The 42,533-nt window shown below is 67.9% G+C and carries 36 protein-coding genes and 10 pseudogenes; 21 read left to right on the top strand and 25 right to left on the bottom strand.

Going from position 1 to position 42,533, the window contains the following annotated elements:
- Positions 1–433 precede the first annotated feature (433 nt).
- Both ACZ3H8_RS16730 and ACZ3H8_RS16725 read right to left on the bottom strand, forming a co-directional pair.
- On the bottom strand, positions 434–865 hold the full coding sequence (locus tag ACZ3H8_RS16730; protein ID WP_467402268.1) for a hypothetical protein: 432 nt from the start codon (positions 863–865) through the stop codon (positions 434–436).
- Between the two features lie 130 nt (positions 866–995).
- A complete protein-coding gene (locus ACZ3H8_RS16725; protein WP_467402266.1) occupies positions 996–1,640 on the bottom strand; it encodes a TetR/AcrR family transcriptional regulator in 645 nt (214 codons plus the stop codon).
- Positions 1,641–1,735: 95 nt separating this feature from the next.
- Here ACZ3H8_RS16725 and ACZ3H8_RS16720 point away from each other — a divergent pair, with 95 nt between their 5' ends.
- From ACZ3H8_RS16720 to ACZ3H8_RS16710, 3 genes and pseudogenes are all read left to right on the top strand, one after another.
- Positions 1,736–2,224: an ester cyclase gene (locus tag ACZ3H8_RS16720; RefSeq protein WP_467402263.1), complete on the top strand. Its 489-nt coding sequence runs from the start codon at positions 1,736–1,738 to the stop codon at positions 2,222–2,224.
- Positions 2,225–2,230: 6 nt separating this feature from the next.
- Entirely contained in the window at positions 2,231–2,725 is a 495-nt protein-coding gene (locus ACZ3H8_RS16715; protein ID WP_467402262.1) for a DUF3237 domain-containing protein, read from the top strand.
- A gap of 199 nt (positions 2,726–2,924) precedes the next feature.
- Positions 2,925–4,245: pseudogene (locus ACZ3H8_RS16710) on the top strand (IS630 family transposase).
- A gap of 25 nt (positions 4,246–4,270) precedes the next feature.
- Here the strand turns inward: ACZ3H8_RS16710 and ACZ3H8_RS16705 are convergent.
- From ACZ3H8_RS16705 to ACZ3H8_RS16695, 3 genes are all read right to left on the bottom strand, one after another.
- Entirely contained in the window at positions 4,271–6,013 is a 1,743-nt protein-coding gene (locus ACZ3H8_RS16705) for a serine/threonine-protein kinase (RefSeq protein WP_467402261.1), read from the bottom strand.
- Positions 6,014–6,516: 503 nt separating this feature from the next.
- The gene (locus ACZ3H8_RS16700) at positions 6,517–7,497 is read right to left on the bottom strand and encodes a transposase (RefSeq protein WP_467402258.1); all 981 of its coding nucleotides are present in this window, start codon (positions 7,495–7,497) and stop codon (positions 6,517–6,519) included.
- 68 nt (positions 7,498–7,565) lie between these two features.
- Entirely contained in the window at positions 7,566–7,997 is a 432-nt protein-coding gene (locus ACZ3H8_RS16695; RefSeq protein WP_467402256.1) for a hypothetical protein, read from the bottom strand.
- Positions 7,998–8,103: 106 nt separating this feature from the next.
- On the opposite strand from ACZ3H8_RS16695, the pseudogene ACZ3H8_RS16690 reads away from it, so the two are divergent.
- Positions 8,104–8,819 (top strand): annotated as a pseudogene (locus tag ACZ3H8_RS16690) (serine hydrolase domain-containing protein); the annotation flags it as partial.
- 695 nt (positions 8,820–9,514) lie between these two features.
- On the opposite strand, the gene ACZ3H8_RS16685 reads toward ACZ3H8_RS16690, so the two are convergent.
- The 4 genes and pseudogenes from ACZ3H8_RS16685 to ACZ3H8_RS16670 form a co-directional block, all read right to left on the bottom strand.
- Positions 9,515–9,808, bottom strand: a complete 294-nt coding sequence (locus ACZ3H8_RS16685) for a hypothetical protein (protein WP_467402255.1) — start codon at positions 9,806–9,808, stop codon at positions 9,515–9,517.
- Positions 9,809–9,860: 52 nt separating this feature from the next.
- Positions 9,861–10,161, bottom strand: a pseudogene (locus ACZ3H8_RS16680) (TauD/TfdA family dioxygenase); the annotation flags it as partial.
- Between the two features lie 47 nt (positions 10,162–10,208).
- A complete protein-coding gene (locus tag ACZ3H8_RS16675) occupies positions 10,209–10,442 on the bottom strand; it encodes a hypothetical protein (protein WP_467402253.1) in 234 nt (77 codons plus the stop codon).
- Between the two features lie 442 nt (positions 10,443–10,884).
- Positions 10,885–11,400, bottom strand: a complete 516-nt coding sequence (locus tag ACZ3H8_RS16670) for a hypothetical protein (protein WP_467402251.1) — start codon at positions 11,398–11,400, stop codon at positions 10,885–10,887.
- A gap of 561 nt (positions 11,401–11,961) precedes the next feature.
- Here ACZ3H8_RS16670 and ACZ3H8_RS16665 point away from each other — a divergent pair.
- The 4 genes from ACZ3H8_RS16665 (at position 11,962) to ACZ3H8_RS16650 (ending at position 17,338) form a co-directional block, all read left to right on the top strand.
- On the top strand, positions 11,962–12,225 hold the full coding sequence (locus ACZ3H8_RS16665) for a hypothetical protein (protein ID WP_467402249.1): 264 nt from the start codon (positions 11,962–11,964) through the stop codon (positions 12,223–12,225).
- A gap of 1,626 nt (positions 12,226–13,851) precedes the next feature.
- The gene (locus tag ACZ3H8_RS16660; RefSeq protein WP_467402247.1) at positions 13,852–16,095 is read left to right on the top strand and encodes a glycoside hydrolase domain-containing protein; all 2,244 of its coding nucleotides are present in this window, start codon (positions 13,852–13,854) and stop codon (positions 16,093–16,095) included.
- A 12-nt stretch (positions 16,096–16,107) separates the two neighbouring features.
- A complete protein-coding gene (locus ACZ3H8_RS16655; protein ID WP_467402245.1) occupies positions 16,108–16,584 on the top strand; it encodes a hypothetical protein in 477 nt (158 codons plus the stop codon).
- 19 nt (positions 16,585–16,603) lie between these two features.
- Positions 16,604–17,338 (top strand): hypothetical protein, encoded by a 735-nt coding sequence (locus ACZ3H8_RS16650; protein ID WP_467402243.1) that lies wholly within the window; start codon positions 16,604–16,606, stop codon positions 17,336–17,338.
- A 273-nt stretch (positions 17,339–17,611) separates the two neighbouring features.
- Here ACZ3H8_RS16650 and ACZ3H8_RS16645 read toward each other — a convergent pair.
- Positions 17,612–17,788 (bottom strand): annotated as a pseudogene (locus ACZ3H8_RS16645) (MmyB family transcriptional regulator); the annotation flags it as partial.
- Between the two features lie 389 nt (positions 17,789–18,177).
- Positions 18,178–18,780 (bottom strand): hypothetical protein, encoded by a 603-nt coding sequence (locus ACZ3H8_RS16640; RefSeq protein WP_467402241.1) that lies wholly within the window; start codon positions 18,778–18,780, stop codon positions 18,178–18,180.
- A 651-nt stretch (positions 18,781–19,431) separates the two neighbouring features.
- On the opposite strand from ACZ3H8_RS16640, the gene ACZ3H8_RS16635 reads away from it, so the two are divergent.
- On the top strand, positions 19,432–23,157 hold the full coding sequence (locus ACZ3H8_RS16635) for an FG-GAP-like repeat-containing protein (RefSeq protein WP_467402238.1): 3,726 nt from the start codon (positions 19,432–19,434) through the stop codon (positions 23,155–23,157).
- Between the two features lie 224 nt (positions 23,158–23,381).
- Here the strand turns inward: ACZ3H8_RS16635 and ACZ3H8_RS16630 are convergent, their stop codons facing one another.
- The 4 genes and pseudogenes from ACZ3H8_RS16630 to ACZ3H8_RS16615 all read right to left on the bottom strand — a co-directional run bounded on the left by ACZ3H8_RS16630 (position 23,382) and on the right by ACZ3H8_RS16615 (position 28,403).
- A complete protein-coding gene (locus ACZ3H8_RS16630) occupies positions 23,382–23,990 on the bottom strand; it encodes a DJ-1/PfpI family protein (protein ID WP_467402237.1) in 609 nt (202 codons plus the stop codon).
- Between the two features lie 478 nt (positions 23,991–24,468).
- Positions 24,469–24,675 (bottom strand): annotated as a pseudogene (locus ACZ3H8_RS16625) (tyrosine-type recombinase/integrase); the annotation flags it as partial.
- 206 nt (positions 24,676–24,881) lie between these two features.
- A complete protein-coding gene (locus ACZ3H8_RS16620) occupies positions 24,882–25,832 on the bottom strand; it encodes a formylglycine-generating enzyme family protein (RefSeq protein WP_467402236.1) in 951 nt (316 codons plus the stop codon).
- 210 nt (positions 25,833–26,042) lie between these two features.
- Positions 26,043–28,403, bottom strand: a complete 2,361-nt coding sequence (locus ACZ3H8_RS16615; protein WP_467402233.1) for an arylsulfatase — start codon at positions 28,401–28,403, stop codon at positions 26,043–26,045.
- Between the two features lie 383 nt (positions 28,404–28,786).
- Between ACZ3H8_RS16615 and ACZ3H8_RS16610 the strand changes: the two genes are divergently transcribed.
- From ACZ3H8_RS16610 to ACZ3H8_RS16600, 3 genes and pseudogenes are all read left to right on the top strand, one after another.
- Positions 28,787–29,119, top strand: a complete 333-nt coding sequence (locus tag ACZ3H8_RS16610) for a carboxymuconolactone decarboxylase family protein (RefSeq protein WP_467402232.1) — start codon at positions 28,787–28,789, stop codon at positions 29,117–29,119.
- Positions 29,120–29,374: 255 nt separating this feature from the next.
- Positions 29,375–29,511, top strand: a pseudogene (locus ACZ3H8_RS16605) (DUF1152 domain-containing protein); the annotation flags it as partial.
- A gap of 6 nt (positions 29,512–29,517) precedes the next feature.
- Positions 29,518–29,736, top strand: a pseudogene (locus ACZ3H8_RS16600) (tellurite resistance TerB family protein); the annotation flags it as partial.
- Positions 29,737–30,169: 433 nt separating this feature from the next.
- On the opposite strand, the gene ACZ3H8_RS16595 reads toward ACZ3H8_RS16600, so the two are convergent.
- Complete coding sequence (locus ACZ3H8_RS16595) at positions 30,170–30,814, bottom strand: dihydrofolate reductase family protein (protein WP_467402229.1); 645 nt, start codon at positions 30,812–30,814, stop codon at positions 30,170–30,172.
- Between the two features lie 811 nt (positions 30,815–31,625).
- Between ACZ3H8_RS16595 and ACZ3H8_RS16590 the strand changes: the two genes are divergently transcribed.
- From ACZ3H8_RS16590 to ACZ3H8_RS16570, 5 genes and pseudogenes are all read left to right on the top strand, one after another.
- Positions 31,626–31,949 (top strand): hypothetical protein, encoded by a 324-nt coding sequence (locus tag ACZ3H8_RS16590; RefSeq protein ID WP_467402227.1) that lies wholly within the window; start codon positions 31,626–31,628, stop codon positions 31,947–31,949.
- A gap of 83 nt (positions 31,950–32,032) precedes the next feature.
- A complete protein-coding gene (locus tag ACZ3H8_RS16585; RefSeq protein WP_467402225.1) occupies positions 32,033–32,512 on the top strand; it encodes a cation:proton antiporter regulatory subunit in 480 nt (159 codons plus the stop codon).
- Between the two features lie 2 nt (positions 32,513–32,514).
- The gene (locus tag ACZ3H8_RS16580) at positions 32,515–33,705 is read left to right on the top strand and encodes a cation:proton antiporter (protein ID WP_467402222.1); all 1,191 of its coding nucleotides are present in this window, start codon (positions 32,515–32,517) and stop codon (positions 33,703–33,705) included.
- A 181-nt stretch (positions 33,706–33,886) separates the two neighbouring features.
- A pseudogene (locus tag ACZ3H8_RS16575) lies at positions 33,887–34,168 on the top strand (MerR family transcriptional regulator); the annotation flags it as partial.
- A 121-nt stretch (positions 34,169–34,289) separates the two neighbouring features.
- A complete protein-coding gene (locus ACZ3H8_RS16570) occupies positions 34,290–36,218 on the top strand; it encodes a potassium channel family protein (RefSeq protein ID WP_467402321.1) in 1,929 nt (642 codons plus the stop codon).
- A gap of 272 nt (positions 36,219–36,490) precedes the next feature.
- Here the strand turns inward: ACZ3H8_RS16570 and ACZ3H8_RS16565 are convergent, their stop codons facing one another.
- Positions 36,491–36,661, bottom strand: a complete 171-nt coding sequence (locus ACZ3H8_RS16565; protein WP_467402221.1) for a hypothetical protein — start codon at positions 36,659–36,661, stop codon at positions 36,491–36,493.
- Positions 36,662–36,697: 36 nt separating this feature from the next.
- A pseudogene (locus ACZ3H8_RS16560) lies at positions 36,698–36,799 on the bottom strand (PRC-barrel domain containing protein); the annotation flags it as partial.
- 191 nt (positions 36,800–36,990) lie between these two features.
- Between ACZ3H8_RS16560 and ACZ3H8_RS16555 the strand changes: the two are divergent.
- The 3 genes and pseudogenes from ACZ3H8_RS16555 to ACZ3H8_RS16545 all read left to right on the top strand — a co-directional run bounded on the left by ACZ3H8_RS16555 (position 36,991) and on the right by ACZ3H8_RS16545 (position 38,935).
- Positions 36,991–37,747: pseudogene (locus ACZ3H8_RS16555) on the top strand (ribonuclease BN).
- A gap of 244 nt (positions 37,748–37,991) precedes the next feature.
- Positions 37,992–38,393: a hypothetical protein gene (locus ACZ3H8_RS16550; protein WP_467402218.1), complete on the top strand. Its 402-nt coding sequence runs from the start codon at positions 37,992–37,994 to the stop codon at positions 38,391–38,393.
- Positions 38,394–38,584: 191 nt separating this feature from the next.
- Positions 38,585–38,935 carry a DUF6381 family protein gene (locus ACZ3H8_RS16545; protein ID WP_467402216.1) on the top strand — a complete coding sequence of 117 codons (351 nt, stop codon included), beginning with the start codon at positions 38,585–38,587 and terminating at the stop codon, positions 38,933–38,935.
- Here the strand turns inward: ACZ3H8_RS16545 and ACZ3H8_RS16540 are convergent.
- The 5 genes from ACZ3H8_RS16540 to ACZ3H8_RS16520 all read right to left on the bottom strand — a co-directional run bounded on the left by ACZ3H8_RS16540 (position 38,841) and on the right by ACZ3H8_RS16520 (position 41,154).
- Positions 38,841–39,188 carry a PRC-barrel domain containing protein gene (locus tag ACZ3H8_RS16540; protein WP_389187799.1) on the bottom strand — a complete coding sequence of 116 codons (348 nt, stop codon included), beginning with the start codon at positions 39,186–39,188 and terminating at the stop codon, positions 38,841–38,843. The two genes, ACZ3H8_RS16545 and ACZ3H8_RS16540, sit on opposite strands and share 95 nt — an antisense overlap.
- A gap of 222 nt (positions 39,189–39,410) precedes the next feature.
- Positions 39,411–39,770 carry an ANTAR domain-containing protein gene (locus tag ACZ3H8_RS16535; RefSeq protein WP_467402212.1) on the bottom strand — a complete coding sequence of 120 codons (360 nt, stop codon included), beginning with the start codon at positions 39,768–39,770 and terminating at the stop codon, positions 39,411–39,413.
- Between the two features lie 84 nt (positions 39,771–39,854).
- Positions 39,855–40,115 (bottom strand): hypothetical protein, encoded by a 261-nt coding sequence (locus tag ACZ3H8_RS16530; RefSeq protein WP_467402210.1) that lies wholly within the window; start codon positions 40,113–40,115, stop codon positions 39,855–39,857.
- 328 nt (positions 40,116–40,443) lie between these two features.
- Positions 40,444–40,617, bottom strand: coding sequence for a CsbD family protein (locus ACZ3H8_RS16525; RefSeq protein WP_467402207.1), 174 nt, complete (start codon positions 40,615–40,617; stop codon positions 40,444–40,446).
- A gap of 90 nt (positions 40,618–40,707) precedes the next feature.
- Complete coding sequence (locus ACZ3H8_RS16520) at positions 40,708–41,154, bottom strand: hypothetical protein (protein WP_467402204.1); 447 nt, start codon at positions 41,152–41,154, stop codon at positions 40,708–40,710.
- A 168-nt stretch (positions 41,155–41,322) separates the two neighbouring features.
- On the opposite strand from ACZ3H8_RS16520, the gene ACZ3H8_RS16515 reads away from it, so the two are divergent.
- The gene (locus tag ACZ3H8_RS16515) at positions 41,323–41,478 is read left to right on the top strand and encodes a DUF6131 family protein (RefSeq protein ID WP_467402202.1); all 156 of its coding nucleotides are present in this window, start codon (positions 41,323–41,325) and stop codon (positions 41,476–41,478) included.
- Positions 41,479–41,672: 194 nt separating this feature from the next.
- Here the strand turns inward: ACZ3H8_RS16515 and ACZ3H8_RS16510 are convergent, their stop codons facing one another.
- Both ACZ3H8_RS16510 and ACZ3H8_RS16505 read right to left on the bottom strand, forming a co-directional pair.
- Positions 41,673–41,843: a hypothetical protein gene (locus tag ACZ3H8_RS16510; RefSeq protein ID WP_307662115.1), complete on the bottom strand. Its 171-nt coding sequence runs from the start codon at positions 41,841–41,843 to the stop codon at positions 41,673–41,675.
- A gap of 32 nt (positions 41,844–41,875) precedes the next feature.
- Entirely contained in the window at positions 41,876–42,232 is a 357-nt protein-coding gene (locus tag ACZ3H8_RS16505) for a PRC-barrel domain-containing protein (RefSeq protein WP_467402200.1), read from the bottom strand.
- Positions 42,233–42,533: the final 301 nt, after the last annotated feature.

The following is a 42,533-nucleotide window of genomic DNA, read 5'->3' as shown; positions in this document are numbered from 1 at the left end:
CAAGGCGATACAAAGGGAAACGGCTTCTGGCACAAGGGAGTTCCCTACGGCGCAAAGAGGGGACGCCCTCCGGCCCAGGGGTGCCCCCTGGGCCGGCTCAGCCCACGGGGACGCTTGGGATTCCGCATCGCGCGTTCCCTCGTGCGCTGATCCACGCTGTGTGCATGACCGCTTCCCGTGCGCAGTACCAGATCACCTGAGACCAGAGGCGAATCGGACCAGATCACTTGAGACGCAGACCATATCGACGGAGACGGGACACGGCGCCCTCGGGAGCCCAGGACCGTGCAGCTGTCCCGTCTAAGGGAAGGTTGACCGATCTCACCGAACTTTGACCAGTGTGGCCGCTGGTCAGGCGCCACATGCGCATTCGTGCTGGTCAGTCTTCGCTGAGACGCCGCTCCAGCGGTGAGACGGAACCACCTAGCAGCCGTCAGGTGCTCTCGCTCATGCCCAGGTCGGCCCGCATCGCCGTGCGTACTCTCTCTGCATAGTCGATGTACTCGCGCATGCGGACAGCGCCTTGGACGTTTGTGCCCTCAATGACGAGGTCTCGCAACGCCTTCGCACACTTGTCGAAGTCCAGCGCTGGGGTCAGGACCGACTGAGGGGCCAACACCTCGAGCTCGTAACGCGGGGCGTAGCAGCCGGCGTATGCCGTGCGGGCCCGCTTCGCACGTTCTTCATCCGACAGGCCTGAGGTATCAGCAAGGATGCGCAGCTGCGCCCGGGTGTGGGCGTGGGCGGCAAGGAAGCGCGCATACAGGTCCTGCTTCGACTTGCGGCGGTCGATGCGGTCCTCCCTGCGCTCGCGGCGGCGCTCGACGAGGACGAGAACGCGCCCGTATCCGCAGCGAGAAGGCATCCGCTGGGGCGGACGCCCTCTCAAGGCTGCCTGACGGATTTGCTGTCACAGCACTGGCAGACCGTGCCCCAGCGATCCGCGCCGTGGCGGCGACACGCCGCCCAGACGGTGCCCGCGACGCGACAGCAGATCAGTCTGGAGGGACGAGGAACCCCTCAGTCACGAGCCGCACCTTGTCCACCACCTCTTCGTCGCCGAGCCGCAACGCGGTGTTGGCGGCGACGAGTACCGCATCGAGCTGGAAGGCAGCGAGGTCGGCGTCGAGCTGAGCGATCTCTCCAGCGCCGACGGCATGGCGCAGCTCGACGGCGATGAGGTCACGCCAGCCTTGCTGGCAATGGAACAGCACGTCACGTACGGGCCCGGGGCGGCTGTCGAAGCCGGCCAGGTTCGCCGCCCAGAAGCAACCACCTGGGAACAGCGGCACCGACGCGTACTCGATCCACCGTTCGATCAGCGCGCGTACCCGCGCCGCGCCACGGGGCGCGGTCCGTGCGGGGCGGACGACCGCGTCCTCGAACACGTCACGTGCACACTCGACCGCCGCGACCTGCAGGTTTTCCTTCGTCCCGAAGAGAGTCTGCACGCCGCTCTTGCTGATCCCGAGGTCGGTGGCCAGCCGGCCGATGCTGAGCCCGTCGAGTCCTTCCAGTGATGCCATGTCCACGGCATGGCGGACGATCGTCCGCCTGGACCGCGCACCACGCAGCACGCGCCGATCCGACGTCAGCGCATCGGCCTCGTCGGCGGAACGGGCATCGTCCCGCTGCTCCACTTCGCTCATCGTCCCTGCCGGATTCCTCTTGCATATAACGTACGACCGATCGTACGTTTACTTCCCAGGGTGAGCAACCAGGAGGTGCGTGCGACTTGGACAGCCGTCGAATGTTTGATCTGGCGCAGGCGTTGGCCACCGCGAAGAGCCGGCAGGACGTGCCCGCAGCTATGGAGCTCTTCCACCAGGACATGGTCCTGGAGGCTCCAGCTTTCGGGACGAGGGCTCAAGGCCGGGCCGCGAACGAAAGGGCGCTGACCGGATTCTTCGCCTCCTTCCCCGATTACCAGGTCGCTCTCGAAGGCCACGCTGGCAACGGCGACGCACTGGTCTGCTGGGGAACGGTGAAGATGACGATGACGGGTGACCGGTTCGGAGTGCACCCCAACGGCCGGCGAGCCGAGTTGCCGGTGTTCATTCAGTTCGCCTTCAAGGACGGCCTGATCGCTGGCGAGCGGTTCTTCTTCGATCTGTCGGAGCTCTGTGCTCAGTCAGGTGTTGAGACGGACGCAGTCAGGCGGAAGCTGTTCGGAGCAGCCGCGTTCGCGCCCTCCGCTCCTGGGGTCGAACCAATTCATAGGTGAGGGGACATGGCAGCAGACGCTCGGCTCCAAGACATCGACGAGATCAAGACGATGCATCTCTTCGACATGGCCGTGGACTTGAACCCGCGGCTGGATATCGGCCCCGGCCCGTTGGGCCGACGGGTCCTCTTCGGCTCTGCCGGAGGGACGTTCAAGGGGCCAAGGGTACGCGGAGAGGTGCTGCCCGGGGGTGGGGACTGGACGTTGTTCCGCCCCGACGGCGTGATGACGCTTGACGTCCGGCTGACATTGCGGACGCACGACGGCGACCTGCTGCACATGACCTATGGCGGCCGCTGGGTCACCCCGCCCGAACTGCGGGCCGACATGGCCGATCCTGCCACGAGGCACCAAGTCGACCCCGCCCGCTATTACTTCCGAACGAATCCCCTCTTCGAAACGGGGGCGAAGCGATACGCATGGCTGAACGACGTCGTCTGCGTGGGCTCGGGGTATCTGATCGAAGGTGGAATCGCGTACAAGGTCTCACAAATTATGTGAACGACCTCCAGGAAGAGCGACATCGACTGGCCATCCCGCGCAGACCACGGTCCTGCACGCCTGGTGAATCACCGACCCACGCCAGGACCTTTTCTTGAGAGCCGGTGAACATTCCCGGTCAGGGCACTAGTGTGATGCGCCAGAAATCCTGAGGGTTAGTAAGTAGCCTGTTGGTATGTTGCATCCGGGTCCTTCCGCTGTGGAGATCACGCTGTCCGAGGACGAGCGTGTCGAGCTGCTGCGGCGGGCGGGATTGCCGGATCGGCGTCCGGCCGAGCGGGCGCGGATCGTCTTGGCGTGCGCTGACGGGATGTCGAATGCGGGCGCCGCGCGGGCCGTTGGTGTGGCGGTCAAGACGGTGAGGAAGTGGCGCCGGGCCTTCGCCGCGGAGCGGATGGCCGGTCTCGAGGACACCGGGCACATCGGTCGGCCGAAGGCCGACCTGGTCCTGAGTGAGGCTGAGCGGGATCAGCTCACCCGGTGGGCGAGGCGGGCGAAGACCGCTCAGTACCTGGTGATGCGGGCAAAGGTCGTGCTGCGCTGTGCGGAGGGCGGGACGAACAGACAGGCCGCGACCGACCTCGGTATTGACGAGTCGACCGTGGAACGCTGGCGGGCCCGGTTCATCGCCAAACGCCTCGACGGCCTGGCCGACGAGCCCCGGGTGGGCCGGCCGCCCTCGATCCTGCTGGATCAGGTCGAGGACGTCATCGTTGCGACCTTGGAGTGCACTCCGGGTAAGGACACGCACTGGTCGCGGGCTTCGATGGCCGAGCGCACGGGCCTGTCGAAATCGACCATCGGGCGGATCTGGAAGCGGTTTGACCTTAAGCCGCACCTCCAGGACTCCTTCAAGCTCTCCACCGACCCGCAGTTCGTCGCCAAGGTCGTCGACGTCGTCGGCCTGTACCACCACCCGCCCGAGAAGGCGGTGGTGTTATGCGTGGACGAGAAGTCCCAGATCCAGGCGCTGGACCGGTCCCAGCTGGTGCTGCCGATAATGCCGGGCATGCCCGAGCGGCGTACCCATGACTACTACCGGCACGGCATCACCAGCCTGTTCGCGGCCTTCAACATCGCCGACGGCACTGTCATATCGGGAACTGCACCGCCGCCACCGGGCGATTGAGTTCAAGAAGTTCCTGGTCACGATCGACAAGGCAGTGCCCGCCGGGCTCGACGTCCACCTGGTCTGTGACAACTACGCCACCCACAACACCGCAGAGATCAAGACGTGGCTGGGCAAACACCCCCGCTTCCACGTCCACTTCACCCCGACCGGCTCCTCCTGGACGAATCAAGTCGAGCGGTGGTTCGGCCTGTTGACCGACAAGCTCATCCGCCGGGGCGTCCACACGTCCGTGAAGGCCCTGGAGGACGACATCACCGCGTGGATCGACACCTGGAACGAGAACCCACGGCCCTTCACCTGGACCAAGACCGCCGACGAGATCCTCAACTCCCTCGCCGACTACCTCACCAAGGTCGGAACCGGCAGCCAGAAAACAGAGCAGAACTAACCCTCAGGATTTCTGGCGCATCACACTAGCAGCGGGGCAGGGTGCCGCTCTCCTTGGTGAGTTTGGTGCTGTGGGCCCAGCCTTCGGTGTTCGTCCCATCGATACGGGCGTAGATCCACTTGTTGCCGTAGGCGTTGGTGATGTAGCAGTGGTAGTAGAGCTTCACACCGGTCTTGACCACGGTCACGTACTGGCATTCCGCGTACGGCCCGGTGTAGAGGTGGGACGTCTCGGCCAGGTAGCCGTAGCCGTCGCTGCGGTTCTCGTGGCCCCAGCCGGTGCAGGCCGTCGACACCGGGGTGGGCTCCTTCACCGTCGGGCTGGGCTTGGTCTCTGGGGAGGCCGACGGGCTCTCGGTCGGCTTGTCGCCTTCGACGCCGGGCTTCTTCGTGGGGCCCAGCTCCTCGTCCTCGTGACCGTCCGGCTCCTGCGAGGTTGACGGCTTCGAGGACGTTCCGGGAGAACCGGCGGACGACGGGGTGCTGCCCCCGGTCGGCCAGGGGCTGTCCGTGGGGGAGCCGACGCCGGGCGGCGTCGCCTGTGCGCCGTCCGTGGTCGTGCCGCCCTGTTGGGACGTCAGGGCGTAGGTGATGCCGGCGCCTGCGGCGAGGAGCACGACGGCGGCCGCTGCTGCGACGACGGTGCGGTTGCTGCGGCGCCGTGCGCGACGGGCTGCCGTCCGGCTCGTCTCGGGAGCGGGGACTCCGGCGTGGCCCGCGACCGGCGCGCCGTGCGGCGGCAGGTCGGGCTGCGCGTAGCCGGCGTGCGGAGGCTCAGACTGCGGGGCGGGCTGGGGGAACAGCGGGGGACCGAACCCGGGGGCCGGTGCGGCGGCGGCCGCAGCCCCGGGACCCACCGTGGGAGCGGGAGCGGGTGTCGGCGTCGGAGCGGCGGATGCGAGGTGCACCGTCCCGCCCGAGGCGACGCGCTCCAGCATGCCGCGCGCCTGTTCCGCGGTGGGCCGGTTCTCCGGCTCCTTCGCCATCAGCGCCTGGAGCACCGGCGTGAGCGGTCCCGCCCGGCGGGGCTCCGGCAGGGGCTCGGTGACGATCGCCGAAAGGGTGGACCACGCGGACGTGCGGCGGAACGGCGGAGTGCCCTCCACTGCCGCGTAGAGCGTCATGCCGAGCGACCAGATGTCCGACGCGGGACCGGGCTCCCTGCCCTGCGCGCGCTCCGGCGGCAAATAGTCGAGGGAACCGACGAGTTGACCGCTCTGGGTCAGCTTGGCCATGGCGTCGTCGCCGGAGGCTTCCATGCTGGCGATGCCGAAATCGGTGAGCACGACCCTGCCGCCGTGCTCGATCAGCACGTTTCCCGGCTTGACGTCCCGGTGGAGTACGCCGGCCCGGTGCGCGGCGTCGAGCGCATCCATCAGCTTGGCGCCGATCACGGCGGCTTCGTGCGGCTCCAGTGTGCCGCGCTCCATCAGCACGTCGTCGAGCGAGGGCCCGTCGACGAGTTCCATGACGATGACCGGGAGGCCCTGCTCCTCGGTCACGTCGTGCACGGTGACCACGCCGCTGTGCCGGATACGGGCGGCGGCCTGCGCCTCCCGCTGCATCCGGGTCCGCACGTCGACCAGTTCGGCTGCGGAGGTGTCGGTGAAAGCCCGCAGGACCTTGACGGCGACCTCTCGGTTCAGGAGTTCGTCCACCGCCCGGGCGACCACTCCCATGCCGCCTCGCCCGATCATGGAGGTCACCCGGTAACGCCCGCCGAGTACCTTGCCCGTCAGCTCTCCGCCATGCGCTTCCCCCGCGGTCACCGCACGCTCCGTTCCGTGGTTGTTCGTGAACCATCAATCCGAAGTCCTCAAGGGTAGAGGCAGGGACGTGAGGGGAAGGCGGCGGCCGTGCGCAAGTATGTGGCCGCCCATCAGGGTTGTCTCCCATGGCGGGCACGGCGGTCCCTGGCCGTGCGTCTCGGCTGGCGTCAGATGTCAGAGCCGGGTGCTAACTTCCGCCGTCCAAGGGAAAAGCGAAGACGACGGCCCGGGGGAAGCCCCACTAGCTCAGCAATGACGCAGGATGGCCTGCACGGCGAGCGCACCAGATACACACCAGATAGGGCAGCGCTCACCGGTCAACCACGGTCACAAGGCGAGGCTGGAGCACACCCCGATTCGTATCGTTTCCACAGGTCAGCAGGTATGCCTGCTGGAAGCGGCCGGTGATTCCCAAGCTCAGAGCGCGGGTTCGATTCCCGTCACCCGCTCCATGGAAAAGCCCCAGGCCAGCGGCCCGGGGCTTTGTTGCTGTCTAGACCGCACTAACGAGGTTGTGCACGATTGAGGTCCGGGCGTGTTGGCCTGGCGGGTTGTCGGCTTGGTGAACACCTCTCGGCGGTGCGGTCGGAGACCAGGCCAGCCACTGCCGCGTAGGTCTCGTCGAAGTACTCGCGACATCCGATGTACCGCTGGAGGGTCCGCCACTGCTTGTGTTCGGCGTTGGCGTGCTCGACGCAGATTCGTTCCGAGGACTGCTGATGGCGGGCCGCGTCCCAAGCAGCGACCTCTTCGGGCAGGACGTCCTTCTTCGGCTTGGGCGGCGGGGCCTGGACCTGGTCGGGGTACTGCTTGGCCAGACCCTGGTAGCCCGCATCGACCTTGGCCTTCGGATACCGCTCGAACAGGTCGCAGATCCCCTCGGTCTTCACGGCCGTCTGGTCGTGTATCCGGCCGGGCCGGAACGCCCCCGTCCACAGCGTGCGGCCCCGCTCGTCGGTGGCCACAGTGGCCTTCTTGGTGTTCTGCCGCATCTTGCCCGACACGAAAGCGCGCCGGCCGGGCCTGTTCGCCTTCGGGCGGCGCATCCGGACCTCGGTACCGTCCAGCCGCAGCTCGACTCCCTCGGCCGCCGCGTAGGCGAAGACGTCCTCCAGCGTGCGAAGCCGCAGACCGGGGTGACCTGGTACAGCGAAGCCACGGGCCGCCAGCAACGGGCGGATCTCGTGGACGGCCCGAGTGATCGTGGAACGGTCCACCCCGTAGAGCACGGCCAGGGCCGCGTGCGGGAGCTGGAACCGCAGGACGACCAACGTGGCGATGACCCGGTGAGTGAACACCAACTGGTGGCTCGGTCCCGCCCCGGCCGCGCGCAGACGGTCGTGACCTCGACGGTCGGACAGTCGTCCTTCTTCGGCGGCCAGCCACACCTGAGCCAACTCGCCGATCAGCGTACCGAGTCGACGGTGTCGAAGGCCGGTGAAGATACGATGGGACAAGGCCGTGCGGCCAAGGTATTGCGTCACAACAACACCCAACCCGCACGGCCCTCTTCGCGTCACGTCGCGTTCAACGACCGTGGCGCAGTGGGACATCAACTCGCCCGCCGCCTCTTGCGATTGGGGCGACGTGGGCGGACGAAGGTGTCGAGCGCGCCCACGGCCGCACGGATATGGGCCGGGCCGCGACGCAACCGTTCTCCCGCGCACCACCAGGACAGCTGCCCGTCCGCATCCCGCGGATGCATGCCCAGGCCATGCCCGGCGCACAGGGGCCACGCCTGCCACAGACGCTCGGTGACGGTCTCCTGCGCGGCATCAGCGACGACCACCAGCGCAGAGGCAGGGTCGTCCGCCGAGTCCGGGTACAGGCAATTGCCGTGCCACTCGCCGTTGGCCAGAGCGACGTAGACGTTCTCCGGGTCGTCCGCATCGTAGGGCGGAAGGGCCAGCAGTTGCAGGGGTTCCTGCTCGGGAAGGGTCACCGCCAGGTCCCGGTTGAGAAGGGCGAGAGCCCGGTCCCACATGGGGTACTCGCCTGGCGAGACGCGACGGGGCTCGGGGCGGTCAAAAGGAGCGCGAATGGGCACCATCCTCCGCCACACGGGGATAGCCCCAATCGCACACCACGTCGTAAGTACCTTCTGGCCCGAGGTGGAGGGCTATCCCCTCGGACAGGTCACCGCGCACCACCTGCTCACCCACACCGCCGGCCTCCCTCTCCGCGCTAACCTCAAGACCCTCTACGGCACCGACCCCCAGGACATCCGAGACGGCGTCCTGCACGAAGCCCTCCACCGCCCACTAGGCGAAGCCGTCGAATACACCGACCGCGCCGCCCTCATCCTCGGCTACCTCGCCGAACACCTCTCCGGCCAGACGCTCCACCAGCTCGCCCAGACCCGTATCTGGTCTGGCAGCCGCTCGGAATGGACGCCATCCGCTTCGGGCCGCTGGCCGCCGAAGCCGCGGCCCGGTGTGCGCCGACCGAACTCGACCAGGAAACCGACACCCACCTCAAGGGCGTCGCCCACGACTTCTCTGCCCGCCTGCTGGGCGGGACGTGCGGTATCGCCGGCGTCGTCTCCGGCCTGGACGACCTGACCGCCATCCTGCGGTACATGCTCGACGACTCCACCACCACGGTGCGGCCAGGATTCGGCCCCGCCTGGACCGAGGAGTCCCTCATCGTCCAGACCGGTGCCATCAAGCCCGTCCGCGGCCTGTTCTGGCACCCTGCCCCTGGCACTACCCAGGACGGCGACGTCTGGGTTCACTACGGCTTCACAGGCACCGGCATGAGCCGCGACCGCCAGCCCCTGGCCGAGATCCCTGCGAGGGTGAACTAATCCGTGAGGCCCTGCAGCAGGCTGATGCCGAAAGAAGGGCGCTGCTTGGCGAGGAGCATGACGAAGTGCTATCCACCGAGGAGGTAGCAGAAGAACTCGGACTGCCACTGCCTGACGACAAAACGTGACAGGATAGTTGGGAAGCTGCGGCGTCCCTCAACTGGAATAAGGAGGCCGCAACAGCTGGCCAAAGTCTCCGCTGTCCAAGAAGCGAGCCACGGCGAGTTCTGCTGCGTGCCCTCGTCTACCAGCACCGGACGCTTCTTCAGGCTTGGGCATTCTGTACACGTAGTAGTAGTAGTAGCTACCAAAGCGCTCTACGTCGCCATAGGGATCGTCGTCCAATCCAACGCCAACGGCGCTCGCAACTTCGCGCCTAATGGCTCGCCGCCATGCCAGAGTCGAGTGGTCCCATGGGACCCAGCCCTCATCGGTGCCGACCTGCGGCGGAAACCGCAATTCCTTCTGCGCGAGGTCGATCAACTCAGCCTGGGCCCACGGGTCATCGACAGCGTCCCTGAGGTCATGAAACGCCGTCTTGGTCCAACCACCGCAACCATATCGCCCCAATTGGTTCGAGCGGGACATTTCCTCACGTGACGACATCCCGAGGCGCTCATCGCCGGCCGCCGTGCTACGCCGCCACGCCGAGCCGTTGTAGCAGCGACGCACACCTGGGTGTCGGGGCTCAGGGTCTATGCCGGGCGCTGAACCCCGTCGCCCTCGGGTTCGTCCGCCGCGTACGGGTGGACGAACCGGCCCTCGTTGAAGGGGGTGAACCAGGACTTGATCCCCATGGCCGCGGTACCGAGGGATGCCGCTGCCGGGTCCTCGTCGATGCCGTCCATCGAGTCGTCGTAGAGCCACTCGTGATCCAGGTCCTCATAGACCCCGTCGGCGAAAGATTCGAGTGCAGCGGACACTCCTGAGTCGAGCAGCCCATACAGGTCGAGGGTGGCCTTGGCCCGGTGGAGCAGAAGCCTCAGCACCAGTTCCCCTGCGAGGCAACTGAGTTGCTGAAAAGTGACGGAATGCCGGGGTTTATCGGCAGAGCGTGCAGGCCGCCACGTCGCCCGCCCGCTCCTCCCGGTCGGCAGTTGGCCGTAGGAGTCGCTGCGGATGTACACACGGTGCAGCCACCGGTCCTGGCCGTCCCAGCGCGGCGTGAACGGCGTCCGCGCGTGCGCGTGGTGCGGAAGCTGTCGGCGATCAGCACGTCGCCTGGGGTGAGGGAGACACCCTCGGTGACCTCGTCGAGGGCTTTCGACGGCTCCGCGTCCGCCTCGGCGTCCCGGCCGGGGTTCGCCTTGAGAAGTTTACGGTCGTAGCCGGACAGTGGATCAGCGCAGGCGGCCTCCGCAGGAACCTGCGGGGGCCGCCTGCTGCTGGTCAGCTCTGCAGCTCTCGCTTGTAGTTCTTCACGATCGACACGACCGGGTTGTCCGGCAGGGGCTTGCCGGGATCCTTCACGGTGAGCTCAGTGGGCCACGACGTGCCGGGGTAGAGGGCGACCGCGCCGGTGTCCAGTCGTACCGTCGCGTCGAATCCGCCCGGCCCCGTGATGCGTACCTCGACTTGGTAGAAGGCCCGCTCCTTGCCGCTGTTGGTGATGCTCAGCGGCACCGTCAACGATCCCCTGTCACGACGGGGCTTGAAGACCGTGACATCGCCGCTCACAAGGGCTGGCTGTCCGAACTCCTCACCGCCTTGAGCCGTGCCGGTCGGTGTGCTGCGGGTGATGGGTTCGCCGCTGGCAGCCGCTGCCCGCCGCTCATCGATCTCGGCGCTGATGCGATCCTGCGCCGCAGGCTGAGATGACGACGGTGTGGGCGCAGGCGTCGCCTCGGCAGACTTTGAAGGCGACTCCACCCCTGCCGCCGACCCTGCCGATCGACCGTCAGACGGGGCCCCACTGGGCGCAAATGAACCGGGCGGGCCGCCGGACGTTCTGTCGCTCCCCCCGTCCCCTCCGGTGAGAACAACGACTGTTCCAGCTGTTATCGCCGCTGTCAGCACCAAGGCTCCGCCCCAGGCGACAGTCCGGCGGCGCGGCGCGGGCCGCCGCCTAGTTGCACGAGAAGGCATATTGGGAGGTGTAGTTGATGAAGTTCGACATCTTTGCGGTGACAGTGGCGCACACGGGGTACTTGGTGTAGACGGGGCCAGCGTACTGGCTGAACGTGCCACTGTCGGTGTCGCACTTGGTGCCCGGGTACCCGTCGCAAACCTTCGCCGTCATACTCTGGGCTCTGCCCGTGTTGTTGTCGAAGATGAGGCACCCGCCTGCCTGACTGTTGTAGGTGAAAACAGTTGCAAGGCGCAGCCTGGGGTCAGTACCCACCGGCAGCGGTATGGCTTTGGTCAATGTGTACCCCGAGCCACACGCGTTCGCTGCAGCCGCGACTTCACCCGGGTTGGCCACGGCGAACTCGCGAGTCTCCTTGGACACCTCGACGGACATCTTCACGTCGGTGCCAGTGGGATCCTCAGCGGCGGACGCCTGAGGCGCAGCGACAGCCAGGGCAGCGACGGCTATGGCGGCAACCGCTAAGCGAGTGGTGGATCTGGCAATGGCCAGCATGTAGGTCCCCCTCATGAATGCACCAGGTGCAAACGAATGATCTTGACCGGATTGGCAAGAGGCCGTTGAAGGTTGCCCGGACTTCCCAGACCCCCAGTCCGCGTGCGCCCTCTCACGACCAGACGAGAGCCTAGGAGGCGCTCGTGCCGTCCCCAAGGGGTCTAGACCGGCCACCGCCTCCCTCGCAGCAATTGCAGCTACGGAGAGCCACGTAGCACACCGGCGCTCTAGCTATACGCGGCATTTAGGCCGCTGAGCGTCACCTGGAGCCACGCGAAGCAACGGGACATGTCCTGCATCACATGCCCATCAAGGGGCTTCCTGGCACCACCCCCGCCACGTGTCGAACGTTCTCGCTAGCCAAGCCAGCACCCTATATATGGATTTGACCCTTAATTCCCCTCTGCCTCAGCGCGCGACGACGAGCAAAGCTCGACGTCCACTTCCTGGGCGCGCCGGATACCTTCTGCACGTTGAGGCTGGAAATGGACGCAACCACCCTCTGTCGTGGTGGATACATCCACTCGCAGTGATCACAGTTGCACCGTTAGTGATCGGTCGATGGCTGGAGAACTCAGCCGCGCGCTCGCCGACTGCGACCGCCACCTCTTCCGCGCTCGAACCGGCCCCGCCCTCACCTCCGAGCTGGTCGACATCACCGACGTGATCCTCGACAAGGTCACCGTCCTACGGATGCACGGCTCGCAGATGCACCCGGCCCGGAAGATGTACCGCCCGATCCGGCACACCTGGACCACCACTGCCGACCTCCTGGCCGGCACCGGCACCTACGCGGAACGCTTCTACCGGATGGAGTCGCTGTGAAGATCATCGCCCTCGAAGGGCCCTCGTACGCCGGGAAGTGACCGTGCACCGCGTGCCAGTGCGAAAGCCGGACCGGCCCGCACCGAGCGCATCCCCTACCGCCGGCTCCTGTTGACCGGCACGGTCGTCGGCAGCATCTCCAGTGCCTTCGGGGCGTCCTGGGCCCTCTCCGGGAGCCATGCGCCTACCTCAGGACCGAGCTGGGCCTGACCTCCAGGCCGCCGCGACCGCCATCAGCGCCGTCTCCGCCCTCAGTCTCGTCCTGCTCCTCACCGTCTGCCCGCTCATGGATGTGCTCAAGTCCCGGGGTGTATCCGTCCGTTGCTACGCAGGAGCCGCGCAGGGCATAGCCGTGTGTGTCGCGGGCGCGGCGATGGCGGCTTTCCCGTTCGTCGACGCGTCCACGCCCCGGCTGCTGCTGATCGGGGTGGCCTTCGGCACCGTCGCGGTCGCCGTTCCCTCCACACATGACCGCCGCCGAAGTCGTCCCGACCCTCCGGCGCGGAGCGGTCTTCGGCATCGTCGCCGCGGCCGCCACCCTGTGCCCGGCCTGGTGGCCCCCTCCCTCGCCGGCCACCTCATCGACACCGCCGGCAGCACGGCCTCCGGCTACACGACTGGCTTCCTCGTCACGGCCGCGGTGATGCTGCTCACCGGAGCGTTCGCGTTCCCGCGATCCGGCCGGAGAAGGACGCCCGGCGCCTCGGGCTGTGATCAACGACACATGCGCACTGCTGGTCACTCTTTGCTCGCCCGTGCGCGAACCACTATCCGTGACAACACCGTTGAGCAGCCTGGCCGACAATCCCTCCCGGCGGGCCGCTCGTTGATGATCCTGAAAGCCCATCGATCGCCTTGGGGTATGGGGGCCGTGACGGGGCCGAGTCGGCCATGCCGAAGGTGCAGACCAGTGCACGAACACGTGATCGAGTGGCCGAGTCTCGCCGCTGACATCTGTGGAGAAGCGGCAGAAGCGGCAGGAGGTGTGCAATTCCCGTACATAAGCCAAGCATTCCGGCGACCCTATCACTCTTGGTGACATTCGCCGACTGCCCCGCGTGGCCATGCCGCGCTCAAAAGCCTTCTCGCCACCACCCCGGCTGACTTAGGTTCTTAGTTGTCGCGAAGGGCCCGGGGAGGGGCGCTCGCGGGGTGGACAATTGGCGGGCTCCAGGGGGATTTCACTTATGCAGGCCATCAGTGGCAAGCAATTCATTCACGTGGGTGACACCACTGTGCCGGGCGCGACCTCGGGTCTCTCACCCCTCTCGCGGATGCCCTGAGACCGGCGCCCTATTCGACCGGCGCGCAGGAGAGTGCCCCCGGAGCGCCAATTCCACTACCCGGGGTGTTCGCCCGGCCTGAGCATGCCTGAATCCGCGTCGCGGCCGCCTCGGCCGCGGTCTTCGCGGGCCGGGCGACCGGTGACCCGTACTCCTCGTGTCTCACACCGTTCGACCGGCAACTCCCCGCCGGATTCCCGGCAGGGCCGTACCGGTCGAAAGACCACCCGGCCCGACACATGTCCGGACCGCGCCCCTTGGCCGCGCTCCGATACTGAGATCATCCTATTTCCCCAGGCACTTGTGCCCCGTCCCGTTCTCGTGCCCGCATGAAAGGAACTCGATGGCTGACGAAATGGTGCGTCGCGCCCAACGATTCATCAACACCACGTACGGGAATGGTGCCACCCTCGGCATATCCAAGCTGGACGAGAACGGCCAGACCAGCTGGACCATCATGTACGCCCTCACCCGTGCCTTACAGTACGAGATGGGCATCACCGCGCTGTCCAACAGCTTCGGTCCGGGCACCCTTTCAGCGCTCCAGGAGAAGTACGGCAAGCTCGACGAGACCACGATCCCGTCGGCGAACTTCTGCCGGATCATCCAGTCCGCCCTGTACTGCAAGGGCTACGACGGCGGTGACATCGACGGCAAGTACAACTCCCGCGTCAAGGCCGCGGTGGTGAAGCTGAACCAGGACATGGGCGTGGACGGCACCTACCCAGGCAGCTCCCTGTGGCCGAAGGTGGTCAAGGGCCTGCTCAACATGGACGCCTACGTCACCGTCAACAGCGGCTCGGAGACCATCCGCTCTATCCAGCAGTGGCTGAACGGCCGTTACGTCCTCCGCAAGGACTACTACGTCATCCCCTGCGACGGTCACCACTCCCGTGACGTCGCCAAGTCGATGCTCCTGGCCATCCAGTACGAGCTGGGCATGGCCGACGGTGTCGCGAACGGAGCGTTCGGCCCCGGCACGCAGGCCGGCCTGAAGAGTCACACGCTGTCCACCGGCTCCTCGGGGGTGTGGGTGCAGCTCTTCACCGCCGCCATGGTGCTCAACAAACGCCCGGTGTCCTTCTCGACCTCGTTCACCTCCTCGCTGGCCGACAGCGTCAGCGTGTTCCAGGCGTTCATGAAGCTCGCCGTCAACGGGCAGGGCGACTTCGGGACATGGTCCTCCCTGCTGGTCTCCTACGGCGACCAGACACGTCAGGGCGAGGCGTGTGACGGCATCACGAAGATCACACCCGCCCGCGCGCAAGCCCTGAAGAGTGCCGGCTACAAGTACATCGGCCGCTACCTGTACAACCCCTCCACCACCAGCCTGCCGGAGAAGGAGATCCAGCCGGGCGAGCTCGCGACCATCAAGCAGTACGGGCTGCGCTGCTTCCCGATCTACCAGACATGGGCGCGCTCGGTCGACTACTACAGCGTCTCGCAGGGCGTCGCGGACTGTCTGAACGCCGCGTTCAAGGCGGAGGAGCACGGATTCAAGCCGGGCTCACGCATTTACTTCGCGGTCGACTACGACGCGATGAACGACGAGGTCACCTCGCACATCCTGCCGTACTTCCGGAGCGTCAAGGAGCAGATGGACCGACTGGGCAGCCCCTACAAGATCGGGGTCTACGGCCCGCGCAACGCGTGCTCCCGGATCTCCGCGGAAGGCTACGCGGACACCAGTTTCGTGTCCGACATGTCGTCCGGCTTCTCCGGCAACCTCGGCTACGCGATGCCGGAGAACTGGGCCTTCGACCAGATCGTCACCAAGGTGGTCGGCTCCGGTGACGGCCGGATCGAGATCGACAACAACATCGCCTCCGGACGCGACACCGGCCAGGGCGACTTCCACCCCGCTCCGTCCCAGAAGCTCGACATCGGCTTCCATCTGGACTACTGGGCCGCCTTGCTGAAAGAGACCGACGACTACATGGAGTCGATCGGCAGGCCCGGCGGCACGGGCTACGTCTACACCCGGAAGCAGTGCCTCGAAACGATCATGACCCTCGACGCAGCCATCACGTCGGCGGCCCGCAGGTACCGCATGCGCAAGGCCCTCATCCAGACGTCGGCCTTCTGGGAGTTCTGCCACTACAGCTACAAGGACGTGACGGAGGACGCGGGCGTGGTGCTCTACCACACCGGCGTCATCCCGGACTGGGGCAAGGACCTGCCGGGCGTCACCAGGCTGGTCGACAGCAGCACCGGCGTCGCCAAGATCTCGGGGCGCACGTGCATCCTGGCGCGGAACAACTCGATCCGTGCGGGGCTCCTGGAGGGTGAGATCCTCAACTCCACCTCCGACAGCGACAGGTGGGCCATGTGGCAGAAGTGCAACCAGGACAACGTGTTCAATCTGAGCACCGTCCCACACCTGCACATCTGGGCGGCCGACGGAAAGGCGGGCGACCATGCGGAGACCCCGATGCGCCGCCCGGCCCTCGACTACTCCGACTCGGACACCCTGGAGATCCTCCGCCGCTACCAGGGCTTCGGCGACGAGGCAGTGGCGCACGCGAAGCTGCGGCTGCCGCTCTACGCGATCTTCGAGAAGTACAACCGCATCATCCGCGGGTCCTGACAGGTCATGATCATGGCATCCGACCCTTGGCAAGGGCACAACTTCGCAGCGCTGTTCTCCATCCTGGTCGCCGGTGCGGCGACCGTGCTGGGCCTCACCGTGTACCTGTGCTCACGGTTCACACGACAGGCTCGCCGGCGGTACACCCCGTTCGCCGTATGGCGGGACGTGTCCCTGGCGACGGCCGCCGTCGCGCTCGCCCTCTACCTGTGGGGGTGTCTCCACGTCCTCTTCCTCGAGGACCAGGAACAGGCCGAGGAGTGCGAGCGGCAGCGCCCCGAGGGAACACCGACCCTGGTCGGCCGCAGAGGCGACTTCATCCCGCTACGGCTCGTGTGCGAGGCGTCGGACGGCCGCGACTACTCCGTCATCATCCCCGACTACATCAACCCGACCGTCGCCGTCCTGCTGCTGCTCGCGCTCGCCTGCGCCCTCACCTCCGCCCTTCTTCACCACAAGCAGCGCACGACAACACGGAAGAAAGGCTGACCTGTTGAGCCCCACCGACATGACCCGCAGACACGCCCTCACTGCTGCGGCGGGTGTCACCGCCGCCGCGAGCCTCGCCTCCACCAGTCTCTTCGCCACCCCGGCCGCCGCCGCGCCGCAGCCCCTCAGGAACGACGAACTGAAGAAGGCGCTGCGCCGCGTCGAAGCCCGGCGCCGCCGCCTTCTCACCGGCCGGCCGTCCGCCAACCGGTGGGAGATGCAGAAGGCCGCCGACGACGGCGGTGACATCGTGACCCGTCACGTGGCGGGCACCGGCCTGAACGTCTCCGTGCGCATGGGAGACACCGAAACGGTCCTGGTCCATGTGATCCGCCGCTTCCACTACGAGGTCGACGCCCTCGGCCTGCACGGCGAACCGAACCCGGTCGAGGGCTGGGTGGCACCGTCGGCGGTCCGCGACAGCCGGCTCCCGGAGTCGAACCAGGCGTCCGGCACCGCCGTCGTGATCCGGCCGGACTTCTACCCGCCCGGCGTGCGGGGCGGCTTCACCACGGGACAGCAGCTGATCATCCGTGACATCATCGCCGACACCGAAGGCGTCGCCCGCTGGGGTGGCGACGACCGCCGCCCCTACGAGGGCCTGTTCTACCTCACCGCGCGTCCGAGCGACGCACGTCTGGAGCGGGTCGCGGCCAAGATCCGGGCCTGGGACGAAACTCCGGGCTCGGGTGCCGGGGTGGTACCCGACGTGACGGAGCCCTCCCGGCGCCGCCGGGCCGCCCGCTACCGCTGAGCGGTCCGACGCCTGACGCGCCCGTCACCGGGTGAAAGCGCGGCGAGATCCAGGCGCCTGACGGTCGAAGCCCACGTCAGGCGCCATCTCGCGTGCCCGCACAGCAGCGGCCGGGCCGCCCCCGGGACTGGTGCGCGCTTGGGGCCGTTCACCTCAGCGCCGCGACGAGCCGTGCCGCCGGTTCTAGCTCGACGATCAACACCGCTGTTATTCGCCGTGCGGCCCAGGCAAGGGCGTTGTGAGAAGAGCTACCCGGCTCGGCGTAGTACGTCATCAGCCCCTGGTCGGAGTCGTCCGCGCGCGGAGCATGTCGTAGGCCCGCTCCAGATCGCCGACCACGAGATGGCGGAGCCGTTTGGTTCCCAATCTCCTGTCCTGCACTGGGTTCTGCGCCCGCCAGTGGCAGTCTGCACTCCCCATCAACAGCTCCCGGATCAGCCTCGCCAGCCCGGGGCCGCCGGGCCATCACCCCGCAGCCGTACACGGCCCATGCAGCCGGAACCGCTTGCGCCCGCAATGCACCCTCGCGGACGCCACGACGAGCCCCACGGAAACCGAGCTAAGCAGCCTCAAGAGCCCATCATCCCGCAATGTGCCCCGCGCGTGCCCCATCCGCGCCCTTCAGGGCGGTGAACAAGGGGCACCACGGGTGCCCAGAGTGCGTGTCGACGGTACCTCTCGCGCGAAAAAATACCAGGTCAGTGAGCCTGCAGGTCCCGCAAGCGCCGTTGATTCCCAAGCTCGGAGCGCGGGTTCGATTCCCGTCACCCGCTCCAACGACTAAGGCCCAGGTCAGGGACATGACCCCCAATCCAGGCCTTTGTGTTGTCCAGACCGATTTAGGCACCGCGCACCGCTTCCGCGCCACTTGGGCCCTCTTCCGGCTGGTCAGAGCCCTTCTTCCGCGCGGCCCGGACTGAGTGCTGGTCGATCAGCGCGGCGGCGAGCAACTCCCGCATGCGTTCCGTGTCCTGCGGCGCGCTCAAGCCGCGCTTGGGCAGTACCAGCACTCCGGCGCCCCATACATCTGGGGTGAGTAGCACCCAGACCCGGCGACCCTCGACGCAGCGCCCGTAGAACTCCCAACTTGTGTGGTTCGTATGGCGCTCGGACACAGTGCCGATCCCTGATTGGTCGACCGTGACGCGATGTTCGCCCAGGTGCCTGGCGTATCCGAGCAAGCCCAGAGCCATCAGCCAGCGGCACGCGATCATGATGACGATGACGGTCACAGTGAACCGCAATACCCCCAGGGCAGGGGAATCGATGCCCTTGGCCGCAACGTTGATCGCGATCACCAGGCCGAGGAAGATGCCCACGACCCGCAGGACGCGATAACCCCACCGGCCAACCGGACTGTGCCGCATCTGAAGTTTCAACCCGTCGGATATCTCCCGCAGTGTCACCGTGTACGTGAACTGCACGGATACGTCGGCGGTCATACGTCCTCCCCAGAGCTGATGGACTAGGGATCGTACTGGTAGGCGATCAACCGCTACTCATCCCACCGCAGCCAGATTGCAAATCTCGGCGAGACCTGCGGCCCCAGACACTTCGGGGGCCGCCGGGAACGCCCTATCTCCTGGTCCTCGTACACGTCTCCCACGCGGATGCCAGCCGGGTTGCGCGGGTCGGTCGCCTCATCCATGCCGCCCAACGTGCCAGGGGTGACCTCCCAACCGCCTCACAGTTTCCGCGGACGCAAACGGCCGTGCCAGACCCGTGCCAGATCGGTCGGCAAACCACGGTCAACGACGGGGCCGACGTCCGGCCGAACATTCCGGCAGGAGCACGCAATGCTGCAGCTCAGGCAGCACACATGCCACCCCACCCCTCGTGATTCCCAAGCTCAGAGCGCGGGTTCGATTCCCGTCACCCGCTCCATATGAAAGCCCCGGGCCAGCGGCCCGGGGCTTGTTTGTTGTCCAGGCGTGTCAGGGGTCGCCTGCCCTCCACGTGCCCAGACGCCGAGAGCGAGGGCTACCGAGCATCGCCCTGTTCAGCCAGCGCTGGAACTTGGTGCCGAAGCCGCACAACCATGCGGGCCCCTCGGTGGTCATCCTCCCGAACTTGTCATGTCTCCTGGGGGTTGCATGTCGTACCGCCCGCCTGCTGAAGGCGGATCCAGATCCGGATCTCCGCACGCCACCGCTCTACTGGCCACGCTGGTCGTCCTGCTCTCGCTGCTGGTGCCGGTGAGCGCCGGCACCGCGTGGGCCGCCGAAGCCGAAGACTGCGTCCCTCTCCCGCTCGCCTCCCTCGGCGGCACCAAGGCAGAGGCCATGGGCCGGACAACGGTTCCGGCCAATGGCTCCGTCTGCTTCACGATCGATGTCGAGCGACCCGGCATGCACCGCGTCCTCACGGGCAACGACATCCTGTACGCCCAGGTCTACGACGGCGACCAGCGGCTCGAGTGCACCAACCAGACGGCCTGGTACACCAGCGGCTGGTGTGATCTGCCCCGGACGGGCACGTACACGATCCAGCTTCCCAACCACTGGGACGAGGACATGACAAGCACGCTCGTCGTCGTCCCTCTCGGCACCGCTACCGCCGACTGCGCCGGGGAAGAGATCCACACGTCCTTCAGCTCACCCGGCGTCACCGGTAGCGTTCCCGACCCGTTCACGATCCTGTGTCACAGCCTCGTGGCCAAGCCAGGTGAGCGGATCAGCCTCGATCCGCACGCCAGCGGCATGACCGTGGAGGCGTGGATCACCGACGAGAGCGGCGCCCTGATCTGCCCGAACCCCAACGGGGACGGCAGCCGCGGCTGCGTCCTTCCCGGTGACGGCCCGTACCGGGTACTCGTGCGCGTCGTGAAGCCGACGCAGGGCTTTCCCACGGCGTACACCCTTGAGGCACGCAGGCTGTCCGACCCGGTCGGCTGCACCACTGTGCCCCTCAACGCTTACGGTTCGGCACCGACCGTCGTGGAGCCGGCCGTCGACTGCAAGATCTTCAGGGCCTCGACGACCGGCCGCTATGACGTATACGCCGTGTCCACCGGGTACCGCGACGACACCCTCGTGTACGACAACGCCGGGCGCACGGTCTGCACGGGAGCACCGTGCACCGTTCCGGCCGACGGTGACTACACGATCCTGACCGACGGGTCGACGCTCATCCTCGACCGGAAGTCCACCGCCGGCTGCGAGCCCGCCAACCTCGGCGTCAACACCGGCACGTGGAACTCGCCCGCCGAGGTGGACTGCCTGACCCTGCCCCTGCCCGAAGGCGCCCGTATGGCCGCCCTCACGGCGTTCAGCGGCTTCGCGCCGACCCCGGACGTCACCGTCATCGACGCCGACGGCGGCGCCGTGTGCTCCGAGTCCAGCCTCGCCAGCGGGTCTTGCACCCTCGGCGGACCGGCCCCGTACCGCGCTCTCGTGTCCCACAACGATGGCATCTCCGGGAACACGGCGTACCGCGTCGCGTTCCACCGTACAGACGTGGTCGGGAGCGGCTGCCAGGTCTTTCCCGCGGGTGACTTCACCGCCGCCACCGCGTCCGCGCGGCTCCGCACCGGCGCCGACGCCGACGGATTCTCGTACTGCCTGCTCATCCCGGCGGACGAGCACAGCGCCGTGGAGAACCTCCAGATGCGGACCGTCTCCGGAAAGGACGGCGCCGAGTTCTGGATCCTCGACGCCGCGGGCACGCAGATCTGCTCCATGAGGACCGCGGCCCCCTCGACGTGGAACACCTGCCACCTCACCCCCGGGGCCGCGTACACCGCGCTCTTCAGGGGCCGTGACGCCCCCGGCGAATACGCCCTGATCCGCCGTGACGTCACCGCCGCCGCCAAGGGCTGCACGCCCACCCCGGCGACCACCGTCAACGGCCCCTCCACGCCGGGCGTCCCCGGCCCGCCGGGCACCCTGGTGTGCCACCAGGTCACCACGGCCGATCCGGCCGACACCCTGCACCTCAACGTGCGCGACCCGCTCGGCACCGCCAACATCCTGGCGTACGGCGCCAACGGCGCGGTCAGCACGTGCACCTACCGGAACAGGAGCTGCGCGGTCACCGGCTCGTCCCGGTACCAGGTGCTGCTGAGCGTCCCGTCGTCCCTGAAGGCCGCCGGATCGTACCGGTTCGACGCCCTGCGCATCGCCACGGCCACCGACCCGGCGCCGGAGTGCGTGAAGGTCCCGAACGTCACGTACGGATACGGGCCGGTCACCGGCACGCTGGACGAGCAGCACACAGCGTTCTGCGCCCAACTGCCCACCGCGTACCGGGACGCCTTCACCGTCAAGGTGAGTGACACGAACGGCGCGACCGACACCGCCGCGCCCGCCCTGTACGAGCAGGACCTGGACAACACCTGCTCTACCGTGTCCAACGGCGACAGCTCCTGCAGTCTGACCGGGTCGTACACCACCGAGGTCGTCCCGAGCCTCTTCGTCCTCGGCCTGCCCGAGAAGACGTCCCAGACGTCCTACAAGGCCGAGCTGGTCTGCGCGTTGACACTCTGCGGCACCGAGAAGCCCGGCGTCACCGGCGTCACCCCGACCACCGGCGTCACCGGCACCAAGGTGACCGTCACCGTGTCGGGATCGGCCCTGCACGAGGACGACAAGGTACGGATCAGCTACGGCGGCCAGACCGTGGAGTCCACCACTGCATCAGTCTCCGCCGACCGGAAGACGCTGACCGCCGTTCTGGACCTGACCGGGGCAGCTGCGGGCAGCTGGAACCTCAGCATCGTCACCCACAACGCAGTCCAGTACTCCCGCGGCAGCTTCACCGTCACCCCGGCCCCGCTGAAGAACACCACGGCGCCGACGATCACCGGCACCCCGCAGGTGGGGGTCAAGGTCACGGCCACTGCCGGTGCCTGGACGCCCGCCCCGGATTCGTACGCCTACCAGTGGAAGGCGGACGGCCAGGCGATCTCGGGGGCCACGGCCTCCACCTACCTGGTTCCCGCCTCGCTCCGGAACAGGAAGCTCACGGTCGCCGTCACCGCCGGCAAGGGCGGCTGGGGGAGCGCGACAGCCGAATCCCCGGCGCGAACCGTCTCCGCGGCGCGGAGGGACCACGCCGGAGCGAACGCCCAGCCGGACGGCGTGGGCGATCTGCTGACGCTGAACGCGAGTGGTGCGCTGACGTTCCAGCACGGTTCCGGGGCGGGGACGTTCTCCGGGACGACCAGCTCGTCGGGCTGGTCGACTTCGTCGCTCGTGGTCCCCTTCGGGGACCTGAACGGCGACCGGTGCAATGACGTGCTCATCCGGCTGTCGACCGGTGAACTGCGGGCGTACAAGCCGGGCTGCAGCAAGGCGGTGACGGCGACGACCGCATACACCTCGCTGGGGACGGGCTGGGCGCAGTTCAACGTCCTCACGTCGCCCGGTGACCTGACGGGCGACGGCCGTGCGGATCTGGTCACGCGGCAGGCGTCGACCGGTGACATGTACCTGTATGCCGACAACGGCGCCGGCAAGTTCGCGACGCGCAGCCGGATCGGTACGAACTGGAAGGCGTACCGGGCGGTGTTCGGCGCCGGCGACCTCAACGGTGACGGCTTCGGCGATCTGCTCGCGGTGGACGGCGCCAACGCACTGTGGCGGTACAACGGCACGGCCGCGGGCACCTTGAAGGCGCGGATCCTGGTGTTCGGCAGCAACTGGGCCTCGGGCCGCAACGCCTTCGTCGGTGTCGGCGACCTGAACAAGGACGGCAAGGCCGATCTGGTTTCCCGTAACGCGGCCGGCGATCTGCTGCGCAACAGCGGGAACGGGGCCGGGTCGTTCGGGTCGACCGTGAGGATCGGCACCGGCTGGCAGGTCTACAAGGGCCTCTTCTGAGGTTCTGAGGCCGACGGCGTCGGCCGATCAAAGGGAACACGACGAAGGCCCTGACCGCTCAGCGGTCAGGGCCTTCGTGTCACGGACCCGACCCCTCGTCGGCCGCCTGAGCGACCGACAATGAGGTGCCGGTTGCGGCTGACGGCCTGTTGCAGGTGGGCCACACGCACGAAGCCCGCTTCTGACGGCACTGCGGGCGGCCCCAAAAGGCTGATCGCGGTGCGTCAGCGCAGTGCAACCTCGCCCGTGTGGACGGCACGCAGGGCGCGCTCGACAGTCTCCTGGTTTTCGCCGACCGGAGCCACGTAGTCGATGACGCCGCGCGAGGCGTCCTCCCCGAGCGTTCGGGTGATCACCCACGTGGCAAGGTACTGGGACGCCAGGCAACCGCCCGCCGTAGCGATGTTCCCCTCGGCGTGGAACGGCGCGTCCAGCACGGTGACGTCGCAGGCTTCGACAAAGGGCCGGGTCTTCATGTCCGTGCAAGCCGGCATGCCATCCAGCAACCCGAGCCGGGCGAGCACGAGAGCGCCGGAGCACTGCGCACCGATCAGCTGTCGCGAAGGGTCGAGCCGCAGCCTGGAAATCAGCCGGTCGTCGGCGACCACGTCTCGCGCCTTCACGCCACTACCGATCAGCACGACGTCGGCTTCGGTCACGAACTCCATCGGGCGCTGCCCGGTCACCTCGACGCCGTTCATCGACGTGACCACCTGCGTCGGCGTCGTAATGAAGGCTTCCAAGCCGTCCTTACGGCACCGGTTGATCAGCGCGGAAGCGATGAAGCTGTCGAGTTCGTTGAACCCGTCGAAGGTGACCACTGCTACCTGCATCACAACTCCTTCAGTCCGGCATCAGCTCCGCAGTCTCCCCTGGCGCGCCGTTCCGGGGCGAGGGCCAATCAGCGGCTGGTGGCATGCCTGCCGGCGCTCTGCGTTTCGAGCTCCGAGCTCCGAGCTCCGAGCCTGAGTCGGCTTACTGGCTCGCCGACCTGCTGACGTCCCAAGGCTCGCCAGGCTCAGCTCAGCGAGAGCACAATCGTGCTCGCCCTCGTCAGGCTCGCCGCGCGGCCCCGGCTCCGCCGGTCGCGCGGCTCGAGCGATCCACGTCCTGAGGAGAAGGGGCCGACGGGGGGCCGGTCGGCTCCGCCGCTTTGGCCACCCCCCGGTCCGGGTCCTGCGTCGAGCAAGACCAGGAGGCCACTCGGTCACAGTGCGGGCAAGGGACAAACCTGCCTGAGTTGCCAGCAAGTGTACGGTCCCCGATCATGCTCGACCCCAGACCGGGCAGGCCACCGACCAAACCCACTCCAAACCGCCTGCCCGCCTCGGACTTGGTGTCGCCCGGTGCCCGACGACCGGCGGTGAGTTCGGGCTCAGCGATGCGCACCCAGACGCCGACGTTCTCCGGGTCGACGTCGCGCCGTCGCGTGGCGGCCTGTTCCTCCGGCCGAGCCGGGCCGTACGCGGCGACGTAGACCATCAGTTGCCGGCGCGGGCCGATGGCGTCGGCGAGCGCACCGAGGAGACCGTCAGCTCGCAGCGCCAAGGGGACGGGGGTGGTACGGCGTCGGCCGTACCACCCCCGCTCAGCGGAGTGTCTTTGAGCGTGGCTTCGGACCGCGTGGACAGCGTGTGTCCGGTGTGAGCGTCTGAACGCTCTTGAACGCGGCTGAATGAGACGGGTGCAGCCCGTCTCCTCAGTAGCGGAAGCGTGCCTCGTCATCAGCGGTCGGCGGGCGCTGCGCAGCGGAAGCCGATGTTGGCGGTCGAGGACTCCGGGGTGTTCGGCATTCGCGCGGAGACCCGGTAGCGGCGGCAGTAGGACGCGTGGCACAGGTAGGAACCTCCGCGCAGTGCCTTGGTTGTACCGGCGGGCGGCCCTGCCGGGTCCTGTCGAGGGCCGGTGTTGTGCCAGGTGGGGTGGAACCAGTCGGCGGTCCATTCCCAGACGTTGCCGGTCATGTTGTGCAGTCCGTAGCCGTTGGGGGCGAAGGCGTCCACCGGGCAGGTGCCCACGAAGCCGTCTTCAAGGGTGTTGTGGTCGGGGAAGGTCCCGTTCCACACGTTCATCGCGTGCTGGCCGGCGGGGCGGAGCTCGCTGCCCCACGGGAACGGCTGGCTCTCCAGCCCGCCCCGGGCGGCGTACTCCCACTCCGCCTCGGTGGGCAGCCGCAGCCCGGCCCATGTGCAGTACGCCGTCGCGTCGTGCCAGGAGACATGCACCACCGGGTGGTCCTCGCGCCCGTCCAGGGTGGAACCGGGGCCTTCGGGGTGCTGCCAGTCAGCACCCGGGACCTCCCGCCACCATGGGGCCGCGGCCACGGCGCGCGTCGGAGGGAAGTCGTCGTGCAGCAGGCCGCCGAAGACGAAGGACGCGCCGTAACGCTCTGCGTCGGTGATGTGTCCGGTGACGCTCACGAATGTGGTGAAGAGCGCGTTCGTGACGCAATGCGGTGCGAGGCCGAACGGACTGACGTGGACCCGCCGGACCGGTCCCTCTCCGTCCTGCGGGTATGCCGTAGCGTCGTCGCTCCCCATCCGGAACCAGCCGCCGCCCAGGCGGACCAGTCGCGCCGCCCCATCGGTGGGGCTGTTCGGCCGAGCAGCGGGGCGGCGGGTGCGCGGGTCTGCCTCGCGACTGGGGGTGCAGCAGTTGGGCCGGTCGGTCGTCACGGGTCTCCCTCTGCGGGCACCACATATGCGGCGGTAGCCCAGTTTGCTCATTGGGCGCCGATGGCTACCACTATTGTCAATTCCCGGCGAAAGTAGGCCAGCCGCGCTCAGTACCCCATGACGCCGTACTCGACAGGTCCGTCGTCCATGTCGGTTCTTCTTCCGCATAGTTGCGCTCAGATGATGAGGTCCGCGCTTGCCATCCCCACGTCATTGGCGCGCCATGGCGATGCGGATCCGTTCCTCGGGGTCGATGTAGTGATCGGCATCGTTCGCCCCGGTCTCCACCTGGACCCAGTGGATGTCGCCGTTGAAGGCGCCGTTCCGGCTGTCGTAGTCGGCGACGACCGGTGTGCCGGCGTCCTGCCCCACATCCGCGGTCTCGTCCCCGGAGAAGATGAACGGAACCGTGTGCTCGACATGGCCTTCGCCGACCTTGTCGCCGTCGTAGAACAGTGAGACCGTGCCGCCCTTGCCGAGGCCGCCGCCGTCGTAGTCGAACTCCATGCGCACCTGGTGCTCGCCGGAGGGTACGGGGCGGTTGGCCTCGATCTCTGCGGTTTCCAGGGAACAGAGGTTGTAGGCGAACTTCGCCCTCCCCTGCTTGGCGTACAGGCTCCATCCGCCGAAGCTTCCGCCCTGGGCGACAATGACGCCCGAGACGGGGCCGTCGGTGGACTCGATCTCGGCAGTGACCGAGAACGACTTGTTCTTGATGTTCACCATGCTGCTCTCGGTCAGCCGGCCCATGCCGCCGTACAGCAGCTGGGAGTCACCACGGATCAGTTCGGGACGTCCGGCGATCTCGGCGTTGAGCCGCTCGGCCGAACGGTCGTCCATCGGCAGGACGTTGTACCTGGCAGCCTCGATCAGCCACAGCCGCTGCAGCTCATGCAGCTTGTCCGGCATCTCGGCTGCCAGATCATGGGCCTGGCTCGGATCCGTGGAGCCGTCGTAGAGCTCCCATACGTCATCGTCGAAGGACACTTGCTGTCCCGGACCCACCACCCACGGCGTGCGGTGTTTGGTGACTGCGGACCAGCCCTTGTGGTAGATGCCGCGGTTGCCGAACATCTCGAAGTACTGCTGGTCGTGCCGCTCAGGGGCCTCGGCATCGTCGAAGCTGTAGAGCATCGAGGTGCCCTCCATCTGCGACTGCAGGACTCCGTTGACCATCGTCGGCTCGGGGATCCCCGCGGCTTCAAGAATCGTGGGAGCGACGTCGATGACATGGCAGAACTGGCTGCGGATCCCGCCGACGGACCGGATACCGCCCGGCCAGTGGACGATGGTGCCGTTGCGCGTGCCGCCCCAGTGCGAAGCGACCTGCTTGGTCCACTGGTACGGAGTGTCCATGGCATGCGCCCAGCCGACCGCATAGTGGTTGTAGGCCTCCGGCGTACCGAACTTGTCGATCCGGACCGTCATGAACTCCGGCGTCTCGACCTGGGCCATGGCGTTGAGAACGAGCAGCTCGTTGAAGGTGCCTCGCAGACCGCCCTCGGCGGAGGCCCCGTTGTCGCCGGTGATCAGGTACAGCAGTGTGTCGTCGGCGATGCCGAGTTCGTCCAGTGCCTCGACGAGCCGGCCGATGTGGTGGTCGGTGTGCGTGAGGAACCCTGCGTAGACCTCCATCTGCCGGGCCAGCACGGGCCGCAGCGCGGGATCGACCTCGTCCCATGCGGGGATCTCCTCATGACGCTTGGTCAGCGCCGCGCTGGGTGGCACGACCCCGAGCTCCTTCTGCCGGGTGAGAGTCTCCTCCCGGATGGTGTCCCAGCCCTGGTCGAAGTGTCCGCGGTAGCGGTCGGACCACTCCGTGGGCACGTGGTGTGGCGCGTGCGTGGCGCCGGGCGCGAAGTAGCAGAAGAACGGCTTGTCAGGCATCAGGGTCTTCTGCTGGCGCACCCATGCGATGGCCTTGTCGGTCAGGTCCTCGGTGAGGTGGTAGCCCTCCTCGGGGGTCTTCGGCGGATCAACCGGAGTCGTCCCCACGTACAGCGTGGGGTCGTACTGGTTGGTCTCCCCGCCGACGAACCCGTAGAAGTGCTCGAAGCCGCCCCCGCCGGTCGGCCAGGCGTCAAATGGCCCGGCAGGGCTGGTCTGCCAGACCGGCACTTCGTGACACTTGCCGAACTGTGCCGTGGAGTACCCGTTGAGTCTGAGGATCTCCGCGAGCGGCGCCTTGGTGTTGGGGCGGAGGGAGTTGTAGCCGGGAGCCGAGGTGGCCATCTCGGTGACGCCGCCCATCCCCACCGAATGATGGTTGCGTCCGGTCAGGAGCGCCTGGCGGCTTGGCGAGCACAGCGCGGTGGTATGGAAGCGGGTGTAGCGCAGACTGCGTGCGGCCAGGCGCTCGAAGACAGGCGTCTCGCAGGGACCGCCGAACACGCTGGGCGCGCCGAATCCGACGTCATCGAGCATGATCACCATGACGTTCGGCGCACCGTCCGGCGGTCGCAGTGACTCGATGGGCGGGTAGGACGTCTCCGGGTCCTTCGCGTCGTACGTGACCGGCCCCGGGCGCGGTACGTCCGGGATGGGCAGGATCTGCCGCTGGATGTCAGCCATGGCATTGCCTTTTCTCGACGTGGCAACTGATTGGGCCGCTGATCCCGTACGACCGCGTACGTGGACGGCACGTTCACGCAGCTCCCGCTGTGTCCAGCATGTGGCAACGGCTTGTTGCTCCGCCACCCGTGGGGGGAGGGCCGGCGCACCCTGGGGCCGGTCCTCTGTTGTCCCGCCTCGGCGGGGGGCCCGTCGGCTCAGCCGTGGGCCCCGCAGGTTCCGTCGCGTTGCCGCCCCATCTGCCTCCCTCGTCGGACGATCCCCTGGACAGGCAATCCGCGGAAAACGGACTTACGGTCGAGCAGTAGACGCTGCACCGAGATGCGGAGCCCCCACTACCGTCCGCTGATCCTCCTCACGACACCAACAGGAGACGACCCGCCATGGCCACAACATCTGAAACCCCGGTACTGGACACCCTCGCCGCGATGACGGTCGACTCGATCGAGCGATGCGGGCTGGCCCCGGACATGTTCATGCTCACCCGCATCGCGGCCCTCGCCGCCTCGGACGCACCGCCGATCTCCTACGTCGCCCACATCGACCCCGCCCTCCAGGCTGGCCTGACCGCCGACCAGCTGCAGGACGTCCTGGTTGCCATCGCCCCCATCGTGGGCACAGCCCGCGTCATGACGGCAGCCGGCAACATCGCCAAAGCACTCGGCGTCGCGATCGCCGTCGCCGACGCCGACGCCGAGGCCCAGGGCCGCGCGTAGAGACGTCGCCCGGGCTCTGGAGCCACCAGCCGCGCCCGGCATCGGTGATCGGCGCGGCCGACTGCTGAGCAGGACATGACGCCATCCCGTCCCGCCGCTCAGACAGCCCAATCCCACGACGGCAACGAAACTCTGCGTCGCTGCCTATCGCATTGCTCTCAAGGCCTCCCAGGCCACCGCAGTGGCCGCACAAGCGCCGGGTCACCACAGAGGCCGGGCGAAAGGTCGATGGAGCGGCTGTGGGCGGGAGCGGTCGTCACACGCCAGCTCGAAGAAAGCACCGAACACTTGGCCCCCGAGTCCATCGACCTCCTGGACGTCGGCGGCGACATCCTCGCCAAGGGCGACGTACCCTCCGCAACCCTCTCGCCGACGCCCTCACGCTGGCCGCGGACACGCTCAAGTCCCAGCTCACCTCCCTCAAGGCGGAGCTGAAGAGCGGCGCCTACCGGGACACCAGCATGGCGATGTGCGCCCTGGTCGCGGCCGCCGACGGGCATGTCGACCCCGCCGAGCGGCAGCATGTGGAGTCGCTGATCCTGAACAACGACGTCCTGCAGAACTTCCCCCCCGACCAGCTGCGGCAGCGGTTCAACAAGCACGTCGACCAGCTGGCGTTGGATCCGTGCCAGATCGGTCGGTTAAACACGGTCAACGACGGATCCGACGTCCGGCCGAATTTCCGGGCCTAGGCACCCAACACCGCAGCTCAGGCAGCACGCATGCCACCTCATGCCTCGTGATTCCCAAGCTCAGAGCGCGGGTTCGATTCCCGTCACCCGCTCCACGTAAAAGCCCCAGGCCAGCGGCCCGGGGCTTTATTGTTGCCTAGACCTCTCAGGGGTCATCGTGCCCTCCGCGTGCCCCAACTCCCGCGAATGCGCTGATCAGAGAGCACACGGCGCGCCCCGCGGAGTCAAGCTCCCGTCGTACTTGTCCGCCTGCGGCTGCGCTTCGATTCCGAGCACCTCGAACTGCCGACGCCGTGACGGAATGCCGACCTGGCGGATTCACCGCCGACGACACGGACCCACCTGGCGCGGGGCGGCTTCAGTCGTCGCGCCCGGCACCGCGATCGGGTGCGCTCATGTCGCCCGTCCCGGGCGTGCCATCGGCGAGCCCGTAGCGCAGGTACACGGTGCCCTTCGGACCGGCTACCGGCGGTTCGAGGAGTGTGACGTTCGTGGGCACCGCGCCACCGTCGAACACCTTCTTCCCGACGCCGAGCACGATCGGGTGCACCCAGAGGTCGAGACGGTCGAAGAGCTTCTCGCGCAGGAGGGTCTGCACCAGGTTCAGGCTCCCGACGACCTTCACGTGCTCGTGCCTGTCACGGATCTCGCGCACCGCGCCGGCCAGATCCGGGCCGAGCTGCGTCGACCCGGCCCACGAAAGGTCGGGCCTGCCGCGGGAGGCCACGTACTTCGGGACGCTGTTGAAGAGCGTGGCGATCTCGTTGTCCTCGCCGCCCTCCTGGTACGGCCAGTAGGCGGCGAAGATGTCATACGTCCGCCGGCCGAGCAGGAGGGCATCCGTGCCCTCGTACGCGGCACCGACCTGCGCCCCGGCAACCTCGTCCAGCAGGGGCGCCTGCCAGCCGCCGAACGGGAACCCCACCGGGTCCTCGTCGGGGCCGCCGGGCGACTGCCCGACGAGGTCGAGGGTTGCGAACAGCTCGATGTGGATGAGGCCCATGCCTTACTCCCAATTGGTTGTCTCGGTCGGGAGGTAGACCTGTGGGCGCCGGCAGACTCATCGCTGCGAAGGCACCCAGCTTCGTACTCGTCGACCGCCTTGCCCGGTGCATCGGTCACCACCCCGTCCCGCGGTCAGCGTCCTTGCGACGCCCGGCAGCAGGGCTCGGCAGGTATGGCGTGCGCCTTGATCCAGGCCGCACGTCCGATTCCTCGAACAGCACATGCCGACCGATCTTGAAGCGTGCGGCACGGTGCCCTGCTTACGCCACCAGGCCGGGACGCCGCACCGGCACTCCCCACTCACGATAGATCACAGGCCGCGTCCAAACTGGGTGGCTGCCCTGCGTCCAGCGTCACCGCAGGTCACCGGCGCGATCTACGGCTGTGGTACTAGCTGCCTGGGAGTGGGCTGCTACCTATCTGCCCCCGCTGTGTGCGCTGCCGATGGGGGCAGGTAGGTGTAATCAGCTGCCAAGACGAGGCCGAGATCACGTCGATCCGCCCGTCGTGGGTGGAAGGAGTCCGCTGTCGCCCTGCGGGCGACTCGTCGACCGGGCGGATCCGGCAGGCAGGACTTGGCGTGCACGAGACTGATTCGCCCTCACCACAGGCTGGGACAATGCTTCCCGACGCCCTCGACGTGCGGTATGAACCTGCCACGACGGGCAATACACGGCAGCCGGGAGTCGGCAAGGGAGCCGGTCACGATCATTATCCAGTGGTGGCAGCTGAGCTGCGGGGTCAGAGCCGTTCCCGAACCTGTCGCCACCCCCTTCGTGTGGGCTGCGGCGTTCCCGGGAGCATTCGTCATGGTGGTCGTTCTCGACCTGACCGGCGGACTGGGCCGTCCAGCGGTCGCTCTGTTCACTCTGTCCTCACTCGCCGCCCTGACCGGGCTGTGCGCCCGTTTCGTCGCCGCGCCGGGCACTGCGGTGCTGTGTTGGCTCTTCCTCAACGCCTTCTCCGTACCTCCGGCGGGCAAGCTGGAATGGGTGGCGCATCGCGACGCGGCCTGGCTCGGCTGTCTGCTTAAGGCAGCCGTCGCCGGGACTGTTGTCGCCCGCATCGTCAACGCGCGCTCCGCCTACCGCCGCGTCACGCCGCATGAGCACTCGACCCGGCTGTCGAGCTGAGGCAACCCCGCTGGGGGCAGGCGCGGTGACCCGCGTGGACGTACCCGCGCGCCCGCTGTCGTACGCCCCGCGATGATGAGGCCATGGACGTCACCGAGGTACTCCTGCCCGGCGTCGGGCTGCGCTATGAGTTCGTCAATCACCAGGGCGACCGGGTCGGTGTCGTGGCGCGGCGGACCGGGGAGTTCGAGCTGGTCGTCTACGAGGGCGAGGATCCCGACGCGGGGCGGTCCGTTCTCCAGCTCAACAGCGAGGAGGCCGATACGGTCGCCGAGATCCTCGGGGCACCACGGATCGCCGAGCGGTTCGCCGACCTCACCAAGGAGGTCCCCGGACTCCTGTCCGGACAGGTGGAGGTACGCCCGGGCAGCCCGTATGCCGGCCGACCGCTGGGCAGTACCAGGGCCCGGACGCGTACCGGGGCCTCCATCGTGGCAATCGTGCGCGGGGACGACGTGATCGCATCACCCACTCCCGACCAGATGCTCCAGTCCGGCGAGGTTCTGGTGGTCATCGGAACCCGCGAGGGTATCGCCGGTGTGGAACAGATCATCCAGGGCTGAGCGTGCACACCCCTGTCACGCTCCTGCTGGAACTCGGCATCATCCTCGCCGCGCTCAGCGTGCTCGGTACCGCGGCACGGCGCCTCACACTCTCGCCCATCCCCCTCTATCTCCTCGCGGGCCTGGCCATCGGCGAAGGAGGCATCGCGCCCGTCCCCGCCGCCGGTGAGTTCGTCCAGACGGGGGCGTCCATCGGAGTGGTCCTGCTTCTGCTCACACTCGGCCTGGAATTCTCCCTCAGCGAGTTCACTGCCAGCATGCGGCGCCATGTGCCCTCCGCCGTCGTCGACCTCGTACTGAACGCGACACCGGGCGCGGTGGCCGGATGGCTGCTCGGCCTGGACGGCATCGGCATCCTGGCACTGGCCGGCGCCACCTACATCTCGTCCTCCGGCATCGTCGCCAGGCTCCTGTCCGACCTGCGGCGACTGGGCAACCGGGAAACGCCGGCCATCCTGTCGGTACTGGTCATGGAGGACTTCGCCATGGCCGTCTACCTGCCTGTGCTCGCCGTACTCGCCTCCGGCGGCCAGTGGTGGCAGGCCACCCTCGGCGTCCTCGCCGCGGTCGGCGCGGTGCTCGCCGCCTTCACCGTCTCCTACCGGTGGGGCCACCACCTCGGCCGGCTGCTCTCGCATCCCGACGCGGAACAGCTCCTGCTGCGGGTGCTCGGCCTGACGCTGATCGTGGCCGCCCTGGCCGAACTCGTCCACGCCTCCGCCGCCGTGGGTGCCTTCCTCGTCGGACTCACCCTCACCGGCGAGACCGCGACACGCAGCCGGGCGGTACTCAGCCCGTTGCGTGACCTGTTCGCCGCCGTCTTCTTCCTCGCCGTCGGACTGTCCATCAGCCCGGACGATCTGCTGCCCGTCCTTCCGGCAGCCCTCGCGCTGGCCGCCGTCACCATCGCCACCAAGCTGATCACCGGCCGGTACGCTGCCGCCCGCGACAAGGCTGGGCGGCGAGGACAACTGCGCGCCGGAACAGCGCTCATCGCCCGCGGCGAATTCTCCCTCGTCATCGTCGGACTCGTCGGCACCATGCACGACAGGCTCGGCCCGCTGGTCATCGCCTACGTCTTCATCCTCGCCATCGCCGGCCCCCTCCTCACCCGCCTCGCGGGCACCTCCCCTCGCCCCGGAGCCCCACGACCGGCCACCAAGGACGGCGGCGGCGATGCGGCTCATCCGTGATGGCCGACAGGCTCCACTCGTCGACCCACATCAGCGCGTACTCCTCATCCCCTGCCCGGCAACATGACGGCGCTGCCGGTGGCAGGCCAGAGATCTGTCAACGTCGCGTAAAGAACGGGTTCCCAGCGGTATGCCGGGAAGCCCGGTCGGCGAATTCGAGAGAGCTCTCTATGTCGACGACCTGGCAGGCATCCCGGGCGACCACGACGAAGCAGCAGCCCACCACAGCAAGGAGACCGGCCTGGTCGGCCCCTCCGCCCGCTCCCAGGGCGGCTTTCGCCTCTACACCGAGGTCGACGTCCGCCGTCTGATGGTCATCCGCCGCATGAAGCCACTCGGCTTCACCCTCGACGAGATGCGCGACCTGCTGGAGGCCACCGACCGCCTCGACTCCGAGGAGAGTCTGTCGGCGGGCGATCGGGACGATCTGCTGGAGCGCGTCCACCGATACGAGCAGGCCGCCACCGCATAGGCGTCCGGCTCCGGGCATCCCGAGGTGCGCCCCTGCACACCGCCAAGGGAGTCTTGGGGGTGTGTCCTCACTTCTTCCTCAGCAGGCTCAACACGGCGTACCCGTAGGGCAGATGATCGTCTGCGGTGACGACGCGCTGGCCACCCGTCTCGCCGCCGAACTCCACGACGTCTACGGGGAGCGGGTGACGCTCCTCGTCCCGCCGGCCGCCTCCCCGGGCAGACAGCCTGCCGCAGCGCCGAACCGCATCCGGGCCTCCGCCCTGTTCGGGCGGGTGTCCGCCGCGATGAACCGGCCGGGTGACGCCGACGAGGTCGGATCCAGCGGCGAATTCCTGCTCCCCGTACGGGAGATGGAGGCAGCAGAACCATCGGAGGAGGCGCTGCGTCAGGCCGGCGCGGAACGGGCCGCAGCGCTGGCCCTCGTGTACGACGACGACGAGACCAACATCAGGGCCGCTCTGGCCGCGCGCCGGCTCAACCCCCGGCTGCGGCTGGTGATCCGGCTCTACAACCGCAAGCTGGGCCAGCACCTGGAGCAACTGCTCGACCAGGCCGCTGCGCTCGCGATGCCCGGTCTCGACACGGCCTCGCTGGACGCCTCCACCACCGTGCTGTCCGACGCCGACACCGCGGCGCCCGCGCTGGCTGCGACCGCGGTGGCCGGTACGAGCAAGGTCGTGCAGGCCGACGGGCTGCTGCTGCGCGCCGTGGAACGCAATCCGCCTCGACGCGGTGAAGTCCCCGACCCCGGCCTGTGCACCCTTGCCGTGCTGTCGTCCACCACCAACGACCCGGCGGGCGCGGAGGGTTCGGACAGCAGCGGGCCGCAAGGGCCGATGCTGCTGCCCGACGATGCCACGGTCACGGCCGCCACCGGGCGAGGCACGTTGGTGCTGGAGGCCATTTCGCACGCCGGGCCTCCGCTGCCGCCCCGCCGTCTGGCCGGCCGGGGTGCTCCGCTCGGGGAGATCTTCTCGCGCCGCCTGCGCTGGGCCCTTGCCGGTGCCGCCTCGGCCGTGGTCGCGCTGGCCGTCGCCTCCTGGCTCACGACCGGCGACCACCCGCTGCACGCCGTCTACATCACGCTCCTCGATCTGTTCGCCATCGGGGACCCGGCCGTCGGCGAACCCACCGCCCGCCAGGTGCTCCAGCTCCTCTCCGGACTGGTGGGGCTCGCGCTGCTGCCGGTTCTCGTCGCCGGTGCTCTCGAAGCCCTCGGTGCCTTCCGGGGGGCATCGGCGCTGCGCCGCCCGCCGCGCGGGCTGTCCGGCCATGTCGTGCTGCTCGGCCTGGGCAAGGTCGGCACCCGGGTACTGGCGCGGCTGCGTGAGCTCGACATCCCGGTGGTGTGTGTGGAGGAGGACCCGGAGTCGCGTGGCGTCCCGCTGGCCCGCCGGCTGCGCGTTCCGGTAGTGCTGGGCGATGTCACTCACGAGGGTGTGCTGGAAGCGGCCAAGGTCCACCGAGCACACGCTCTGTTGGCCCTGACCAGCGTCGACACCACAAACCTCGAAGCTGCCCTGTACGCCCGTACCGTGAAGCCGGATCTGCGGGTGGCGCTGCGGCTGTACGACGACGACTTCGCCAATGCTGTCTACCGCACGCTGCGGGCCGCCCACCCCGAGGCCCTGACGCGCAGCCGCAGTGTGTCCACGCTCGCCGCCCCCGCCTTCGCCGGCGCAATGATGGGCCGCCAGATCCTCGGCGCCATCCCGGCCGAGCGCAAAGTACTGCTCTTCGCCGCCCTCGACGTCGCAGGACACCCGCAGTTCGAGGGACGCACCGTCGCCGAGGCGTTCCGGCCAGGCGCATGGCGCGTGATCGCCCTGGACACCGCGGAGCCCGCCGACCGCCGCCCCGATCTGGCCGCGACCCGCACGGACGACGGCCCCCGCGGCACCGCCGGGCTTCTGTGGGAGCTCCACCAGGGCTACGTCCTGCGGCCCGAGGACCGTGTCGTCCTCGCCACCACGCGCCGCGGACTGGCCCAACTCCTCGGCCGGCGGCCCGAATCCCGCTCCGGCCCACGGCGGGCCTGAGCCGTCAGAGTTCGATTCCCGTCACCCGCTCCACAACGGTCCAGGTCAGCAACCCTGGACCTTGCTTGTTGTCTAGACCTCTTTGGGGCCTCCGCACCCTCCGCGTGCCCCATCTCGCGAAAATGCCCTGCCCAGAGGGGCATTGGCATGCCGTCCACACCCCATCGACGAGCAGCTGTCTCGAATAATGAGACGCATTATCTGTGAGCTGCGTCACCCAGTGCGTGGGGTGTGCGAATTCGCTGTCACAAAGCGGCCGTTGGCCACCGGTGTTATCGGAGGGGGCGCCCACCAGAGCGCCGGGACCACCGCACGGCGATGAAGGCCAGGTCGGCCCCGAGGAGCACGATGCCGATGATCAGCAGATAGCCCAGGCCCTCTGCCACCGCGCCGATGATTCCCAGCACGACAGCCACCAGGGCGAGGAGCAGGAAGAGGGTCATGACGCGGACGCCTCCTTCGGACGGAGCGTGGGGCGGTCAGCGGCGCGCGAGTTGCCTCTCGCCGCCCGCGCCCGGCTGGTAGGGCATGTCGTAGTGCTGGAAGATCGCTTCCTCTGCCTCGGCTGGCAGGATGTCGTCCGGAACCGCCACACAAGGAGTCGCAACCAGTCAAGATCGGCGGGCCTTTTGCTCTTCCAGGCTATCCGGGAACCCGCGCACCGCGCCCTCGCGCGACGACGGTATCGACCGTGGTAGTCGACAGGCATGCCGATGAAGCCATCCAATGCAGAGCAGGCCCTGCATCTCTGTTCGGACGGCTACGCCGCGCGATCAGCCATTCACCAGTCGGGCGCGGATGGCGTCGGAGCAGCGATCTGGAGTTGGGGCCGCGTTCGCTGGGTTTCGCGGCGCTGGGGTTTCTGACGCTGGTGCCGCTGCTGATCATTGTGTCCTCGGCCGATCCAGAGCATGGGCGGGGGTTCGCGCAGTGGCTGGCGGCAGGACTCGGCGTATCGACCGCCTCCAGAGAGGAGGTGGAGCAGCTGTTCACCCGGCCCGGCCAGGCGCTGCGGGCCACGACCGCGTTCGGCATCGCCGCCCTCGCCGTCTTCGGCCTGACCTTCGGAGCGGCGGTGCAGGCCGGCTACGAGAAGGTATGGGACCTGCCGTCGGCCCGCTGGCGGCACGTGGTGGCTCGGCGTACTCACCGGCTACCTCTTCGTCTCCGCCACCACCACTCTGCGGCGAGAGTCCCCGGCCGGTGCCTTCGCCGCTGCGCTGAGCGCCGTCCTGTTCTTCTGGTGGTCCCAGCGATTGCTGCTCGGCGGGCGGGTCCGCTGGCGCGCCCTGTTTCCCGGCGCGGTGGCCACCGTGATCGAGCTGCTCGGTCTCAGGGTCTTCTCCCGGCTCGTCTTCTCACCGCTGATCGCATCCACCGCTGTTACCTACGGGGCCATTGGAACCGTCCTGGTCATCCAGTCCTGGCTGGTCGGCGCGGGCGTCGTCGTCTTCGGCGGTGCCCTGGTCGGCCGGCTGATGCACGAAGAGTTCCCACGCGCGGCACATGCACTGAAACGGCAAGGGTGAGATCCCGGAGCTGGTCACGCCTGACTCGGGCAGGAGCCCAAGCCCTCCGATGGGTGGGCAGTCACCGCCGGAGCAGGGCGTGGACAGCCCGGCATCATTGCCTGCGCGGTGCCGTTTGAGGGCCGCTGCTTTCCGCTGGCGGCCAGGGTGCGTCGCTCACTGCGGGTTCGGTCCCGGGACCCGAGCCCTCGCCTGCGGCGCTTCGCCGACCTGCATCGCCGTCGCCGTCCATGCTCTTCGCGCGATGGCCGGAGGGGAGCCGGACGCCGTAGCCGGCGAACACGACGCGTCCGCGCCGGAGCCCGATACTGCCCCGCTCCTCGGGCCCCAGGAAACAGAATGCCTCCGCACCAGGTGGCAGGAGATCCGGCAGGGATTCGTCGATGACCCGCAGCAGTCGGTGCTTGCGGCAGACGGGCTCGTCGCCGAGGTGATGCAGCTGCTTGCCACCACATTCGCGGACCGCAAGCAGGGGATTGAAAGCCAATGGCACCGCAGCGAGGAGGTCGCCATCGAGGACCTGCCCCTGGCCCTGCGCCAATACCGATCCTTCTTCGAACGCCTGCTCAGCACCCGACCACCGGCCCGGCCCTCACGACCCGTCGGCCCATCATGGCGGGCACCCGGGCGCGATGAGCAACCGTGAGTACCGTCCAGCTGCGGTGCCTGCAGAATGCCCTTCCACTGAAGCCTGATCAATTCCAGGGTCCCGTGCCACCACCGCTCTCGGCCAGCGTCGGGTCACGCGCCACTGGCCGTCTGCGCAATCGCCGCAGCCCGCCGCGAACACGATCTGAGCAACAGGTTCTCGCTGCCCCCGGCCGCCGGTCAGGGATCATGAGCGTCGCAGGCGAATCCGGCAGCCGAGCGCAGCAGATGCGCGAGAAGGCCCAGCGGCTGACCGAGCGTGCGGAGCGCACGAGCGACCCGCTGGAGCGTCAGAAGCTCCAGGAAACCTGGGTCCAAGAAGGCAGCTGGTCCTACAACTCGGACCACGACGGCTTCACTCTCGACGATCGGGGTCCACCCCTGGTTCGCCCCGGTGGCGGTCCGGCCGCCGGCCGCCACCGCAGGCAGTTACACGCGACTGAGGTCAGCCACGCGGGTGCTGGTAGTAGGAGCCAAGACGCTGGTGGTAGTCCGGGTCTCCCAGGTGCTTTTCCTTGTCGAACTCCGGCGCGTCCTTGATCTCGTCCTTCGTCCGGGACACGTACACCTTCCGCTCGGAAACGTCCACGCGCTCGATGATGCCCGCCGGCAGCAGTACGTCCTTGCCGAAAATCCACACACCGGTGTCGACCACAATGCAGGCCGCGCCGACCTCGTCGGAATGCTTGTCGATCTTTCCAATGCTGCCGTCAGTGGCTTCTACCTTGAAGCCGACCAGGCTATTTCCTGCGTTGTGGCCGGCGGCCCGAGCGTAACCCCAGAGATCACTCACGAAATTCCCCTCCTCGAATCTCACCAGAACAGAAGGGCAGATTCTTTTTCCCCACCCTGCCGCTGGCCGAGTCCCCCCATCGCACGTCACCAAACACCCCGACCGAGCTTCGAACGCCGGGAACTCGGCACCGCGGATTCCCCGCTCCGGAGCGACAGCCAGGACGAACGCACTGGAGGGTCGAGGTCACAACTTCCGGTGCCGCCTGGCGGGCGCTCGCTGTCACCGGCGGTCCGCTGCGTGGAGGCGGCGCAAGGCATGCCGCAGCGCCTGTTGCATGGCGTCGGGGAGGGCCTCGTCCTCCGTGGTGGCTACCAGGGCCGCGGCTACGTCCCTGAGTTTGACGTTGCAGTGCTGCGATACGTCCACCAGCAGGCCCCAGGCCCTCTCACCGGAACACGGCGCCAGGGCCATCACCATGCCACGCGCCTGGTCGATCACCGCACGACTGGCCAGCGCCCGGCTCAACTGTTCATTCTCGGCCTGCAGTTCCAGAATTTCCGCGACCAGAGCGGCGTCTGCCACCGAGCCCACAGCCGTGAAAGTCCGCTGCTCTTCATGGATCGTGATCGTCTGACGCATGGTGCATACCTCGCAGCGCAGTCATAGCGTCCGGCCGGAGCGAAGGACACCCCCGAGCGTCTGGATACAGGGTCACCCCGTCGCTCACCTGCGATGATCGTGGTCCCGACGGTCCTGGCGATTCCAGCGGCTCCGGCGTTGCCGACTGTATCGGCGGTCCCAGCGGTCCTGTTGATCGCGGTAGTCCCGGTAATCGGGATCGTCGCCATGGCCCCGGCGCCCGGAACCACCGCGGCCGTAGTGGACAAGGCCAAAGATCAACACGGCTGCGGCCACCCACCACATAGGGTTGAGGAAGCCGAAGCCGATCAGAGCCACGACGAAGATGAGAAGCAGAACGAACATGGCGGGCCTCCCCACAGCGGAACAGGTCATCGCTGCCGGGGGCTGGGGCCTCACCGAGCAGCATAGCCCTGCCCATGGGTTGCGGATAGCGCCCCCTGCCGACTCGTACTGCCGGGCGTAGACGCCTACTTGACACCAGCTCGGGGACGAGTTCGTGCGCGAACAGCTGGAGGACCTGGCCCACATAGGCGCCCAGCCGCACATCACCGGCCCCAACGACAGGTGCACATCAATACGGAGTTCCGGCCCTACGCCCGCGTCTTCTCCAGGTGCCGGGGAGCGGGACCTGACCTGGTGCCGCTCCACCGGCTGGTGCGGGGCTGAGTGGTCAGTGTTTGAAGGCGTCCTTGATCTTCGCGCCAGCCTGCTTGATGTTGCCCTTCGCCTGACCACCGCGGCCTTCGGCCTGCAGGCGCCGACTGCCGGTGACGCGGCCGACAGTCTTCTTGGCGCCGCCTTTCACCGCCTCGGCTTTGTGCGCAATCTTCTTCGCGATACTCATGGGTGGCCACCTGGGTGAGTTTCTGTTGGGGTGCGACGGGGGACATCGGTGGCCGCTTGCCGGTGAGCGACCTGCGCGTGCGGCGGCGGCCTACTGGGGGGCGGATCGGTGCCCGAACCAGTGCGGCCTGCTCCGACGACCGCTGCCCCGGTCGAGAGGGCGATCGCCTTGGGGTGAGTGGTTCCCCTGCGCATTCGGCGTCTCCGCGCGGGGGGTCTCTCGTTGGTCGATCAGGTCGTCGCGACCCTGGCCGGCCGCGGCCGTCTCCCGGCGCGACTGCCTGATTCCGTGGCGCCCGGTGCTGCCCCGGCGAGTGGTGCGGCGTGCACCGGCCAGGAGCAGGCTCAGCCCGAACAGCGCCGCCGCCCCGACGACGATGCCGTAGAGGAAGAGCGTGCCGGTGGAGCCGGTCGCCTCGAAGCCGAATACCGAGAACCCGCCGGTGAGCTCATGCGCGCTGCCACTGTTGGTGACAACAGCGGCCACGCCGACGACTACCGCGGCGAGCAGGATGATGAGTCCGAGGATGACGATCATGACGCGCTCCAAGGATCTGCTTCGTATCTCCCTACGGTAGATCTGCGTCGTCCAGGAAGCCACTGCCACAGGGGCCGTCGTTATCCGAACACCGTGCAAGGGTTTGTCCCAAAAGCGGGCGGGGACCAGCGAGGCAGGGAGATTTACTCCGCGAGATCGGAGGACACCATGATCGTCCTCGGAATCATCCTGCTCGTCATCGGCTTCGTGGCCAACATCGCCATCCTGTGGACCATCGGGATCATTCTGCTCGTCATCGGGGCAGTCCTGTGGATCCTGGGATCGCTCGGTCACGCGGTCCGCGGACGACGGCACTACTGGTAGAGGGTGCAGGCCCCCCGCGCATCATCCCAATCCGTTCCTGGCAGCACGACCCGGCATCCGGACCGGTCTTCGCCCTGCCGCATGTCGGCACGACCACCCTCCCGCGGCGTCGGCACGCGCAACAGGCGTGCGGCCACCCGGCGGTACTCTCGGGCGACGTTCGGCGCTCGGCGGACAGGGTGTGAGCCGACGCGTCAGCGGACCGGGCGTCGGCGTGAGCCCAATGCGGAGCGAACAGCGAGGTACGCCACACCGGCGACGAGGAGCACGACGCCGATGGAGAGCAGATAGAGCATGCCCTCGACGGCCACTCCGATGATGCCCAGCACGATGGCCACGACGAGCACGAGAAGGAACAGGACCATGAGGCGGATGCCTCCTTCGTAGGAGCGGGCGCTCAGCGCCGGGCGAGCTGCCGCTCACCGTCGGTGCCCGGCTGGTAGGTCAGGCCGTAGTGCCGGAAGATCGGTTCCTCCTCCTCAGCGGGCAGGACGTCGTCCGTGCCGATCGAGGGGCACTCCTTCACCAACGCCTTGTCGTGGGCGACCCTGACGTGACCCGGCCCTACGGTCGCGCCGTCCAGCGGTACGAAGACCAGGCGGTGACGAGTGGGCAGACCGACCTGGACGGTCGCCATGGCCGGCTCGTCGGTGCTGGTGTCCACGTAGATCGCTTCCAGCACGCCGATCTTGTGGCCGTCGCGGTCGACGACGTCGTGACCGCGCCAGTCGCGGATATCGCCCACCTGGATCATCCTGGGTCCCTTCGTGAGGCCCCGAGGCTCGGGGCGTGCGCGTTCATCTGGCAGCAGCACTTGGACTCGGGCCTGTGGCCTACGCACTCCTCAGTGTGTCTCTGTCTGCTCGCCGAAACCAGCGCACGCACGCTGCGACCGCTCATGGGCTTCGCATCGCGCTCCCGAAGGTGATCTCTGCGCAGCCTCCCCCAAGTGGAGAGCACCCAGGGCGATGGGGGAGAAACCGGCCCCTCTGTGCGCCACGAGTTCCTCGGAGCGGAACACGTCATCGCTGCCGGGGGCTCAGGACTCTCCGACC

The organism is Streptomyces sp. NPDC002868 (genome assembly GCF_055563295.1).
Note: the sequence above shows the minus strand (reverse complement) of the source record. Positions and strands in the feature narration are given on the sequence as shown.

Bases quoted from the DNA above. Each gene is read 5' to 3' on its own strand.
- ACZ3H8_RS16730 (WP_467402268.1), bottom strand. From the start codon at position 865: ATGCCTTCTCGCTGCGGATACGGGCGCGTTCTCGTCCTCGTCGAGCGC.
- ACZ3H8_RS16715 (WP_467402262.1), top strand. From the start codon at position 2,231: ATGGCAGCAGACGCTCGGCTCCAAGACATCGACGAGATCAAGACGATG.
- ACZ3H8_RS16695 (WP_467402256.1), bottom strand. From the start codon at position 7,997: ATGTGGGACCGGGCTCTCGCCCTTCTCAACCGGGACCTGGCGGTGACC.
- ACZ3H8_RS16670 (WP_467402251.1), bottom strand. From the start codon at position 11,400: ATGCTGGCCATTGCCAGATCCACCACTCGCTTAGCGGTTGCCGCCATA.
- ACZ3H8_RS16665 (WP_467402249.1), top strand. From the start codon at position 11,962: ATGGCTGGAGAACTCAGCCGCGCGCTCGCCGACTGCGACCGCCACCTC.
- ACZ3H8_RS16660 (WP_467402247.1), top strand. From the start codon at position 13,852: ATGGCTGACGAAATGGTGCGTCGCGCCCAACGATTCATCAACACCACG.
- ACZ3H8_RS16655 (WP_467402245.1), top strand. From the start codon at position 16,108: ATGGCATCCGACCCTTGGCAAGGGCACAACTTCGCAGCGCTGTTCTCC.
- ACZ3H8_RS16650 (WP_467402243.1), top strand. From the start codon at position 16,604: ATGACCCGCAGACACGCCCTCACTGCTGCGGCGGGTGTCACCGCCGCC.
- ACZ3H8_RS16640 (WP_467402241.1), bottom strand. From the start codon at position 18,780: ATGACCGCCGACGTATCCGTGCAGTTCACGTACACGGTGACACTGCGG.
- ACZ3H8_RS16635 (WP_467402238.1), top strand. From the start codon at position 19,432: ATGTCGTACCGCCCGCCTGCTGAAGGCGGATCCAGATCCGGATCTCCG.
- ACZ3H8_RS16630 (WP_467402237.1), bottom strand. From the start codon at position 23,990: ATGCAGGTAGCAGTGGTCACCTTCGACGGGTTCAACGAACTCGACAGC.
- ACZ3H8_RS16615 (WP_467402233.1), bottom strand. From the start codon at position 28,403: ATGGCTGACATCCAGCGGCAGATCCTGCCCATCCCGGACGTACCGCGC.
- ACZ3H8_RS16610 (WP_467402232.1), top strand. From the start codon at position 28,787: ATGGCCACAACATCTGAAACCCCGGTACTGGACACCCTCGCCGCGATG.
- ACZ3H8_RS16595 (WP_467402229.1), bottom strand. From the start codon at position 30,814: ATGGGCCTCATCCACATCGAGCTGTTCGCAACCCTCGACCTCGTCGGG.
- ACZ3H8_RS16590 (WP_467402227.1), top strand. From the start codon at position 31,626: ATGGTGGTCGTTCTCGACCTGACCGGCGGACTGGGCCGTCCAGCGGTC.
- ACZ3H8_RS16585 (WP_467402225.1), top strand. From the start codon at position 32,033: ATGGACGTCACCGAGGTACTCCTGCCCGGCGTCGGGCTGCGCTATGAG.
- ACZ3H8_RS16570 (WP_467402321.1), top strand. From the start codon at position 34,290: ATGATCGTCTGCGGTGACGACGCGCTGGCCACCCGTCTCGCCGCCGAA.
- ACZ3H8_RS16565 (WP_467402221.1), bottom strand. From the start codon at position 36,661: ATGACCCTCTTCCTGCTCCTCGCCCTGGTGGCTGTCGTGCTGGGAATC.
- ACZ3H8_RS16550 (WP_467402218.1), top strand. From the start codon at position 37,992: ATGGCCGGAGGGGAGCCGGACGCCGTAGCCGGCGAACACGACGCGTCC.
- ACZ3H8_RS16545 (WP_467402216.1), top strand. From the start codon at position 38,585: ATGAGCGTCGCAGGCGAATCCGGCAGCCGAGCGCAGCAGATGCGCGAG.
- ACZ3H8_RS16535 (WP_467402212.1), bottom strand. From the start codon at position 39,770: ATGCGTCAGACGATCACGATCCATGAAGAGCAGCGGACTTTCACGGCT.
- ACZ3H8_RS16530 (WP_467402210.1), bottom strand. From the start codon at position 40,115: ATGTTCGTTCTGCTTCTCATCTTCGTCGTGGCTCTGATCGGCTTCGGC.
- ACZ3H8_RS16525 (WP_467402207.1), bottom strand. From the start codon at position 40,617: ATGAGTATCGCGAAGAAGATTGCGCACAAAGCCGAGGCGGTGAAAGGC.
- ACZ3H8_RS16520 (WP_467402204.1), bottom strand. From the start codon at position 41,154: ATGATCGTCATCCTCGGACTCATCATCCTGCTCGCCGCGGTAGTCGTC.
- ACZ3H8_RS16515 (WP_467402202.1), top strand. From the start codon at position 41,323: ATGATCGTCCTCGGAATCATCCTGCTCGTCATCGGCTTCGTGGCCAAC.
- ACZ3H8_RS16510 (WP_307662115.1), bottom strand. From the start codon at position 41,843: ATGGTCCTGTTCCTTCTCGTGCTCGTCGTGGCCATCGTGCTGGGCATC.
- ACZ3H8_RS16505 (WP_467402200.1), bottom strand. From the start codon at position 42,232: ATGATCCAGGTGGGCGATATCCGCGACTGGCGCGGTCACGACGTCGTC.